Source organism: Psychrobacillus lasiicapitis (genome assembly GCF_006861795.1).
Classification (GTDB): domain Bacteria; phylum Bacillota; class Bacilli; order Bacillales_A; family Planococcaceae; genus Psychrobacillus; species Psychrobacillus lasiicapitis.
In genome coordinates, this window is the sequence record NZ_VDGH01000004.1 from 115,344 (window position 1) to 169,927 (window position 54,584).

80 protein-coding genes (2 of these 80 cut by a window edge) are annotated in these 54,584 nt (G+C 37.2%); 71 read left to right on the forward strand and 9 right to left on the reverse strand.

The window, feature by feature from the left end; all coding sequences use genetic code 11:
• A protein-coding gene (locus FG382_RS07820; protein WP_142538339.1) for a recombinase family protein crosses the window boundary here: on the reverse strand, positions 1-905 show its 5' portion. The gene continues 508 nt to the left of window position 1, outside the view; the window shows 905 of its 1,413 coding nt (coding positions 1-905); its start codon is at positions 903-905; the stop codon falls past the left edge of the window.
• Between the two features lie 77 nt (positions 906-982).
• Entirely contained in the window at positions 983-1,897 is a 915-nt protein-coding gene (locus tag FG382_RS07825) for an XRE family transcriptional regulator (RefSeq protein WP_142538340.1), read from the reverse strand.
• 181 nt (positions 1,898-2,078) lie between these two features.
• On the opposite strand from FG382_RS07825, the gene FG382_RS07830 reads away from it, so the two are divergent.
• The 20 genes from FG382_RS07830 to FG382_RS07910 all read left to right on the forward strand — a co-directional run bounded on the left by FG382_RS07830 (position 2,079) and on the right by FG382_RS07910 (position 13,852).
• On the forward strand, positions 2,079-2,309 hold the full coding sequence (locus FG382_RS07830) for an XRE family transcriptional regulator (RefSeq protein ID WP_142538341.1): 231 nt from the start codon (positions 2,079-2,081) through the stop codon (positions 2,307-2,309).
• A 15-nt stretch (positions 2,310-2,324) separates the two neighbouring features.
• Positions 2,325-2,474 carry a hypothetical protein gene (locus FG382_RS22555; protein WP_170206468.1) on the forward strand — a complete coding sequence of 50 codons (150 nt, stop codon included), beginning with the start codon at positions 2,325-2,327 and terminating at the stop codon, positions 2,472-2,474.
• A gap of 376 nt (positions 2,475-2,850) precedes the next feature.
• On the forward strand, positions 2,851-3,612 hold the full coding sequence (locus tag FG382_RS07835) for a Rha family transcriptional regulator (RefSeq protein WP_142538342.1): 762 nt from the start codon (positions 2,851-2,853) through the stop codon (positions 3,610-3,612).
• Positions 3,613-3,614: 2 nt separating this feature from the next.
• Positions 3,615-3,851: a hypothetical protein gene (locus FG382_RS07840; protein ID WP_142538343.1), complete on the forward strand. Its 237-nt coding sequence runs from the start codon at positions 3,615-3,617 to the stop codon at positions 3,849-3,851.
• A 15-nt stretch (positions 3,852-3,866) separates the two neighbouring features.
• Positions 3,867-4,082, forward strand: coding sequence for a hypothetical protein (locus FG382_RS07845; RefSeq protein WP_142538344.1), 216 nt, complete (start codon positions 3,867-3,869; stop codon positions 4,080-4,082).
• Entirely contained in the window at positions 4,079-4,288 is a 210-nt protein-coding gene (locus FG382_RS07850) for a hypothetical protein (protein WP_142538345.1), read from the forward strand. The genes FG382_RS07845 and FG382_RS07850 overlap by 4 nt, the downstream gene beginning before the upstream one ends.
• A 92-nt stretch (positions 4,289-4,380) precedes the next feature.
• The gene (locus tag FG382_RS07855; RefSeq protein ID WP_142538346.1) at positions 4,381-6,375 is read left to right on the forward strand and encodes an AAA family ATPase; all 1,995 of its coding nucleotides are present in this window, start codon (positions 4,381-4,383) and stop codon (positions 6,373-6,375) included.
• 1 nt (position 6,376) lies between these two features.
• Positions 6,377-6,625, forward strand: a complete 249-nt coding sequence (locus FG382_RS07860) for a hypothetical protein (RefSeq protein ID WP_142538347.1) — start codon at positions 6,377-6,379, stop codon at positions 6,623-6,625.
• 175 nt (positions 6,626-6,800) lie between these two features.
• The gene (locus tag FG382_RS22560; protein ID WP_170206469.1) at positions 6,801-6,953 is read left to right on the forward strand and encodes a hypothetical protein; all 153 of its coding nucleotides are present in this window, start codon (positions 6,801-6,803) and stop codon (positions 6,951-6,953) included.
• Positions 6,953-7,849 carry a recombinase RecT gene (locus FG382_RS07865; protein ID WP_142538348.1) on the forward strand — a complete coding sequence of 299 codons (897 nt, stop codon included), beginning with the start codon at positions 6,953-6,955 and terminating at the stop codon, positions 7,847-7,849. Before FG382_RS22560 ends, FG382_RS07865 begins: the two co-directional genes overlap by 1 nt.
• The gene (locus FG382_RS07870; RefSeq protein WP_142538349.1) at positions 7,849-8,550 is read left to right on the forward strand and encodes an MBL fold metallo-hydrolase; all 702 of its coding nucleotides are present in this window, start codon (positions 7,849-7,851) and stop codon (positions 8,548-8,550) included. Before FG382_RS07865 ends, FG382_RS07870 begins: the two co-directional genes overlap by 1 nt.
• Before the next feature lie 14 nt (positions 8,551-8,564).
• Positions 8,565-9,542, forward strand: a complete 978-nt coding sequence (locus FG382_RS07875; RefSeq protein ID WP_142538350.1) for a Lin1244/Lin1753 domain-containing protein — start codon at positions 8,565-8,567, stop codon at positions 9,540-9,542.
• Positions 9,535-10,122 carry a hypothetical protein gene (locus tag FG382_RS07880; RefSeq protein ID WP_142538351.1) on the forward strand — a complete coding sequence of 196 codons (588 nt, stop codon included), beginning with the start codon at positions 9,535-9,537 and terminating at the stop codon, positions 10,120-10,122. The genes FG382_RS07875 and FG382_RS07880 overlap by 8 nt, the downstream gene beginning before the upstream one ends.
• On the forward strand, positions 10,119-10,286 hold the full coding sequence (locus tag FG382_RS22565; RefSeq protein WP_170206470.1) for a hypothetical protein: 168 nt from the start codon (positions 10,119-10,121) through the stop codon (positions 10,284-10,286). Before FG382_RS07880 ends, FG382_RS22565 begins: the two co-directional genes overlap by 4 nt.
• Positions 10,286-10,546 carry a hypothetical protein gene (locus tag FG382_RS07885; RefSeq protein ID WP_142538352.1) on the forward strand — a complete coding sequence of 87 codons (261 nt, stop codon included), beginning with the start codon at positions 10,286-10,288 and terminating at the stop codon, positions 10,544-10,546. Before FG382_RS22565 ends, FG382_RS07885 begins: the two co-directional genes overlap by 1 nt.
• Position 10,547: 1 nt before the next feature.
• Positions 10,548-11,411, forward strand: a complete 864-nt coding sequence (locus FG382_RS07890; RefSeq protein ID WP_142538353.1) for a hypothetical protein — start codon at positions 10,548-10,550, stop codon at positions 11,409-11,411.
• A complete protein-coding gene (locus tag FG382_RS07895) occupies positions 11,408-12,025 on the forward strand; it encodes a dUTP diphosphatase (protein WP_142538354.1) in 618 nt (205 codons plus the stop codon). The genes FG382_RS07890 and FG382_RS07895 overlap by 4 nt, the downstream gene beginning before the upstream one ends.
• A 192-nt stretch (positions 12,026-12,217) precedes the next feature.
• Positions 12,218-12,613: a replication terminator protein gene (locus FG382_RS07900; protein ID WP_142538355.1), complete on the forward strand. Its 396-nt coding sequence runs from the start codon at positions 12,218-12,220 to the stop codon at positions 12,611-12,613.
• A 52-nt stretch (positions 12,614-12,665) separates the two neighbouring features.
• A complete protein-coding gene (locus tag FG382_RS07905) occupies positions 12,666-13,376 on the forward strand; it encodes a hypothetical protein (RefSeq protein WP_142538356.1) in 711 nt (236 codons plus the stop codon).
• 44 nt (positions 13,377-13,420) lie between these two features.
• Complete coding sequence (locus FG382_RS07910; RefSeq protein ID WP_142538357.1) at positions 13,421-13,852, forward strand: DUF1064 domain-containing protein; 432 nt, start codon at positions 13,421-13,423, stop codon at positions 13,850-13,852.
• 134 nt (positions 13,853-13,986) lie between these two features.
• Here FG382_RS07910 and FG382_RS07915 read toward each other — a convergent pair whose 3' ends face one another.
• From FG382_RS07915 to FG382_RS22575, 3 genes are all read right to left on the reverse strand, one after another.
• Complete coding sequence (locus tag FG382_RS07915; protein ID WP_142538358.1) at positions 13,987-14,532, reverse strand: collagen-like protein; 546 nt, start codon at positions 14,530-14,532, stop codon at positions 13,987-13,989.
• A 351-nt stretch (positions 14,533-14,883) separates the two neighbouring features.
• Positions 14,884-15,045 (reverse strand): hypothetical protein, encoded by a 162-nt coding sequence (locus tag FG382_RS22570; protein ID WP_170206471.1) that lies wholly within the window; start codon positions 15,043-15,045, stop codon positions 14,884-14,886.
• Positions 15,046-15,529: 484 nt separating this feature from the next.
• The gene (locus FG382_RS22575; protein WP_170206472.1) at positions 15,530-15,703 is read right to left on the reverse strand and encodes a hypothetical protein; all 174 of its coding nucleotides are present in this window, start codon (positions 15,701-15,703) and stop codon (positions 15,530-15,532) included.
• 200 nt (positions 15,704-15,903) lie between these two features.
• Here FG382_RS22575 and FG382_RS07920 point away from each other — a divergent pair, with 200 nt between their 5' ends.
• From FG382_RS07920 to FG382_RS22585, 35 genes are all read left to right on the forward strand, one after another.
• Positions 15,904-16,095: a hypothetical protein gene (locus tag FG382_RS07920; RefSeq protein WP_142538359.1), complete on the forward strand. Its 192-nt coding sequence runs from the start codon at positions 15,904-15,906 to the stop codon at positions 16,093-16,095.
• A gap of 4 nt (positions 16,096-16,099) precedes the next feature.
• Positions 16,100-16,420: a hypothetical protein gene (locus FG382_RS07925; RefSeq protein ID WP_142538360.1), complete on the forward strand. Its 321-nt coding sequence runs from the start codon at positions 16,100-16,102 to the stop codon at positions 16,418-16,420.
• Positions 16,413-16,904: a single-stranded DNA-binding protein gene (ssb, locus tag FG382_RS07930; protein WP_142538361.1), complete on the forward strand. Its 492-nt coding sequence runs from the start codon at positions 16,413-16,415 to the stop codon at positions 16,902-16,904. The genes FG382_RS07925 and ssb overlap by 8 nt, the downstream gene beginning before the upstream one ends.
• 235 nt (positions 16,905-17,139) lie before the next feature.
• On the forward strand, positions 17,140-17,559 hold the full coding sequence (locus FG382_RS07935) for an RNA polymerase sigma factor sigma-70 region 4 domain-containing protein (RefSeq protein ID WP_142538362.1): 420 nt from the start codon (positions 17,140-17,142) through the stop codon (positions 17,557-17,559).
• Between the two features lie 163 nt (positions 17,560-17,722).
• The gene (locus tag FG382_RS07940) at positions 17,723-18,325 is read left to right on the forward strand and encodes a hypothetical protein (protein WP_142538363.1); all 603 of its coding nucleotides are present in this window, start codon (positions 17,723-17,725) and stop codon (positions 18,323-18,325) included.
• Between the two features lie 101 nt (positions 18,326-18,426).
• Positions 18,427-19,293: a terminase small subunit gene (locus FG382_RS07945; RefSeq protein WP_142538364.1), complete on the forward strand. Its 867-nt coding sequence runs from the start codon at positions 18,427-18,429 to the stop codon at positions 19,291-19,293.
• The gene (locus FG382_RS07950; protein WP_142538365.1) at positions 19,265-20,611 is read left to right on the forward strand and encodes a PBSX family phage terminase large subunit; all 1,347 of its coding nucleotides are present in this window, start codon (positions 19,265-19,267) and stop codon (positions 20,609-20,611) included. The genes FG382_RS07945 and FG382_RS07950 overlap by 29 nt, the downstream gene beginning before the upstream one ends.
• 4 nt (positions 20,612-20,615) lie before the next feature.
• Positions 20,616-22,001 carry a phage portal protein gene (locus FG382_RS07955; protein ID WP_142538366.1) on the forward strand — a complete coding sequence of 462 codons (1,386 nt, stop codon included), beginning with the start codon at positions 20,616-20,618 and terminating at the stop codon, positions 21,999-22,001.
• A complete protein-coding gene (locus FG382_RS07960) occupies positions 21,985-23,028 on the forward strand; it encodes a minor capsid protein (protein WP_142538367.1) in 1,044 nt (347 codons plus the stop codon). The genes FG382_RS07955 and FG382_RS07960 overlap by 17 nt, the downstream gene beginning before the upstream one ends.
• A 264-nt stretch (positions 23,029-23,292) precedes the next feature.
• Positions 23,293-23,583, forward strand: coding sequence for an ImmA/IrrE family metallo-endopeptidase (locus FG382_RS07965; RefSeq protein WP_142538368.1), 291 nt, complete (start codon positions 23,293-23,295; stop codon positions 23,581-23,583).
• Positions 23,584-23,622: 39 nt separating this feature from the next.
• Positions 23,623-23,826 carry a hypothetical protein gene (locus FG382_RS07970; RefSeq protein WP_142538369.1) on the forward strand — a complete coding sequence of 68 codons (204 nt, stop codon included), beginning with the start codon at positions 23,623-23,625 and terminating at the stop codon, positions 23,824-23,826.
• A gap of 124 nt (positions 23,827-23,950) precedes the next feature.
• Complete coding sequence (locus tag FG382_RS07975; protein WP_211356375.1) at positions 23,951-24,619, forward strand: DUF4355 domain-containing protein; 669 nt, start codon at positions 23,951-23,953, stop codon at positions 24,617-24,619.
• The gene (locus FG382_RS07980; RefSeq protein WP_142538370.1) at positions 24,619-24,975 is read left to right on the forward strand and encodes a hypothetical protein; all 357 of its coding nucleotides are present in this window, start codon (positions 24,619-24,621) and stop codon (positions 24,973-24,975) included. The genes FG382_RS07975 and FG382_RS07980 overlap by 1 nt, the downstream gene beginning before the upstream one ends.
• Positions 24,976-25,005: 30 nt before the next feature.
• Entirely contained in the window at positions 25,006-25,995 is a 990-nt protein-coding gene (locus FG382_RS07985) for a major capsid protein (RefSeq protein WP_142538371.1), read from the forward strand.
• An 18-nt stretch (positions 25,996-26,013) separates the two neighbouring features.
• Positions 26,014-26,187 carry a hypothetical protein gene (locus FG382_RS22580; protein ID WP_170206473.1) on the forward strand — a complete coding sequence of 58 codons (174 nt, stop codon included), beginning with the start codon at positions 26,014-26,016 and terminating at the stop codon, positions 26,185-26,187.
• A 25-nt stretch (positions 26,188-26,212) separates the two neighbouring features.
• Complete coding sequence (locus FG382_RS07990) at positions 26,213-26,527, forward strand: phage head-tail connector protein (protein WP_142538372.1); 315 nt, start codon at positions 26,213-26,215, stop codon at positions 26,525-26,527.
• Positions 26,517-26,849 carry a hypothetical protein gene (locus FG382_RS07995; RefSeq protein WP_142538373.1) on the forward strand — a complete coding sequence of 111 codons (333 nt, stop codon included), beginning with the start codon at positions 26,517-26,519 and terminating at the stop codon, positions 26,847-26,849. Before FG382_RS07990 ends, FG382_RS07995 begins: the two co-directional genes overlap by 11 nt.
• Positions 26,846-27,289 carry an HK97-gp10 family putative phage morphogenesis protein gene (locus tag FG382_RS08000; RefSeq protein ID WP_142538374.1) on the forward strand — a complete coding sequence of 148 codons (444 nt, stop codon included), beginning with the start codon at positions 26,846-26,848 and terminating at the stop codon, positions 27,287-27,289. Before FG382_RS07995 ends, FG382_RS08000 begins: the two co-directional genes overlap by 4 nt.
• Entirely contained in the window at positions 27,289-27,642 is a 354-nt protein-coding gene (locus tag FG382_RS08005) for a hypothetical protein (protein ID WP_142538375.1), read from the forward strand. Before FG382_RS08000 ends, FG382_RS08005 begins: the two co-directional genes overlap by 1 nt.
• Positions 27,643-27,657: 15 nt before the next feature.
• Positions 27,658-27,861 carry an Acb2/Tad1 domain-containing protein gene (locus tag FG382_RS08010; RefSeq protein WP_142538376.1) on the forward strand — a complete coding sequence of 68 codons (204 nt, stop codon included), beginning with the start codon at positions 27,658-27,660 and terminating at the stop codon, positions 27,859-27,861.
• A gap of 25 nt (positions 27,862-27,886) precedes the next feature.
• The gene (locus tag FG382_RS08015) at positions 27,887-28,312 is read left to right on the forward strand and encodes a phage tail tube protein (RefSeq protein ID WP_142538377.1); all 426 of its coding nucleotides are present in this window, start codon (positions 27,887-27,889) and stop codon (positions 28,310-28,312) included.
• Between the two features lie 79 nt (positions 28,313-28,391).
• Positions 28,392-28,574, forward strand: a complete 183-nt coding sequence (locus FG382_RS08020; RefSeq protein WP_425328520.1) for a YqaE/Pmp3 family membrane protein — start codon at positions 28,392-28,394, stop codon at positions 28,572-28,574.
• Positions 28,575-28,627: 53 nt separating this feature from the next.
• Positions 28,628-28,975, forward strand: coding sequence for a DUF6096 family protein (locus FG382_RS08025; protein WP_142538379.1), 348 nt, complete (start codon positions 28,628-28,630; stop codon positions 28,973-28,975).
• Between the two features lie 53 nt (positions 28,976-29,028).
• Positions 29,029-29,388, forward strand: coding sequence for a hypothetical protein (locus tag FG382_RS08030; protein WP_142538380.1), 360 nt, complete (start codon positions 29,029-29,031; stop codon positions 29,386-29,388).
• The gene (locus FG382_RS08035) at positions 29,345-32,404 is read left to right on the forward strand and encodes a tape measure protein (RefSeq protein WP_142538381.1); all 3,060 of its coding nucleotides are present in this window, start codon (positions 29,345-29,347) and stop codon (positions 32,402-32,404) included. Before FG382_RS08030 ends, FG382_RS08035 begins: the two co-directional genes overlap by 44 nt.
• A gap of 12 nt (positions 32,405-32,416) precedes the next feature.
• A complete protein-coding gene (locus FG382_RS08040; protein WP_142538382.1) occupies positions 32,417-32,761 on the forward strand; it encodes a DUF6711 family protein in 345 nt (114 codons plus the stop codon).
• Positions 32,762-32,770: 9 nt separating this feature from the next.
• On the forward strand, positions 32,771-34,402 hold the full coding sequence (locus tag FG382_RS08045) for a hypothetical protein (protein ID WP_142538383.1): 1,632 nt from the start codon (positions 32,771-32,773) through the stop codon (positions 34,400-34,402).
• On the forward strand, positions 34,403-34,798 hold the full coding sequence (locus FG382_RS08050) for a hypothetical protein (RefSeq protein WP_142538384.1): 396 nt from the start codon (positions 34,403-34,405) through the stop codon (positions 34,796-34,798).
• Between the two features lies 1 nt (position 34,799).
• On the forward strand, positions 34,800-35,738 hold the full coding sequence (locus FG382_RS08055; protein WP_142538385.1) for a hypothetical protein: 939 nt from the start codon (positions 34,800-34,802) through the stop codon (positions 35,736-35,738).
• A gap of 12 nt (positions 35,739-35,750) precedes the next feature.
• Entirely contained in the window at positions 35,751-36,068 is a 318-nt protein-coding gene (locus tag FG382_RS08060; protein ID WP_142538386.1) for a hypothetical protein, read from the forward strand.
• On the forward strand, positions 36,065-36,220 hold the full coding sequence (locus tag FG382_RS08065; protein WP_142538387.1) for an XkdX family protein: 156 nt from the start codon (positions 36,065-36,067) through the stop codon (positions 36,218-36,220). Before FG382_RS08060 ends, FG382_RS08065 begins: the two co-directional genes overlap by 4 nt.
• A gap of 56 nt (positions 36,221-36,276) precedes the next feature.
• Positions 36,277-38,634, forward strand: a complete 2,358-nt coding sequence (locus FG382_RS08070) for a polysaccharide deacetylase family protein (protein ID WP_142538388.1) — start codon at positions 36,277-36,279, stop codon at positions 38,632-38,634.
• A 55-nt stretch (positions 38,635-38,689) separates the two neighbouring features.
• Positions 38,690-40,309: an SGNH/GDSL hydrolase family protein gene (locus tag FG382_RS08075; protein ID WP_142538389.1), complete on the forward strand. Its 1,620-nt coding sequence runs from the start codon at positions 38,690-38,692 to the stop codon at positions 40,307-40,309.
• Positions 40,310-40,422: 113 nt separating this feature from the next.
• Positions 40,423-40,647, forward strand: a complete 225-nt coding sequence (locus FG382_RS08080; RefSeq protein ID WP_142538390.1) for a hypothetical protein — start codon at positions 40,423-40,425, stop codon at positions 40,645-40,647.
• A gap of 71 nt (positions 40,648-40,718) precedes the next feature.
• On the forward strand, positions 40,719-40,886 hold the full coding sequence (locus FG382_RS22585; RefSeq protein ID WP_170206474.1) for a hypothetical protein: 168 nt from the start codon (positions 40,719-40,721) through the stop codon (positions 40,884-40,886).
• A gap of 153 nt (positions 40,887-41,039) precedes the next feature.
• Here the strand turns inward: FG382_RS22585 and FG382_RS08085 are convergent, their stop codons facing one another.
• Complete coding sequence (locus FG382_RS08085) at positions 41,040-41,255, reverse strand: helix-turn-helix domain-containing protein (protein ID WP_142538391.1); 216 nt, start codon at positions 41,253-41,255, stop codon at positions 41,040-41,042.
• 104 nt (positions 41,256-41,359) lie between these two features.
• Here FG382_RS08085 and FG382_RS08090 point away from each other — a divergent pair, with 104 nt between their 5' ends.
• From FG382_RS08090 to FG382_RS08105, 4 genes are all read left to right on the forward strand, one after another.
• Complete coding sequence (locus tag FG382_RS08090) at positions 41,360-42,346, forward strand: tyrosine-type recombinase/integrase (RefSeq protein WP_211356376.1); 987 nt, start codon at positions 41,360-41,362, stop codon at positions 42,344-42,346.
• Positions 42,347-42,689: 343 nt separating this feature from the next.
• A complete protein-coding gene (locus tag FG382_RS08095; protein ID WP_142538392.1) occupies positions 42,690-43,244 on the forward strand; it encodes a phage holin family protein in 555 nt (184 codons plus the stop codon).
• A complete protein-coding gene (locus tag FG382_RS08100) occupies positions 43,234-43,485 on the forward strand; it encodes a phage holin (protein ID WP_142538393.1) in 252 nt (83 codons plus the stop codon). Before FG382_RS08095 ends, FG382_RS08100 begins: the two co-directional genes overlap by 11 nt.
• A 6-nt stretch (positions 43,486-43,491) precedes the next feature.
• Positions 43,492-44,256 carry a peptidoglycan recognition protein family protein gene (locus FG382_RS08105; protein WP_211356377.1) on the forward strand — a complete coding sequence of 255 codons (765 nt, stop codon included), beginning with the start codon at positions 43,492-43,494 and terminating at the stop codon, positions 44,254-44,256.
• A gap of 34 nt (positions 44,257-44,290) precedes the next feature.
• On the opposite strand, the gene FG382_RS08110 is transcribed toward FG382_RS08105, so the two are convergent.
• Entirely contained in the window at positions 44,291-45,043 is a 753-nt protein-coding gene (locus tag FG382_RS08110) for an ATP-dependent DNA ligase (RefSeq protein ID WP_229677372.1), read from the reverse strand.
• A 138-nt stretch (positions 45,044-45,181) separates the two neighbouring features.
• On the opposite strand from FG382_RS08110, the gene FG382_RS08115 reads away from it, so the two are divergent.
• The 10 genes from FG382_RS08115 to FG382_RS08155 all read left to right on the forward strand — a co-directional run bounded on the left by FG382_RS08115 (position 45,182) and on the right by FG382_RS08155 (position 51,895).
• Positions 45,182-45,403 (forward strand): transcriptional regulator, encoded by a 222-nt coding sequence (locus FG382_RS08115; protein WP_229677365.1) that lies wholly within the window; start codon positions 45,182-45,184, stop codon positions 45,401-45,403.
• Positions 45,403-45,606, forward strand: coding sequence for a LexA family protein (locus tag FG382_RS08120; RefSeq protein WP_229677364.1), 204 nt, complete (start codon positions 45,403-45,405; stop codon positions 45,604-45,606). Before FG382_RS08115 ends, FG382_RS08120 begins: the two co-directional genes overlap by 1 nt.
• Positions 45,603-46,862, forward strand: a complete 1,260-nt coding sequence (locus FG382_RS08125) for a Y-family DNA polymerase (RefSeq protein WP_142538397.1) — start codon at positions 45,603-45,605, stop codon at positions 46,860-46,862. Before FG382_RS08120 ends, FG382_RS08125 begins: the two co-directional genes overlap by 4 nt.
• A gap of 12 nt (positions 46,863-46,874) precedes the next feature.
• Positions 46,875-47,207, forward strand: coding sequence for a YolD-like family protein (locus FG382_RS08130; protein WP_142538398.1), 333 nt, complete (start codon positions 46,875-46,877; stop codon positions 47,205-47,207).
• 180 nt (positions 47,208-47,387) lie between these two features.
• Positions 47,388-47,666: a hypothetical protein gene (locus FG382_RS08135; RefSeq protein ID WP_142538399.1), complete on the forward strand. Its 279-nt coding sequence runs from the start codon at positions 47,388-47,390 to the stop codon at positions 47,664-47,666.
• Between the two features lie 148 nt (positions 47,667-47,814).
• Positions 47,815-48,192, forward strand: a complete 378-nt coding sequence (locus tag FG382_RS08140; protein WP_142538400.1) for a glycosyltransferase — start codon at positions 47,815-47,817, stop codon at positions 48,190-48,192.
• 12 nt (positions 48,193-48,204) lie between these two features.
• Entirely contained in the window at positions 48,205-48,519 is a 315-nt protein-coding gene (locus FG382_RS08145; protein WP_142538401.1) for a hypothetical protein, read from the forward strand.
• On the forward strand, positions 48,520-51,021 hold the full coding sequence (locus FG382_RS08150) for an ATP-binding protein (RefSeq protein ID WP_211356378.1): 2,502 nt from the start codon (positions 48,520-48,522) through the stop codon (positions 51,019-51,021).
• Between the two features lie 43 nt (positions 51,022-51,064).
• On the forward strand, positions 51,065-51,208 hold the full coding sequence (locus FG382_RS22590; RefSeq protein WP_170206475.1) for a hypothetical protein: 144 nt from the start codon (positions 51,065-51,067) through the stop codon (positions 51,206-51,208).
• 42 nt (positions 51,209-51,250) lie between these two features.
• Positions 51,251-51,895, forward strand: a complete 645-nt coding sequence (locus tag FG382_RS08155) for an MBL fold metallo-hydrolase (protein WP_142538402.1) — start codon at positions 51,251-51,253, stop codon at positions 51,893-51,895.
• A gap of 60 nt (positions 51,896-51,955) precedes the next feature.
• On the opposite strand, the gene FG382_RS08160 is transcribed toward FG382_RS08155, so the two are convergent.
• Both FG382_RS08160 and FG382_RS08165 read right to left on the reverse strand, forming a co-directional pair.
• Positions 51,956-52,198: a DUF2626 family protein gene (locus FG382_RS08160; protein WP_142538403.1), complete on the reverse strand. Its 243-nt coding sequence runs from the start codon at positions 52,196-52,198 to the stop codon at positions 51,956-51,958.
• Positions 52,199-52,338: 140 nt separating this feature from the next.
• Complete coding sequence (locus tag FG382_RS08165) at positions 52,339-53,019, reverse strand: helix-turn-helix transcriptional regulator (RefSeq protein WP_142538404.1); 681 nt, start codon at positions 53,017-53,019, stop codon at positions 52,339-52,341.
• A 183-nt stretch (positions 53,020-53,202) separates the two neighbouring features.
• Between FG382_RS08165 and comGA the strand changes: the two genes are divergently transcribed.
• Positions 53,203-54,219 carry a competence type IV pilus ATPase ComGA gene (gene comGA, locus FG382_RS08170; protein ID WP_142538405.1) on the forward strand — a complete coding sequence of 339 codons (1,017 nt, stop codon included), beginning with the start codon at positions 53,203-53,205 and terminating at the stop codon, positions 54,217-54,219.
• A 10-nt stretch (positions 54,220-54,229) separates the two neighbouring features.
• Positions 54,230-54,584: the 5' end (the start) of a competence type IV pilus assembly protein ComGB gene (comGB, locus tag FG382_RS08175; protein WP_211356379.1), read on the forward strand. The gene runs 680 nt beyond the window's last position; 355 of the gene's 1,035 nt are visible here — the first part of the coding sequence; it begins with the start codon at positions 54,230-54,232; its stop codon lies beyond the right edge, outside the window.

Consider the following 54,584-nt stretch of genomic DNA (forward strand, 5'->3'; position numbering starts at 1 on the left):
CAGCGGTACATTGCTCCTTGCTTTTTAGAACCATCTTTTTGTTCATAGAAGAATCTGTTGACTGATAACGTTTTACCACAATTAGAGCAAGCCAAAACACCTTGGAATAGATAAGTACTTTCAACATTTTTTCTAGGGGTTTGCGATCGATCATCCAGAATCGATTGTACTTTTTCAAAATGATCTTCTGTAATGTAACCTTTATGGGTATTTTTATATAGTTTATCCTTCCATCGGGTGTGACCACAAAGAGCTGGATTTCTTAAAATGCGGATTACAGTAGCGTGCACCCAAAGCCTATCGTCGTTTATCAAAGCCATGTAATCTGCTATTCTCGATGCTGACCATCCTTTCTCAAGCTTATCGATCATATCCATTATAAATTTTCCTTCATCCGGCTCTATAAGCAATCTTTCGTCAACTGATTTAAAACCATAGGGCACAACGCCGACATGCTCGCCGTCAGATACTTTTTTATCAAGTGCGAAGATAATTCGTTCTGACATGTTTTCTGTTTCCCATTGAGCTAATAATGCTACAAGGCCTATAAACATACGACCCATTGCAGTGGAGGTATCATACATCTCTGTTGCAGACCTGAATTTACAATTGTAATTTTCCAGAATGTCTAACATTGTATGAAGGTCACGAACTGAACGTGTAAAACGATCAAGTCGATATACTAATATCATTTTTATTTTACCTGTTTTGACATCATCCATAAGAAACTGCAGCTTTGGCCGGTCAGTGCTTTTTCCTGATATCCCTTCATCCACGTATAATTTGTATTCATCCCAACCTTGTGCTTTACAGTAAGCAATCAAGCGTTCTTTTTGAGCTGGTACTGAGTATCCTTCTTCTGCTTGTTCTAATGTACTGACACGGATATAAATGCCAACAACCATAGGTATCTTCCTTTCTGTATAAGAAAAGAGTAAGCAAATGAGCCTACTCTTTAAGGTTTAATCACTAGCGCTAGGAATTAATCATTTACTACGACATAAACTACTACTTTTCCGTAAATTTTTAAATTTTCGTTATCAATGGTAGTAATATAATCAGTAAATCTTTTGTCACTTGATGCAGGTCTAAATATTAATCTGTCGTTATCTCTATAAAATTGTTTGACAGAATAAGAATTATCATCACTATATACCACTACATCGCCATCTATTAAATTCGATAAATCTGTCCGCTTTACGGCAATTAATGAATCGTCCGGAATAATTTCATTCATTGACTCTCCATTTATCCTCATCATATAAATGTCTTTATTGTTTGCCCATTTCCCCATTACAATATCAGGTATTTCAATTCTTTCGAAATCCATTACTGCATCAACATCTTGTGGGAGTCCTGCTGAAATAGAAACCGGAAAATAAGGATAAGTTGAATTTTTAATTTTATAATTAGTTACTTTTTCACTTACAACCATATCGGATTCTTCTATACCTTGTTGCATAATTTCTAACTCGGAAGTGTAATTAAGAGAGCGTATAAATTCAAATAATTCATCTTGGGTTGAATCAGAAATAAATTCATCAAGCTCTTTCTTTTCGTCACCGCTGAGATTCTTATATCTTTCCTCTATATCTGGATGCAGGGCAAGGTATATCGGATTTTCTTTCATTAGGTACATTTTTTTAGCTCTTATTTTTTCACTTTCTTCTAATGAAAGAATATGTCCTGCTGCAGCCATCAGTTCTCCATAGCTGACATCCCTCGCGGTATCAGCTATCTTTTTGATTATGGCTGGACTAGGTGCTGTTTCGTACAATCCTCTTATTAATTTGGATATGTAGGCTGATGAAACCCCACTGTCTTTTGCAAAAGCATTTAGAGAACGTGTACCTTGTCCCTTTATAAGTAGTTCTGCAAATTTCTCCTTATCATACATTGTTATCACCTCTTTTCCTAAGTAAATAATACCAAAATCGTTGACTATAGTCAACGTTAAATGACATTAACATTTATTATAATTAATATTTAAAAAATTTAACGAAAGATGTTGACAACAGTTAACAGATGGTTTAATGTTTAAAGTGTTAACACCAGTCAACAGTCGAGGAGGTGAAAACATGTATTTGAATAAAGGAATATTAGAGAAGTACATGAAAGATAATTATGATGGTAGTTATAGAAAATTTGCTCGAGATCTCCAAGTTGAGCCTGCACAATTACATCGGATTTTAAACAGTGAGGCTCAAGCTGGAGTAGTTTTTTTAGGAAGACTTCATAATTTCTGTAAATCAAAGAATATAGACTATAATCAGTTCATTTTTTTTGAAGAAAGTGTTAACAACAGTTAATGGGAGGGGTTAATTATGAATAAGGATATCGTTCAACCACCTAATATTACACCGGAAACAAAACAAGCTATGCTTGATTTCTTTGTAAAACATTCATTACCAAACATCATTGCAAAAATGGATTTAGGTAATGTAGAAGATAAACAATTAGAGGTAGTTAAATGAACCTATACAGAAAACTCAACTTCTATTTCTTCGGATCATCCAGAGTTCACTGGTCAGATGCAGTCTTGTTCTACGGAACATACATCGTAATCACTATTATCTGTTTAGCAATTTTCATTTGGTCTAAGTAACCAAAACAACAACCATCACACCCAACAGTAAATATTCGAAGAGCGGAGTACGCCAAGACGGACCGATTAAATCCCGAGCGACAGCAATAGCCAACGCCATGACCTCGAATTTTTACTGGTGGGTGTGAGCGAAGAGAGGTGAGACTGATAAATTACGAGTGTCCAAGATGTAACAATACAGAGCATACACCAGGTGCTAACTTCTGCAAGATTTGCGGAAAAGAAATCGTAAGGGAGGAATGGAAATGAATCAATTAGTAATCATGCACGATCAACAAGCAGTAACTACCTCTTTACAAGTTGCAGAGGACTTTGGTAAACGGCATGACAATGTTTTAAGGGATATTGAGGGCTTAAAAGAAGATGTCCTCAATTTTGAGGAGATGTTTTTTCAAACGGAAACTCCAGATGCATATGGTCGACCAAGAAAGACTTATTTCATGAATCGTGACGGTTTCACATTATTGGCAATGGGCTTCAATGGAAAAGAAGCAATCCTATTCAAACTAAAGTACATCGAAGCATTTAACCAAATGGAAAAACAACTTACTCAACCATTAAGTCCACTTGAAATCATGCAAATGCAAATCAAACAGTTAGTGGAGCAAGAAAAAAGAATGAATGAACAAGATAATCGAATCGAAAAAATCGAAACCGAACAACAAAACATCACAGAAATTATCGGTTTATCCATTGTCGAATGGCGTAAGAAAGTCACCAACGTTCTAAATCGTATCGCTAAGAATAATGGCGGTTATCAGATGTATCAAGAGATCCGAAATGAAAGTTATAAAATGCTCGAAGAAAGAGCTAAGTGCAAACTAAACATTCGTGTAACGAATAAGCAAAAAGTGATGGCATTAAACGGAGTGCCGAAATCTACCGTTAACAAAGTTTCTAAGTTAGATGCTATTTCAGAAGATGCTAGATTAACAGAAATCTATCTAGCAATCGTAAAAGAGCTTGCTATAAAATACCGTGTTTCCATTACAGATTTGGAGGTCTAATTATGAATATCAAAAAAGTTGAATTTTGCACAGAATACCTATCTTTGGAGACTGAAAGTGACGTCGAGCAAGGTGTAATTCATTTTACTCTAAGAGAATTTGGTCAAAAAAGTGAAACAGAAGGGGAATTTGTTTTCGAAGAAAAAGGCGCTACAGGGGTCGTACTCACGGTAGAAGAATTGTATGAAATACACCAACTTATAGGTGAAGTTCTTTCTCATCAAGCTCGCAGTATTTAGTGAGGAGGTAAAATTTTGGCTGAAAGCAAATCTAAGAAGCTAAAGCGCTTCAAGGCTACGCAACATAAAGCAAGACTCAAATTTATTGAGCTGTCCGTAAAAAAGGAAATCACACCATATTTAAGGATGGACCAAAGAATTCAAATGAATGGGCAGATTAAAAAACTGGGCAATAAAATCCAAATGTACGATCGCAAGATAAAAGAACTCGAAGGGAGATTAAGAGGATGAATAACCTATTACAAAAGATTTCGCAATGGTACTCAGATGAGCAAGAAATACTAAACGACTTAGCTCATGACGTAGCAACATCGGACACTGTAGAGGATATGGTAACTGCTAAACAAGCTTACTCCATTCAAGAAAATAAATTGAACACAATTCAAGAAGCTCTTCGATTTGTTGAATTAGAAGTAGAAGAAAATGAACAAAATTAAAACCCGTTGTTGGCGCAACGAGTTCGGGTCCTACTATAAATACACACCTTCATTTTAGTACAGGACCTCTTAAAAAACAAGGAGGGTACATTTTGAAAAACGTAAAACTGCTATCTATGACTCTTGAAAACTTCAAGGGAGTTAAAAATTTCTCACTAACTACAAATGGTGAAAGTGTCCGTGTTTTCGGTGACAATGCAACAGGGAAAACCTCTCTTTTCGATGCGTTCTTGTGGCTCCTATTCGATAAGGATTCACAAAACAAAAAGGACTTTGCAATAAAGTCATTAGACGCTGCTGGAGATGAAGCGCATAACCTAAATCATACAGTTGAAGCTGTATTTGAAATTGACGGAACAGAAGTCACTTTGAAAAAAGTCTACTTCGAGGATTGGGTACAAAAGCGTGGTGCTGCTAATAAAGAATTTAGCGGTCACAAGACTAAATATTATATCGATGAAGTCCCGAAGAAAAAGAAAGAATACGTCGATACTGTTGCAGAAATTGTAGAGGAAGAGATATTCAAGCTTATCACTAGCCCAACGTATTTTAACGAACAAATCAAATGGCAGGATCGCCGTAAATTATTGATTGATATCTGTGGGGATATATCGGACGAAGATGTATTTGCATCGGATAACCAATTGAAAGGCTTAGAGCTAATCTTGAAAGGACGTTCACTTGAGGATCACAAGAAAGTAATTGCTGAACGTAGAAAAGCAATAAATGAAGACCTTCGAATGATTCCTGTTCGAATAGATGAGATCAACAAATCCATTCCAGAAGAAGCTATCGATATTGAAAATCTACGTGAAGAATTCATACATGTTGAAACACAAATAGATGAGAACAAAGCACTGATCAACAATATTCAAAATGGACAAGCTTTGCAATCGAAAGAATTGGAATTGAAGAAAGTCGAGAATGATATAGAAACGGTGAAGCGTACTTTTGAATCGGACACTAAGGACAAGCTTTATCAGCTGCAGGCGAAGCTACAAGAGGAACAAGGAAACTTGAAAATCCTTGAGATGAAGGTTGCTGAGCATAATCGTGCAACTGAATATGCTAATAGCAATATAAAACTCATTGAAGAAGACTTAGTCAAATTACGTAGCGATTGGACAGAGGTTGATAGTAGCCTGTTTGAACATGTTGATGCATGCGTTTGCCCAACTTGTGATCAAGAGCTACCAACAGATCAAGTAGAAGCTGCACGTCAAAAAGCGCTTGAATCATTTAACGCAAAAAAGGCTACCAATTTGTCGGAAATTGATAGCAAAGGTAAAGCTCTTGCTCAAAAGAAGAATCAGTTCCATGAAGAAATCAAAATGATCACATCAAAAATTGAAAAAACTGAGGGTATTCGTAGTGAGAAAACAAAACAGATAGAGAAACTTGCTAGTGAGATAGACTCGCTAAAAAGTAGTTTAAAAGATGTTTCCGAATCACCTGAATACAACAAGTTTATGAACCTTAGACAAGCTTTAGAACAAGAAACTGCAACTATTAAAAATCAGTCTGTAAAGGCTGTACAAGATATCAAAGATGCCAATGCGCAACTGGAAGCGAAGAAGCGTGAGTTGAATGCAGAAATAGCGAAGTATGCAAACATCGATAATCTGAAAGCTCGTATCACTGAGTATGAGGATCAAGAGGAAATGCTCACTAAAGAGCATCAAAAGCTCGAGCACCAGTTGTTTTTAACAGAAGAATTCACCCGCCGAAAAGTGGATCTCTTAACTGAAAAGATTAACGCTAAATTCAAATTAGCCCGTTTTAAATTGTTTGATAACCAAATCAATGGCGGTCTCCAAGAAGTATGTGAAACAACGTATAACGGGGTTCCATATAGCTCATTAAACAATGCAATGCGAATCAATGCAGGATTGGATATCATCGAAGCCTTATCAAATCATTTCGGCATTGTAGCGCCGATATTCGTGGACAATGCAGAAGCTGTTACTAAGCTGAATGAAATAGATGCACAGATTATTAGTTTGGTAGTTTCCGAACAGGACAAGCAACTGCGCGTTGAATCAAAAGATAATGACGATTCAATGGTCCTGAACATGGAGGTTGTCTGATATGCCTGAAACAGTTGTGATCAAAGTAGAATCTTGCGCTGGGTGGGAAGGTTTACGCAGAGAACGACTTCTTATTACCGGTTCTGAGGTGATGGATGTTGGACCATTAAGCGAATGTCCAGAGGATGCAATATTAGAACGTGATTTAGTTGGTCCTATTTACTTCGTGCATCTTTTTGAAAGAATAATCAAAGATCACAACGGCAAAAAAGTCAAATTCGAGTACGAAGAAGTTGAGGATTTCGATTGAACTGTACTCCAAATTGGAAAGATCTCAAACTTTCAAATCAGTGCGGAGTTTGCATTCATTATGAACGAAAAGTAAAAGAGAAAAAACAGACCGCTCGAGGACATTGTCTTCTTAGAAATATATATAAACAACGAACAGAATCATGCTTGAAATTCCAAGCGAAGGAGATGTGAATATGACAGACAAAGAGAAGTTGAAAGAAGCCCAAGACTTTATCAAATATCTTTATTTGTCAATGGGAGCAAGCGCGGAAGGTGATTTTCAACTATGGCATGAAACAAAGAAATACGTTACCAAATACAACCTCATGAATGGAGATAAAAAATAATGACTACTCAAAATCAAGAAGTAGCTTTAATCCAGAAAGATATTACGGACGAAGTCAATAAGAGTCTAGAAAGGCTACAAGAAGGTGGTTTAGTACTACCACCCAATTACAACCACAGTAACGCTCTAAAAAGCGCATTCTTTGCACTAAGTAATAATTCGGGTGGGAACCTTTTAAGTGTTTGCTCAAAAGCATCCGTAGCCAACGCATTACTGGACATGGTTACACAGGGGTTAAGCCCAGCTAAAACGCAATGTTATTTCATCAAATACGGAGACGTATGTAAATTAAATCGTTCTTACTTCGGGACACAGGCGGTATTAAAGCGATTATCCAATGTTAAAGATATCTGGGCAAACGTAATCTTTGAAGGTGATGAATTTCTTTATGAAATAGAAGATGGTCGTGACAAATTTGTGAGCCATGGAACTAAGTTCGAGAACAGAGATAACAATATATTAGGTGCTTATGCAATTATCAAAACAAATGAAGACGAGTTGCTATTGACGGTAATGACGAAAAAAGAGATTGATACAGCGTGGAGCCAAGGAAAGACAAAAAATGTCCAAGATAAATTCCCGCAAGAAATGGCGAAACGTACTGTCATTAATAGAGCTGCTAAAGCCTTCATTAATACGAGTGATGATAGTGATTTATTAATAGAATCTATCAATAATACAACTGAAAACGAGTATGAAGAAAGAAAAGAAATTAATCCGCAACATGAAGTTGATGAGAATGCAAATACCGAAGAGTTGGATATTAAGCCGGACAAGCCAATCATCGAAATGCCTGTTGAGAATACCAACTCTGAACCAGAACCCGAGCCTGTGACTGTACAGAAACAAGAACCTGCACCATCACAACAAACTGTTAATAACGGACCTACTTGGTAATGATTGAGATTCAAACATTAGCTACTGGAAGCACAGGAAACTGCTATTACGTGACGGATGGGGTAACCCCCATCTTGATCGAGTGCGGTATCTCATTCAAAAAGATACAACGGAAATTAAACTTTGAAACATTAGATATTGCAGCTTGTTTAGTGACACATGAGCATAAAGATCATTGTGCTGGAATAAGTGGTGTATTAGGTGCAGGAATTAGATGCTACATGTCACGAGGAACAAAAATAGCGATTGGTATCAATCACCATCGAATTAAGACAGTCGAAAATAAAAAACAATTCATTATCGGTACATGGACCATATTGCCATTCGATGTACAGCATGATGTAGCTGAGCCGTTCGGGTTCCTCTTGGTAAATCAAAAAGGGGACAAGCTTCTCTTCGCTACAGACACGTATTACATCAAATATCGATTCAGTGGTATTACTCATTTGATGATTGAATGTAACTACTGTCAATCGGTATTGGATCTAAACGAACAGGCTGGCCGTATTCATCCATCGATGAGAAAACGTGTCATGCAGTCGCATTTTAGCATGGAGAATGTACTCGAATTTTTGAAAGCAAACGATTTATCCAAGCTACAAGAAATATGGTTGCTGCATCTTTCAGATACTAATAGTGATGAATTTCTAATAAGACAAGAAGTTGCTAGAGCCACAGGTAAATTGATTCATATTCCATGACAGGAGGAAGTGTAATGGCAAGACCTAGAAAGCAGGGGCTGGATTACTTTCCACTTGATGTAGATATCGACCAAGATGACAAAATCCAGTTGGTTGAAGCCGTACATGGACCAGTCGGGTTTGCAATAGTAATCAAATTATTAATGCGCATTTATAAAGACGGTTATTACTCTAAGTGGACAGAAACGGAACAATTACTCTTCTCGAAGAGAGTTAATGTTGACATTAACTTAATTAATGTATGCATTAATGATTGTGTAAAGTGGGATTTGTTCGACAAGAAAGTGTTCGAATCCCATGCTGTTCTTACATCCAGTGGAATACAAAAGAGGTTTTTAGAAGCTGTAGGACGTAGGCAAAAAGTTGAAATGGTGCAAGAATACCTACTTTTAGAGTCGAAAGACATTATTGCGTACAAAAACCTAACGACTAGGAGTATTAATGTAAACATTAACTTGATTAATGTCGACATTAATCCCCAAAGCATAGCAAAGCATAGTAAAGAAAAGAATAGTAAAGAACAGCATACTACGGAAAGTAAAAATGTAGTTGTTGATGATCATCCAAAAAGTAATGAAATGAATAATAATGATTTCGCTAAAATCACTCAATTTTATCAAGAGAACATAGGTCCTTTAGTTCCTCATATCGGGGAAGAGTTAGGCTACATGATTGATACACATCCGGTAGAGCTAATCTTAGAAGCTTTTAAAAGAGCACTAGAGGCTAATGCAACCAACAAGGTTAGATATGCTAACTCTATTTTAATCAACTGGAAGAACCAATTATTAAAAACATTAGACGATGTGAAGGCTGCTGATCAACGTAGAGCAAACTCTTCACCTAAGAAAAATACTATGAGATCGGAAATGGTTCCTGATTGGTTTGGGAAAGAGGACAAGCCTACAGCACCAGTTGAAGAAAATGTAGATATTGCAACAGAACGCGAGAAGTTACTAAAAGACTTAGGGAGGCTGAACAAGAATGACTGAGAAAGTGAAATTGACGCAGGAACAGGATGCTAGATTAAAAGAAATGATGATGGATGTCATGTATTCGAAAAATTCTATCCTGTTGCAACAAGCGAAGGGATGGAGATGTGCATCTAATGTTTGTTTGAACACACTTTCGTTAGGACAATTGGCAAGGGTTTTATTTGAACCAAACAGTTACGAAGTCGAACCGCAGTTCAAACCGGGGGATATGGTTATGGTTCGTTGGATGAATAAAGATAAAGAACAACTATACGAAATACTCAAAGTAAATTTTGTTGAAGGTGCAGCTTATGAAGTTGAAATTACAGGTGAATTTGGCTTCAATGTAGCACCAGTAAGTATAGTTCGTCAGGCTACTCCAGAAGAAATCAAAACTGAAAAAGAACGCCTACTGTGGAAGAAGATTGGTCGTAAGGTTGGAGAGTTTCATGTAGGAGATATCACGTTAGATCAAAACTACTATCCTATCAGAGTGGTGAACGTTGAAATGGCAAAAACATTCTATCAACAAAGCAAAAGAATAGGCTTCTACCCAGCCGAATCTTTTATCAGCTTCGAGGAGGTCGATTCTGAATGATCAAAAAGCCTATTAAACTATCACGAGAATCGGAGCGATTGGTACTCATTCGTGAATTACAAATCCGCGGGATCCAAGAAAATAACGATGGACAGGCTTTAGAAAACCTCGATTACTTTTCACTACTGAGTATGCTTGCACTTAAAAAGGCGGTGGAGTCCTAATGTGGAATCGTGAAGGCTATACAAACACCAAGTCCAAGTCTCAGAAAGAAGTTAAACAGGATGCACGAATCATTAATGTGATTGAATCCTGTGATGTCACTTTAAAGGATCCCCATGAAATTGCTTTTGTGGTGTCAAAGCGTCGTGGGTTCGAAGAGTATAAACAAGTAGTACGGCAAACCAATAATTTTAATCGAAAAAATTACAGTCTCACACCTTATTCAGAAAGCTTGATAACATCGATGTTCGGAGGTTGGTAATATGACTCCAGGAGAACGGAAAAGGTTGAAACAAGAGCGTACCAAACTGAAAGGCTATCGTAGTCAGTTAATTGCCATGAAGGAATATGTACCAAATATGGATGAACTGATGGGTGATAATAAAATGTTAATGGAGTTTTTCGAGAGTGGGAAAGCTGCTGAATTAAAGGCTAATTCAACCATAAAACCAAGTAAACAAACTGAAAAAGTAAGTAAAACTACGAAGGTTAAAAAAGAGTTAACGGTGGAGACGTTCCTTGAACTGAAAATTAAAGGGTTAAGTGATCGAAAAATAATGGCCGATTTCGGGATGAGCTCCAATAAGTTAACTAGTTGGAAAAAAGCAAATGACCTTGTAGGTGTAAGTAAAGCTGCATATCAAGAAAAATTAGATAAGGGGGAAGGTAAGATGGCGGCAGTAGTGACGGAAGTGAAAACGGATGGCATGGAGGAATTACAAAAAGTCATTCAAAAGCTGAAAAGTAAAATTGGAACGTACGAACATGCAAGACAGGATACTCTTGAACGTTTACGAAACTACGAGGAGCAAACACAAGCTTCAGACATTAAAATTCAACAGTTAGAAGCAAGTTTAGAAGAATCTCGAGGAAATGTATCAAAATACAAAGAAGTGGCTGAAATCGCAAATAAAGCGGAAAGACAAGCTATCGAGGATTTGATTGTTTATCAAAATGATTATCGAAAGTTGGAAGTCGATTTTCGCAATCAATCAAGTGAAGTTGCTCGAGTAAATGAAATGCTTGAAAAGTTGAAGTATACAACCCAAATTAACGTTTGGTTGATGAAACAACATATAGGTTTTGTGGAACAAGCTGATGAGATGTCGGAGGTGTTTAGTCGATGAATCTTTCTAAGCTTTTCGAAACACAAAAAGTGCTAGATGAACGGATCATGGAGCAACACCCTGAACTTAGAGGTCAGAATAATCTGGATTGGAAGATACTCGCTTTGCAAGTGGAACTTGGCGAGTGTGCAAATGAATGGCGAGGGTTTAAAAAGTGGAGTAATGACCAAGAGCCAAGAAATTTCAATATTCCATGTCATGCTTGCAAAGGTAGAGGATACTTCGGAATGGAGTACAGCGATGAATATGAACCTTGCTTGTATTGTGATGAAACTGGAATTCAAGAAAAAAATCCACTTCTTGTGGAATATGTAGACTGCTTGCATTTCATCTTGTCGATTGGATTGGAACTGGATGTAACAGAGTATTACGCAGATGTAGTTAACTTCAATATTGGCTCCAGAACTAAAAAGTCGGAACCGCAACAATGTTTTAAAGACATGTTCATAAAAGTAGCACTAATTTCTACATTGCCGGTTGAGGATGAATTCGTGGAAATGCTAAGTTCATTTACTACATTAGGAGACTCCTTAGGCTTTACGGAAGAACTGATTGAACTTGCTTATTTTGAGAAAAACAAAATCAATCACGAACGCCAAGCAAATGGCTACTAGGATGTGACCCATATTGCAAATTACAACGCTTTTCAAATACTCAGACCGCCATAGGCTTGTCATTTGTGGAAACTTGAGCAAGAAAGAAATTCGTGAATACAAATTGCAAGGCTGGATCAAAGAACCACCTATAGAACCTATCGTAATACAAAATAAACACGGTATAGCCGTAGATAACTGGAGGAGACATTCATGAAACAGATCATCGACTTAAATGCATTCGCAGGTGGCGCTTTAGCTGAAAAAGTAAACATTGAGTTACAAAAGGCTTTGGACAATATTGCTGATCCGAACACGGACCACAAGAAAGCTAGAAAGGTAGCTGTAACCATCACGCTAAAAGCTAACGAAAAACGTAACCTTGCAAACGTGATTATTGATACAAAATCGACACTTGTGCCAGCTGTCGGCGTTGAGACGGAATTAATCATCGATTACACACCAGATGGATCAGTTACTGGTGCTGAATTGAAATCCGGCATACCTGGACAAGCATTCATTAGTGATAATGGGGAAATTTTGGACGATAAAGGCCAACCGCTTCCTGCAGAAGAACCTACGAATAAAAAAGTAGTTCAGTTTAAATAAAATCTATCAATCTATTAAACCAAAAACTATAAAACGAAAAGAGGAAATTATTATGTTAAAAGAATTCACTCAGTATGTATTAGATTTAGTACGCCCGGAGCTTGTTGAAACAGGAGGTAACACTTATTCAACACGCAGCCTTAATCGTTTGAATGTTGAGCATGACGTTAATTCAATTAATGTCCGTAGCTTATCGGGACTTGTTGATTATGTGAAATCGAATTTTGATCATGAACGTCCAGTGATGATTCACGTAGAGTCACCAACGAAAGTCAATGTGTTTGATGCTTTGAATGACGTGAACGATCGTCGTACTTATGTTAAAGCTGGGGCACTTCTTCCGAGCATTACATTTGAACAATTTGTTGATCGCGAGAAATTCCAAATCATGCTGCAGGCTTGCTTTGTTGCTAATCCGGATAAAGAACAGGTGCTCAAAGTAGTTAGCGCTATTATCGAAGAAAATTCCGTACAAACACAAGATGATGGCGTAACGCAACGAGTAACAGCAAAAACAGGCGTGGCTACTGTAGGGAATGTAAACGTCCCGAACCCAGTGACTTTAAAACCATTCCGTACGTTTGCAGAGGTATCACAGCCAGAGTCTGAATTCGTTCTACGACTTAAAGAAGGTGGTCGTGTCGGATTATTCGAAGCTGACGGTGGGGCGTGGGAACTTAATGCGATGGCAAACATTGCAACTTATCTTGAAGAAGCTTTAGCGGAAGAAATTGAAACAAAAAAAGTATATATCATCGACTAATTGTGAGGGGCCTCGTGCCCCTTTCATTATAAGGGAGTGGCAACATGGCGGAGACAAAGACTAAATATAACAGTAAAAAAATCGAGCTCGATGGGCACGTATTTGACTCGAAGGCAGAAGCCAAATATTACGAATTATTGAAGTTACAGCAGGCACAAGAAAAGATATTGTTCTTTCGATTGCAACCTCGATATGAATTGCAAGCTAGCTTCAAGAAAAACGACAAGCTGCACAGAAAAATCGAATATGTTGCTGACTTCGAGGTTCATCATTTAGACGGATCCATTGAAACAATAGACGTTAAAGGTTTTGAAACAACCGATTTTGCAATAAAGCGCAAGCTCTTTGAAAAGAAATTTCCTCACAAACTCTCCGTTCTTGCGTTCAGCCAAATCGATGGTGGATGGATTGAAACAGATAAATTGAAAAAGGCTAGAAAGGAACGGAAGAAGGCAAAAAATCTACCGTCACAGTAAACACAAAAGCTGAGCAAAGGAAGCGTGCATAAATATTAAAAGAAAAAAAGGAGTAATTCCTGCGCAAAAGGTTAATCACTCCTAACTACAAATCTATATTTGGGCAAATTTAAACAAAGAGAGTCTTTATATCTCTAGACAATTGGACTTAACATCTTAAGTAGAATAGAAGCATTTACGTTTATTTGTGTGCCTCCTGCTAAAGTTTGCAGTGTAACTCCTGCGGCAGAAGTATGATTCCTAAGTGTAAGAAAATCGCCGGATGCTATAGAAATTATTACTTGACCATTGTTTTGTTGAGTTCCAGCTCCTGAACCATAAACTGATTGGGTAACAGGTGCACCATTTAAAAATAGTGTGAATTGGTTAGGTTCGACACCTGATACGATGAAAGAAACTTCGTAGATTCCTGGTGTGGTAACAAAAATTTGAGAGGTTCCAGGAACGTGCGTAATTCCAGGTGTAACTATACCTGTTGAATCGAAAATAATATCAGCCTCTAAAGCTACAACCTGAGCACTTAGATTATATATATATCCGTATTCACATAATCCGTTACAGCTTAGTGGGGGTCTTACTGGAATAGCACCAGGAATTCCACAGAGTTCAACAGCAGTGAATGGTCCCATTTGTTTTCCACATATGCAGGTACATTTATTGCAGTTACTACAGTTATCCATTTTTCCACCTCCATTTTAAGTATTGTATTCATTTATAAAATGGAGTAAAGGGCGATTGGCTACAATTAATTTATAATTTAAACTTCATTAATTATGTTCTGTTTTTCAGGAAATTGGTAACTGGGTTTCCATGATTAATATAATGGTTACTGCACAGTTCGTAGAAACGGTGCAGAAGACACATATTGTGCAAAAATTAGTTGCATAGAGAGCAAAACGGCATGTCGAGGAAATAGACTGGGAAAAAGTCACTATTGTACAAATTGAATTGTCTTATTAATGAACAGTTAGACCAGTAGTTATATGAAGCCTTTAAACATCAAAAAAAGACCTTCTTTATGAAGGTCAAGATTATTTGTTATCTAGAGGCTTTAATTCCAAATCAATATTCGTCAGTAATAATGCGTCTTTCAATAATTCAATATCAATAAGAATTTGTTCTTTTATATGCACATGGGGACATTTGTTATAGTCTTCTACTAAACGGTAAAATTCTTGAGCAACCAACTTCATCGGTGCTATCTCCTTCTGTTTAGTTCTGTTTTTCACAGTATGAACTAAAGTAAAGTGAATTGATATAGTTTTTAAAAATAAAGGACATCTCCCTTAGAGAATATAAAACATATCAGACACTAACGAAAGTCCGATCCATGTGGTAGCACAATACACAGTTGAGATTATTTGCACCGACTGGAGTTCAAGATTTCTTCTTACGGTATTCCTTTATAAAAATAAAATAAATAAAGGTACTGTATGGAAGAGCAATAGCGGCGAATATTAGAAGAATATGAATTATATTCAATAGGTCACCTCGTTTGAATTAAAAACAACAGAACCTAGATCGGCAAAAATCAACAGAGCTTCCTAAGAACTGCTTTCGGTTCTGTGTATGCATTATTAGCAAATGAATTTAGATTTATACTTCACAGTTCGTAGATTAGGTGTAGTTATGTGATAGAGAAAAAAATGCAAGTAGGAAATAATCCCACTTGCTCTACTATTTATTAATCATTGGGGAAACACTCCAATGCATCGATGGAATAATATTTTGGTTTAACATTTTGGCAAATTTTAATGCTGCCTCTTTATCTAAAAAAGTTTTATCCACTTGGCTGTTTGATGACTTTAAAACCTCTGTTGTTCCGTTTATATTTCGTGTAATTACGAACATGGCACAACTCCTTGTTGAGACATCAATAATTAGTTCTTGTAAGTTTATTGTCACATATTGTCTAAATATTGGATACAGATTTAGATGAAATGAAATGTATTTGTAAACATATGTCCTATTATTAGGAGTAATATTTATTCTTTTGAACTAGAAATTAGAAAAAATACGGTGTAAACGATCCTCATTAAAGGAGTAGGGAAATGATTATTACTTCAAAGTTTACAGAGGAACAGGAAATTCAGTTTTTAAGATTAATTCGTCCTAACATTGTAGAAATTTTAAGAGAAAAGAAGGGGGTTGCTACGCTCATTCGATTTAACGATCAACAGTATGTCGTTCAGCATCCTTCACATATGAGAAGTAATCAAAATTTGAAGAAGAAAGCGAAGTGAAAGAATGAGTTTTGTAGATGAATTACAAAAAGAACACAAAAACGCAATAATTGCGCACGCTTTAGAAATTGCGGAGAAAGTTGAACCTACACTTCGAGAATCAGCAAGCAAAGGATATACAGGGAGTACATTTAGTTTGGAAGGTAGAGATGATGCTCACATTCTTAAAGACTCTTTGTTTCTTGAAAGCTTGGAAACCCTATTAGATGGTTGTGAAGTAAAAATCATAAAAGATGAATATACAAACATTCTACTCAACAGAAAATTTTATAAGTCCAAGTTGTATATTGGCTGGGCGAAGAGCAAGGAGGCATTAGATGATTAACCGTGTCGTGTTAGTTGGAAGGCTCACGAAGGATCCGGAATTAAGGTACACTCCTTCAGGTGTAGCAATGGCAAGGTTCATACTTGCTGTGAATCGTACATTTACGAATCAACAAGGCGAAAAAGAAGCTGACTTCATCAATTGTCTTGTGTGGAGAAAACAGGCGGAGAATGCAGCTAACTATTTAAGAAAAGGAAGTTTAGCAGGTGTTGAAGGACGTATTCAAACAGGCAGTTACGAGGGGCAGGATGGCAAGCGTGTTTATACAACTGACGTTGTTGCGGATAGCGTTCAATACCTTGAACCAAGGAATGGACAGGCTTCGCCAAACAATAGCACTACAGGACAAACTCTAGAACATCAGAGGAGAAGTTCGGAGTATCAACAACCACAAACACAACCAAACTACACTAGAGTGGATGAAGATCCTTTTGTTAATAGTTCGGGTCCAGTTGAAGTACTGGATGATGATTTGCCATTTTGATGATTGAAATGACTCAGTTAAGTTGGAAAGGAACCAATAATGGCCTTAAAGATAATAATTGTAATTTTACTTTTGATCTCATACTACGACACAATATCGATTACTAAACCGAATAAGACTCAAACACAGTTTGTTAAAACGGATGCGTTTTGGGCGGTTCTACACACTATCGCATATGGAATAGCTGTTGGATATGTTTTGTTTATGTAAATCAGAAACAATAGGGGTGAAGTGAGTGGAAATCATAAAAAACTACGTAGATCTTTGCAGAAAGATTGATATTATAGAAACCCAGCTGTTGCAAGTGGAAATTGATTTAAAGTACTGGTTTGGTAGGGGAGAATTGCCATTTACCGGTACAGGTGCTGATGATTTTGGGGTAATTGCATCCATTGGGAACATACAGGATTTGCATGACAAGAAGCATCGTTTGCAGAAAATGTTGGATTTTTATTTGGATATAAAGAAGGAAACTGAGGATAAAATCAATCGGCTTGAAGGATTGCAGTACCAGGTCGCTCGAATGAAATACTTAGAGAACAAAACTTACAAGGAAATTGCAAAAGAATTAAAAATGAATTACAGCTACATTCGTAGAGTTGCTTCAAAAAGTAACAATGAGGTAACAATTAATTTGCAAAATCCAATAACTTAATTATAATTGAAACAAAGAGACCACGTGCACGCTTGTGGTGGTGTAGGTAATATACAAACTTCATATATTTATATAAGGCTCCTGCGTGAAGTAGGGGTCTTTTTGTCAAATTTTAGTGACTAACATAACCTTCCATAATATAATGAGTTGGGAGGGGAATGTTTTGAAAGAGTATGTAAAAACGGGATTTATCATTCTAATAGGTATATTTGTTGTTCTATTTATTTGGTTAAAATTAATAGACTTAGCATTTACAGACGATAAAGATATATTTTTAGAGGCGATAGGATTAATAGGGACTGTTGTAGGTGGCGTAATATCAGGGGGATTAACTTTAATTGGTGTTAAACTAACCCTAGATTACTATACTAAATCAGAAAAGGTTGACCAGTATCCAATAAAAATACGAAAAATACATCGTTTAAATAACAGGCTAAAAAATTTAAGTAACTATTTAATGAAATATGAAGTAAGAGATGTGAAATTTATAAAAAAAGAAATTGATTATTTATTAGATGAAGCCTCCGAAATTGATTCATTGATATTTTCTAATATCGTTTCAATTGAAAGTAAAATAACAAATTATTTAATTCCAAAACATGATGAATGTATAGGAAAGGATGAGACAGGTAATAAGGTCTTCTATCCTTCCCCTGATTATCTTGAAGTACAACTATCTACAGTAGATTTGATAGATTCTATCGCCAAACATCTAATAAAATTCAAGAGTAAATACCAAAGAGATTTAAATAAATATATAAATTAGAGTCTGCACAACACGCGCAGTCTTTTTTTAGTCGTAAAAGCAAATAGTATTATCGGGTGATTGCAAAACACTCAAATATTGGAGGTGGCAGGTGATGTAAGATGGCTGAAAACTATATCAACGCAGAAAAAGATTATATGGCAGGCATGAAGTATAAGGACATTGCTGAAAAATACGATGTATCCATTAACACCGTGAAGTCTTGGAAAACTAGACACAAATGGTCAAAGGATGCAACCCGAAAAAGTGTGCACACAAAAACAAAAAGTGTGCATACAAAAAAAGAAGTGATAGAGCCTGTTATCCTATCGGATGAATTGACCGATAAGCAGAGGCTTTTTTGTATTTATTACATTAAGTATTTCAATGCTACAAAGGCATATCAGAAGGCTTATGATTGCGCTTATACAACAGCGATGGTCGAGGGACATAGACATCTAAGAAACCCTAAGATTATTCCAGAAATTAACCGGATGAAAAAAGAAGTGGCAGACGGCTTAATGATAGATGCAAGCATGGTGCTTCAAAAATACATTGATATTGCTCTGGCTGACATTACAGATTTTCTGAAGTTTGGTAGAGAGGAAGAAATAATCTATAGCGAAGATGGTTTCCCTGAAATAGACGCTAATGGAAATGTAAAAACACACGCATATAATTATATTCACTTGAATGATTCTCGCGAAATAGACGGAACATTACTTACAGAAGTTAAACAAGGTCGAGATGGTATTACAGTGAAGTTGGCGGACAAGATGAAGGCAATGGAAGTGTTGGCCAAGTACACCGATTTAATTCCAGATCACTTCAAACGTCAACTTGAAGAAGAAAAACTTAAAATTGCTCATCATAAAGCATTTGGAGCAAATGAGCTAGAAGAGTTTGAAGATGATGGTTTCAATGATGCATTAAACGCTACAACTTCGGAGGTGTGGGGCGATGTCGACACTAACACCGAAGAATCCTAAGACTCGTTATCTTTCGTTTTTTACCGAAAAGAGTGAGTACAAAAAGAAGCCAGCACCATTCAAATTTAAGACGTTTTCTAAGAAACAGAAGCAAGTATTAACCTGGTGGCGTGATGGTTCTCCAATGAAGGATATGGACGGTATCATTTGTGATGGATCCGTACGTGCCGGTAAAACAGTTGTTATGTCCCTTTCATACGTTATGTGGGCAATGGACACTTTTAAAGATGTTAACTTAGGGATGGCCGGTAAAACGATTGGCTCATTTCGAAGAAACGTAGTCACTCCTTTGAAACGCATGCTTAAATCACGGGGTTATATCGTAAAGGACCATCGTTCAGATAACATGATCTCCATTACATATAAAGGAGTCACCAATTACTTTTATGTGTTTGGAGGGAAGGATGAAAGTTCACAAGACCTCATTCAAGGGATTACGCTTGCTGGGATGTTTTTTGATGAAGTTGCATTGATGCCTCAATCCTTTGTCAATCAAGCGACGGCCCGTTGTTCGGTAGAAGGTTCTAAACTATGGTTCAACTGCAACCCGGAAGGACCATATCATTGGTTCAAGGTTGAGTTTATCGACAAAATGAAAGAAAAGAAGTTGTTCCAGTTGCATTTTACGATGGAGGACAATCTTTCTTTATCTTTGGAAGTGAAAGAGCGTTATAGCCGTTTATATACAGGAATATTCTATCAGCGCTATATTTTAGGGCTGTGGGTACTAGCAGAAGGCGTTATTTATGATTTATTCAACCGTGACGAGCATGTTAGACCAACAATCGACCGTCCCTATTCTAAATATTATGTGTCCGTAGACTATGGCACTCAGAACCCTACCGTCTTTGGACTGTGGGGTTTTTGTGATGGAGTTTGGTATAAGGTCAAGGAAAAACACCATAGTGGTCGTGATGGCACACAGAAGACAGATAGTGAGTATAGCTCTGACTTGAAAGAATTCTTGAACGGTATTAAAGCAAAAGTCATTGTTGACCCGTCAGCAGCTTCTTTTAAAGCGCAACTGAAAAAAGATGGGTTTAACGTGATCGACGCTAAAAATGATGTCGTCAACGGGATCCGTAAAGTAGCAAGTTCATTGAAGAATAATCTGATTAAATATAACGATTGCTGTATAGAGACGTTCCGGGAATTTGCATCTTACATTTGGGACGAGAAGGCAGCGAAACGCGGTGAAGAAAAACCGAAAAAAACTAATGACCACCATATGGACTCTGATAGATATTTTGTTAATACGGTTCTGTTTGGTCAATTAAAAGCGAAGATCGGCAACAAAGCGAAATTAGGATTGAGGTGATGAAATGGCTATTATTCGAGACAGGGATTTAATCGAGGATATAAATGACATTCCCGTTGTTCTGATTGCGAACTGTATTAAAGATCATCAAGCAGGACTAGAACGATTAAATAAACTCGAAGATTACTACAAGGGCAAACATACAAAAATTCTAGAGCGTGAACTTGGCGGAGAGGATAAGGGGTTGCCCAACAATAAATTGGTTGCTAACCATGCAAAGTACATTACCGACATTGCTACTGGATACGTGTTCGGTAAGCCTATCAAGTATGAAGGTAAGCAAATAGAAGCGATAAAGGATGCCTATGAGGTAATTGATATTGTTTCCCATGATTCCGAGTTATCGAAAGACTTATCTATTTTCGGTATAGGTTTAGAGCTTTATTTTATGTCTAGCGATGATGAACCGATACCTAAAGCTACAGTAATAGATCCACGACAAATATTTCTTGTAGTAGACGATACAGTCGAGTACAAATCATTATTTGGCGTGCATTACTACGAAAAGAAAGACATTGAAAACAAACCTGTTGGATGGAAAATTAACGTCTACACAAAGGATTTAGTCGTTTCCTATCAAGGGAAGAATTTAAATGAGTTTGATATGGTCGATATAAAGCAACATTATTTCGGTGACGTCCCCGTTGTAGAGTTTTGGAATAACGAAGAACAACAAGGTGATTTTGAACAACAAATCAGTTTGATAGATGCGTATAACCTTCTACAATCTGACCGTGTTAATGATAAAGAGCAATTAGTAGATGCACTTCTTAAAGTTGTCGGAGTTTCTTTTGGAGACACTGAGGAAGAGCAATCAGCTACTGCTAGAATGCTAAAAAAGCATAAGATTCTTGAGTTGCCTGATAATGCGGATGCGGAATGGTTAGTAAAACAACTTAATGAAACAGAAGTAGAAGTGTTGAAAGATGCAATTAAGTCGGATATCCATGAATTTTCGATGGTTCCAGCCATGACCGATGAAAACTTTGCAGCTAATGCTAGTGGAGTGGCCATGAAATATAAGTTGTTTGGAATGGAGCAATTAGCTGTCATTAAGGAGCGCTATTATATCCAAGGATTACGTGAGCGTTTGAAGCTATTTGCCAACATACTGAAGGTAAAAGCAAAAGCGGTGGATGTATCCGATACGATTATCACCATGATTCGAAATCTACCGGAAAATGATTTGACTATTCAAGAACTTGTATCGCTTATCGGACTTGTTAGTAACGAAACACTCCTTTCCCTTCTTCCATTTGTTGAAGATGCAACAGAAGAAATTAAGAAGCTTAAAAAACAACTCAAGGAAGATCTGGAACGCACTCAGAAAGAGTTCGGTTATCCAATGGATTCACCGGAGGATGTGACGGGCGATGAAGAAGAGGAATAATAAGTATTGGGATAAACGAGCAATGGAACGTATGGCTGAGTATCACCGTGATGTTGATACCACTGTCCGAACTGTAACAAATGCTTACGATAAAGGACAGAAGGATATTCAAGTTGAGATAGATAAGATATTCAACACGTTCGGCAAGAATGGACAATTAAGTCCTGAACAAGCGAAAAAAGTACTTAACCAACGTATTCCCAATCCCATGCTTAAGCTAGCGAAGAAAGCATATCCAAAGATAAAAGACGAGAAAATTCGTCGATGGTTACTTAACAGAATGAATGCACCTGCTTATCGTGCTAGAATCACTCGATTAGAAGCTTTAAAAGAACAAGCCTACCTACAATCCAAAATTATTGCTGACGTCGAAATAAGCGCAAGTAATAAAGGTTATATGCGAACGATAAACAACGCTTATTATCGGACAATGTTCGATGTGCATAGGGGCTTAAGAGTCGGATTCGATTTCGCAACTTTGCCTAACCAAGTGATACAAATGATCTTAAAGAACCCTTGGAGTGGCAAGCAATTTTCTCAGCGTGTTTGGGCTAATACAGAACAGTTGGCAGAACAAATAACGAAAGTGATTACTGCAGGTTTCATGGGTGGCGTAGGAATTCAAAAAATGACCAATGAATTATCGGAACGAATGAATGTAGGTAAGCATGTAGCCAATCGGCTTATTCGTACTGAAACAACCTATATGGCCAATGCTGCCGAAATGGAAAGCTACTTAGAAGCTGAAATCGACGAATACATGTTCATTGCTACACTGGATTTAAAAACCTCTAAACAGTGCCAACAGCAAGATAAGAAAGTGTATAAAACAAAAGATGCAAAGCCAGGTGTCAATATGCCTCCGATGCATTCTTTTTGTCGTTCAACCACACGTGCTTATTTTGGTCCTGATACTCTCAAAAATATTCAACGTAGAGCAAGGAATCCGATTACAGGTAAGAATGAGTTAGTTCCAGCGAGTATGGCTTATCCTCAATGGTATGAAAAGTATGTTCAAGCGGCTTAAATTGAATGTATACCATATACATTCTAGCTTTGTATAATAAAAAATTATGTAAACTAAATCATTTTACAAATTCAGTGTTATCAACGGTTTAGAAGGTAGCTAAATTTCACGAAATGTATAGAGTATTCATTAGCTTATATACGTAGATATAGCAATAACTTACTTAATGTAAGCGAACAATAAAACGCTCGTAATATGTATACGATATTCATTGAAGTCACTTAACCAAGTGGCTTTTTATTATGTCTGAAAGTGGGTGGTCGAATGATTCCAAATACAGTTGATGTTGCGGGGATTGAATACGAGATAGAAGAAGTAGATCACCTTGAAAGAGATGTCGACCTTCTAGGACAGATATTATATACAAAGGGAATAATCAAACTTGATAGTAGTATTGCTCAGGACAGAAAAGAGCAGGTTTTTGTACATGAATTATTACATGCCATATTTTATGAAGCTGGCATAGAAGAACAGGATGAAGATTTGGTCAATCGTTTAGGAATTGTGCTTTATCAAGTATTAAAACAAAATAAATTATATTTTGGAAAGTCGTAGAGATACGGCTTTTTATTATGCCTTGAAAGTAGGTGAGAAATGTTGGTTCTAGTTCAATTGATACTCGTTGGATTACTTGTCCTTTTCTGTTTGACGTTTAAAAAGAAAGCACAAAAAGTAACGCTTATTAACCCAGAGCAGTTCATATCAAGTGAACCTATCTTACCTGATTTACCTAAAAGAGCTGTAAGAAACACACATTGGTTTACACATACATTCATGCGCCCTCGCAGGAAAGGATAAGGTGATCCAAACTATCTCGTTTTGCTACTGCGTTAAGTAGCTTTTTGTTTGTCCAAAACGTGCTTACGACGCTATAAAAGGTGCATGGAAAATAGCCGACGGGCGTTAAACGGTGGAGGTAAATATGAATTTTATTACGCTATTAATCTCATTCATTAAAATGATATTCGTTTCTAAAGCAACAACAGCTTCAAAACCTGTTCTTCCATTACGTTTGAACATTCAATACTTCTCAGACCCAGCAGGTCCACCAACAGACCCTGTTGACCCGCCAGCTGATCCACCAAGTGACCCACCTGCCAAAGTGGAGTTTACAGCGGAACAACAAGCGGAACTCGATCGAATCCTTGGTGAACGTCTTGGCAAGGCTCAAGCGAAATGGGAGAAAGATTATCAAACTAAATTAGAAGCCGCTAAAACGGAAGCTGAGAAGCTAGCCAAAATGAATGCTGATCAAAAAGCTGAATACGAAGCCCAAAAGCGTGAGGATGAACTCGCAAAACGCGAGGAAGGCATTACTCGTAGAGAACTTCGAGCTACTGCTTTGGAAACATTAGCGGATAAAAGCTTACCCAAAATATTGGCAGACATTCTGGTATACACAGACGCTGAAACGACAAATACAAGTCTTGATGCAGTTGAAAAGGCGTTCCGTGAAGCTGTAGAAACCGGAGTGAATGAACGTCTGAAAGGTACTCCTCCAGGTGGCGGCGGAGGTAGTCAACAACCAAAAGGTTACGATGCCGGTAAATCATTTGCAGAACAAAGAAATCAGAAAGGAAGTGGAAAGTAATGAACTTAAATCCACGAGTAAAAGAGTACGGATCACAAGTTGAAATTTTATACACAGTAAAAGGTTCCATTGAAAAAGTAGGGGGCATCACACTAGATGGCTCCAAGTTTCCCGTAAACACAATTATTAAAGCAGGTACTGCAGTCAGCATTCAAGAGAATGGTCTTGCTAAACCTTGGGCAGATGCTGATACAGGAACACCTTATCTAACGAACCATGATGTAAGCACAGGAGATGCAACAACTGTAAATGTCATTGTTGGTGCATGGGCTGAGGCTCTTGTGGTGGAAAGCAAACTTACTGGTGTTACCGCAGCATTTAAAACAGCAGCTGCAGGACGTTACCGTTACTACTAAAAGAAGAGAAAAAGGATAGGTGATTAGAGAATGGGAATTCTTTCATTAGATCAATTTAAACGAGATACATTTTTAGGTTATGTAGAGAATCGAGTTTTACCTAAGCAATACTTATTGAAAGCTATTAGTGAGTTTGATACGACGTATGACCTTACTTTTGATTATGACGTATTTACTCAATCGTATGCACCAAGCGCAGCTATCACAGGATGGAATGCAGGAGCACCATTACGTGATAAACAAGGATTAAAAACACTTACGCAAGAGATCGCAAAGATTCAACACGGTGTTCGCATTGATGAACGCGAACAATTAAAGTTTACGAATCCGCGAGTGAATGAAGAACGTGAACGCGCTATTCAACGAATTTATGATTTAACAGATCGTTTGATTGAAGGTGTAAATGACACAGAAGAGTGGATTCGAGCTCAAGCGGCTTATGTTGGTGTCATTGCCTACCAATCCAACGACGTTAAGATTAACGTGGATTTCGGCTTACCTGAAATCGTTACCCCAGTAACACCATGGAGCAATAAAGCTACCTCAAATCCATTAGATGATATTCGAGCGGCTATCCAAGCTTTCAAAGATGCTAATGGAGGCATGGCACCGACATATATTGATATTTCAGGAAGCGTACTTTTAGACATTACTCTGAATGAACAGGTCCGAGGGGCGATCTATGGAGTAAACAGTGCCATGATTCCAACACGAGCTCAAATCGAGAGCCTATTGGTTCAAATAGCAGATGCTCCCGTACAAATCCGCGTGAATGACGATCAAATTTCTTTGGATGGTGCTGCAGCATCAAGACTGTTACCTGTTAGAACTGTTGCTTTACTTGGTGCACAACCAATCGTTACGGTTCAAGGACCAACTGTAGAAAAAGACTTCAACCCAGGTATCTATGTTGTCCCTAAAGTAGATATGGGTCCACCACCACAAGAAGAAATTTATGTTGGGGAATCTGCGTTTGTTGGAGTTAAGCAACCATCTCAAATCTACCGCTTGACGGTTTAAGAAAGGAAGTTCACTAGTATGGATAAATATTCAATCGTGAAACCCCTTTTGCAGAATGGGATTGTTTTAACTTCTGGAGAAGTTGAACTAAATACGGATGAAGCAAAACGATTAGTTGAGCTTGAAGTAATCCAAAAAATCGAAAAGGGAAGTAAGAGATCCACTGGTCAAAAACAAGAGGGCGACAAATAGTCGCTCTTTTTTAGGAGATGACATTATGGCGCAATCTCAATTAGAAAAGTTAAGAATCCGTTTAGGAATAAAAACTATTGATCAAGATGACTTGTTGGAATTGTTGTTAGAAGAAGCAAAAGACTTCCTTTTAACGGAGACAAATAGAACTACTCTTCCAGTAAGTTTGGAATCCACGCAAAGGCAATTAGCGATAATTAGCTATAACATGCAAGGTATTGAAGGACAAACGAGTCATTCAGAGGGCGGTATCAGTCGTTCATTCGAAGATTTATCGCCTTCTATACAAAAGACCATCGTACAGCATCGTTTGCTAAAGGCGGCACGTTATGCGACTTAGACAACGGGATTTAAAACCTTATACAGTCAAAGGGCGCATTCCAAAGGAAGATTCGGACGGAACTACTTACGAGGATTGGGAAGAGGAAGGGCATATTATACAAGCCAATATTCAACCTGCAGGAGGTAGGTTAATGGCCGAAATGTACGGAGAACGTTTAGCTTATATGTTGTCAGCTTATGTTGAGTCCGGAACGGATTTGAAGGAAACTGATGGCGTTTGCGTTTACGTTGCCCCTGATCAGAATCCAGATTATAAAGTTGTTGCTTCACCTCCGTGGAGTTCTCATTCCGTTGTGAGTCTGGAGGCGATTCGACCATGACTATTAAAGGATTGAACAGTCTTATACGCAAACTGGATGCGCTTGGTGGGAATAGCCAGAAGGCCCTTAAGACTGGTATTAGAAAGGGAACGATGTTGGTTCAAGGAGATGCGAAAGAGCTTGCACCAGTCGCAGAGATTGATGGAGGTCTTCTCCGCGGAAGTATTCAAGCTAAGGTAACAGAAAAGAACGGAGATATTACTGGTAAAGTCTCAACCAACGTGGAGTACGCAGCTTATGTTGAATTCGGAACAGGACAACGAGGTGAAGGATCTCCTTCGCCTCCTAAATCACCTGAGAATTTAAACTACAGGCAAGATTGGGCGGGCATGGATGCACAACCTTATTTATATCCAGCTCTAAATCAAAATAAAGAAAGAGTTAAAGCAATCGTAAAAGATGAGTTGAAAAAGGAAATCAGAAAGCTTGGTGGTAATTAATGTATGATGTGAAACCAGAAATCAATGCATTGTTAAAGGACATACCAGGTGTAAATGTTTCCGATCAATTTCCCGCAAGTCCATCCCAAACACCGCACATCACTTTTAAGGAAGCTGACAACGCTAATTACCGCAATATGAGTAATGAGGTTCAGTCAGAGATCATCATATTGATTGATATATGGCACACAAAGTCTACGGGATCATTTGCTCAACAAGTAGACGAGAAAATGACCAGTATTGGTTTTCTCCGTCAATTTGCAACAGATTTAAATGACCCTAGTGGTATGAAAAGAAAAACAATGCGCTATCGTGGCGTAGTAGATAAACGAACCAAAATGGTTCATCAATAAAGGAGAGAGTTAATAGTGAATCCACAAATTGAAAACAATTTTAAATACCATTCACCAAAAGAAGGTCAACCCGAAAAATATACGGCTATTCGCGAAAAAGCTAAAGAGCTCGCTTATCTAATTGAACAAGAGTGCCCAAACAGTCGTGAAAAATCAGTTGCTATTACTAATTTAGAAACTGCGGTAATGTGGGCAAATGCTTCAATTGCACGTAACTAATATTGATTAAAAGGAGTGAATACGAATGGCAGGATTATTAACAAAAGACACGACATTAAGCTATAAGGCAGATGGCGGTTCTACCTTTACGGAACTTGAGCATCTAATGGAGGTTCCTGAATTAGGGGGAGATCCAGAAAAAGTAGAAGTAACTACCTTATCTAGCCCAGTTAAGCAATTTATTCCAGGTATTAAAGATTTAGGGGACCTTGCTTTTAAGTTTCTATATGATAACGAAACCACAAATAGTAACTATAGATTACTACGAGGGCTTCAGGAATCTGGAAAAGTAGCAACATTTAGAGTTGAGTATCCAGATGGTACAGGTCACGAATTCGATGCTTATGTAAACGTAAAAATGGATGCTGCAGCTGTTAATGCGGCGATGACGTTCACTGCATCGATGTCGCTACAAAGCGATATTGAAGTGACAAATCCTACAGTGGCTTAAAGTAATTGGTTTAACTTTCGAAATGTGGTAGAATTTTCACATAAATATAAATTCGGAGGTAATCCTTTTGCGTTATTTATTGTGTATTCTACCACCATTAGCTGTTTTGTCGTGTAAAAAGCCAGGTCAATTTATTCTAAGTTGCATATTAACACTACTTGTTTATTTTCCGGGTTTGATTCACGCGATCTTAGTAGTAAATCAATACAATGCAGATAAGCGAAATGATAAATTAATTAGGGCAATTCAACAAAGTAAATAAAACATTAGAAGCACTCTCAATCGAGGGTGCTTTTTATATTGGGAGGAAAACACGTGTATACAACGTTTAAAGTAGGAGATAAAGAGTTCAAGCTTAAAATGGGTGCAGCGGCAATCATAGATTTAGAAAAAAAACTAGGAGGAAGAAATCCTTTGTCTATTCTGATGGGGATAGAAGGCGGAGAAATGCCTTCAATTAGTAGTGTATTACTTATTCTACATGCAGCTATGCAAAAGTTTCACCACTCAACAAAATTCGAAGATGTGTTAAAGCTATACGATGACTACGTAGAGGAAGGTAAATCCTATACGGATTTAATGCCAGTTATGATTGAAGTATTTAAGGTTAGCGGTTTTTTCCCCGGGGCGAAGACGGAGGAAGTGACTCCGGAGAACCAATAAACAACTTAACAGAGCTATTCGAGAAGCTGTATCCGATCGCATGTGAATGTGGTGTGGATGCAGTTTCTTTTTGGGATATGACGTATGCAGAAATCTACACATCTATCAAAGCGTACCAAAAGAGGAAAGAAACTGACTTACAAACGCAAGCGGTTATTTCATATCACCAAGCTAACCTACTTTCTCACTTGATAGGTATTCAGTTCGGTAGCAAACAGGCGCAAAAGGAACTGCATGAAGCTTTCCCGGGTATCTTCCCGAAACTCGAAAAACAAGCGGAACAACAACGAATCAAACAACAGAAATGGCAAGTCATGAAAGCGCGAATCGATGCCTATGCAGCAGAGAAGCGGAAGCGAGGTGAAAGTCGTGGCAATGACGCTAGAAGAACTGCAAATACTGATAACAACTGAAACATCCGGCCTAAGAAGAGAACTCAACAACGTTAAAAACGAAATGAGTGGTCTAGATAAGGCTGTAAAAGGTTCGACGGATGTAATGAAAAAAGCCTTTGCGGGAGTAGCAGCAGCACTTGCTACTCTTGGTATTGGTAAGTATGTAAAAGATGCAATAATGGCATCCAGTCAACTAGAAAGCGCATTTCTGGGATTGCAAAGTATTGTAGAAGGTCAAGGACGATCATTCGCAAAGGCAAAAGGTTTTATTAATGACTATATAGCAGATGGACTTGTGCCAGTAACTAACGCTGTTACAGCTTACAAAAATTTAGCGGCTCGTGGCTATAATGATGAACAAATTGTACAAACAATGGAAAGATTGAAAGATGCGGCGGCATTTGGACGTCAGGCCTCCTATTCGTTAGGTGATGCGGTTACTTCAGCTACTGAAGGTTTGAAAAATGAAAACTCAATCTTAGTAGATAATGCAGGCGTCACAAAGAACGTCGCGAAGATGTGGGATGATTACGCTGCATCAATTGGCACTACGGCCAATAACCTAACTCAGCAACAAAAGATCCAAGCAGAAGTTAACGGCATTATGGAGGAAACCAAATTCCAGGTAGGGGATGCAGCTAGGTACGCTGATACATTTGCAGGGAGGATGTCGCTATTAAGTAAGACGATGGGCGATGTTCAAACAAACATTGGCGATGCGTTTATGCCGATAGCCAATATTGTTATTCCAATACTTCAGAGACTAGCAAACTGGCTAGTGAGAGTCACTGCCTACTTTAGGTATTTCATGCAGGCATTTTTTGGAGTTTCAAAATCCTCTAAGCAATCTAATGCGGTCATAGGTGGCGGTGGAGTAGCGGCTCAAGACTCGTTCGGTACTGCAGCTGAAAACGCAGGAAAGAAAGCAGAGAAGTCAGGGAAAAGGGTAAAGAAAGCAGCAGAAGAAGCTAAACGATCTGTTGCCGGGTTTGATGAAATCAATTCGCTAACCGAACCTTCTAAAAGTAGTAGCGGTGACTCGGGCAGTGGTGGAGGATCTGGCGGAAGTGGTGGCAGTGGAGGAATCGGATTAGGCGATATGGGAATTGATGATTTCGCTATGCCTGAAATCGATACAGAAACGATTCCTGCTCACATTCAAGAAATGGTCGATAAAATTAAAAAATCTTTTAAAGATTTACGTGAAGGGGCTAAAAGTGTAGGCACTATGTTCGCTGAAGCTTTTAGTGGACTAGGTCCTGCACTCCAACCATTTCGAGATGCAGTAGAGCCTATTATGTTATCTCTTTTAAAACTTGGCGGAACAATCTTTCAACTTGTTGATGAATTTATAAAACCTGCTGCAACTTATATTTTGCTAGATTTTATACCATCTTTAGTTGTTGGTTTCGTAAAAGACTTCGCCCCAGTAATTGCCGACGCTTTAGTTTGGGGCTTTGATTTAATGTCCCGACATGCTCAACTTGCAACGGATCTGATTATAGGTCTGTGGAATGATATATGGTTACCGTCATTAGAAAAAGTGAAAAATGCTTGGTTGGATGCAAGTTCGTCCATCGCCAACTCGTTACAAAGTTTACTAGATGGAACCATAAAACCTTTGACTGAGTATATACTAAATAGTTTTTTACTACCTATTGCAAATCAACTTAATCGTGTATTTGTGCCAATTCTTACAGATGTAGTGGTATTTGCATTGCAATTAGTATCTAAAACATTTAAGAATGTTGCAGATACGTTAAACAACCTTACGACAGCTGTTCTTCTTCCAGCTCTAGAAAAAATAAAGAATGCTTTTATGGATATGGTCCCTAGAATAGGTGGAGCGTTACAATCGCTATTAAATGGTACGATTAAGCCGTTTATCGACTATATCCTGAATGATTTCGTCATTCCTATTGCTAAATCTATCATTGAGACATTAGTGCCGATATTTACAGATGTACTCGTATTTGCTTTTAAGGAAACAGCAAGCGCATTTGAATGGCTAGCTAAACTAATGAATGATATTTATAGTACGTTAATCAAACCGTTATTTGATTTAATTAAGAAAATAGTTACCGATACCCTTAAAATTGTCATGGATTTATGGGATAAGCATGGTAAGGATTTATTGAAAAATCTTTCGGATTTACTAAAAAACATCAAGGACCTATTCCAACAACTTTGGGATAAAGTTTTGAAGCCAATCATACAACCGTTTTTAGAAATGCTAACGTCCTTATGGGACAAGCATTTAAAAGGTTTGATTAAGGAAATAGGCGATTTCGTTATGAAACTAGTGAACGCTGCGTTAGAAATCTTGAATAAGTTTATCCTTCCTTTAGTAAATTATTTAGTCGAAAAATTAGGACCGTCCTTCTCTCGTACTTTTACTTTTATTGCTGATATAGCCGGTACTGCGATTGGGGCAATTGCCGATTTGATTAAGGGTTTACTAAAAATTTTAGGCGGATTAATAGATTTTATAGCTGGTGTTTTTACTGGAGACTGGAAACGGGCATGGTCTGGAATAAAAGATGTATTTAAAGGAATTGTCGACATGCTTTCCGGAATTTTCAAAGGCGCTCTAAATATAACGATTGATATCATAAATTCAGCCGTTCGAACAATTATCGACACCTTAAATAACCTGATAAATGGTGCTGTAAAGCTTGCTAATAAAATCCCTGGTATAAACATTGGTTTCTCATCTATATCTGTTCCGAGGATACCTAAACTGGCTCGTGGAGGAATTGTAGATGGAGCAACGAACTTCGGCAACTACATTGCAGGGGAAGCTGGAGCTGAGATGATTGTTCCTCTTGAAAACACGCCTTTTGTGGACAAATTAGCGAGTGCTTTAGGTACTGCAGTTATGGCAGCTATGCAGATGACCAGTCCTCAATCATCTGGTAATGACGGCAGGGATTTAGTGATTCAAATAGATGGAACGACATTCGCTAGATTGATTAAACCATTTACAGATCGTGAAAATAACCGTTTAGGATCTGCAATAATTCAAACACTGTAAGGAGTGGGAATCATGATTAAAATTGACGGCAAGGAGATTCCTACTCCTTCCGATTATTCAGTAGGTATTCAAGATATATCGAAAGCAGAACGGAATGCTAGGGGCAGTATGATTATAGAACGAATCGCTACTAAGCGTAAAATAGAGCTTGCTTGGAAACATTTATCAAAACAGGACTTACAAAGCGTTTTAAATGCAGTAAGTCCTGTTTTCTTTAAAGTCGAATATTTGGACCCTCAAACGAATTCAAGGCAATTAGGTACATTCTATGCCGGTGACAGAAACGTTGGTGCCCTTGACTATATAAACGGCCAGATTCGTTGGAAGGATTGTAAATTTAACATTGTTGAAAGGTAGGCGGACGAATTGATTGAAACAAGTAAAGAATTTAAAGAAGCAGTTTATGCCCCTATCCGGAAAACAACCGCAAAAATTAACTTTGAAATATTAGATAATGACGCATATGAAGATGCAGAAGTGTCATCCAACTCTGAAGCTCCGCTTAGTCGTAAAGAACAGGTGACCAACAAAGTACGGAGATTAACCAATAAATACGCCACGTTTGAGCGTAATTATTTCAGGTTAGATGGAAGTTTTCGAATCCCCCCAAAGCCTGAAGAAGATTCGACGAATGAGGTTGGTTGGTGGAGTGGAGACACTTGTGGTGCAGATGGTATTTTTGTTGTACCGCAAACGCTCACACTCACGTTCACGGAAGAACGAAACTCTATGGGGTTAACTATATATTTCGATATGAATACCGATGAATATGCAACCGATTTCGATATTGATGTCTACCAAGCGGATGATATATTAATAGCATCCGAAAAAATAACAGGAAACAAACAGTCGTCTTTCATATGGGTGCAAGGATTAGACGGGTATCGGAAAATAGTCATTACTGTCCGAAAATGGGTGAATCCTTACCGACGGGCAAGGATAGCTGAATTAGACTTTGGAGTAGTAAATGAATACGAGGGTGACAAACTCATCAAAGTGAATTTGATAGAACAAATGAACGTCGTAGGTGATACCTTACCTGCAAATGAGCTGAAATTCACCATCGATAATTCAAGTAAAGAATTTAATATACTGAACCCAGAAGGATTCTATCGATTTTTGAAGGAGCGCCAAGAGGTTTCGCTAAGCTTCGGTGTTGAAATAGAAGAAAATGTCTATGAATATGTCCAAGCAAAGGGATATTTTCTAACAGATTGGCAATCGGATGAAGGAGCTCTTACAACGACGTTTACCGCACGAAATATTTTTGAATTATTGGAGAAGGAATATAACCCAGCATCCACTTTCAATAATTTTTATGACCTTGCAGAAGATGTTTTAATTAGTGCAGGAGTCATCTTCTATTCCATTGATGAATCTTTAAGGGACATACCTACAGAAGGTTTTCCTGAGAAATTAACGTATCGGAAAGCTTTACAATGTATTGGTATCGCAAGTAAAAGTGCTGTATATCAGGATCGTAGCGGAACGGTAATCATAAAGCCATTTGAAATATTAGATGAAAGTACTTCCTATATTCATTTTGCTGGCGCAGATATGTTTACAGGTATGGTTACTCCAACGGTTTATAGTGGTTTCGATATGAAAAAAATTACGTTCGATAATGTATATAAAGAGCCTCAGATTAAGTTGGACAAATTGCTACAGTCATTAATCGTGACTGTTTATGAAGGAGCAACAAAGCTAGAGTACGAATTCCACAACCCAGAAGTCAAAGAGGGCGCCAGCCTTAAAGTGGATATACCATTAATTAACTCCCTAGAGCACGCTAGAGATGTTGCCCAATGGATCATAACAGAAAGTAACTTACGGGCGTTATACCAAGTCAATTGGAGACAAAATCCATCGCTTGAACCAGGGGATATCGTTTTCATAGAAGATTCGTTTGGCGCAGAGAAACAAAGCCGAATCACTAAACAAGAATATGAATTCGCTGGATATTTAAACGGGAAAACAGAATCAAAAGGCGGTGTTTAAATGTGGATCACGCCTAAATTAACATGGTCTTCAACAGATTACTATAATTATGATGATTTAAACCGGGTGGAGAATAACACGAAAGTGGTTGCTGAATTGGTCGGATACTTTATTGCATTACCGTCACTTTCTTTTGTTGTTAATAGGGATATGAAACAAATCGATTTTGCAGATAGCCTAAATCGAATAGAAAATAATCAGGAAGTGCTGCGGCAAAGGATAACTCCTGATGGATGGACATCCAATAAACTAGACTGGAAGGCAAACGATTCATTTTCATACGCAGATGCAAGACGGTTAGAAACAAATATTAAATTATTATACGAGTATTACAAAGGGAATGCAGAAGCAATACCTTATTGTGGTGCTTTTATTTGTGGAGAGGAAGTGATTTAACATGGCATATGAACCTACCGAATGGAAGAATAGAGAGGTCGAAAAACCAAGAACCTTTACTGTGCAAAATAATGATGATGGCACTATTACTTTAATTCCTGCTGAAGGACAAGTAACTGAACCCGGTACGCCTATTACCGCTTCTAACATGAATAAGATTGAGCAAGGAATATTTGATATTTCCAGGGAATACATGCCGAAAATAGGCGGCGATTTCACTGGACCTATCACGGTAAATGGTAAAGCAATTGGCGGAGATGATATCGATGCAAGAACAGAAACTGTCACCTATTTTATCCGAGCAACAGGTGATGATAATAATGATGGATTAACGAGTGGTACTGCATTTAAGTCATTTCATAAGGCTATTACAAGTTTAAAGAAAATAAACTTTGGAAAGCGAATACTAAATGTTGGTGCTAGTGTAGATATGTCTGGCCCAAATGGAATTGATTATAGAAGTCATGAATTAGCGTATTACTTGGGTGGGGCTATAGAGTTTCATTTTAGTGGAAACGAATATGCACCTAATTGGAGTAATTGTACTGCTAAAATTCTTGTTCAAGGATTTCATCGATATGATACCCCTGTTGTAACGGATGGGTTTGGAACACCATCTACATTTACCAACTGCGTACAAGCAGAAATTGTTAATATGACTTGTGATCGGACAGGCAAACAATCGGCATACTCGGTTACTGAATTCCAAAATGTTGGTTGGGGCAGGGTAGCTAATAGTTCCTTTGTTAATGCTGATCGAGTTGTGTCAGCTAACAACAACTCATACGTATTTACATGGGGGCTGTCTGGAAATGTTAGATCAAACGTTATTCCATTCGCTTCTAGCTCGGGCTCTATATTGGAATTGATAGGAAACACAATCACTGGATATACTGTGCGAGACGAAATTAGTTCAGGCGGACAAATATTCGGTAACTAGAGGGGGATCTAAATGAAAGGATTAATAATCTCTGAAGGAAAAGTATCTAGAGTTCTTAGCGGCATTATAAATATAAATCGCAAAGAAAACACTATTACTTTTAATGAAGGTTTGTCGAAACTCCAAAATATTAATTTTGAGGCATTCGAAATGGTTGTTGATATAGATCAATCTGAATTGAGTATGGGCGATAATATTCCAGAAGATTTTATCGACAAGTCAAATTTAATTACGGTAGAACCTCAAGATGCGCTCATTGATGCATTAGGACAGGAATTAACATCCATTAAGATGGAGTTAATGATGATGAAAGGTGTTGGTAGCATATGAATTTTTGGAAACTTGCTTATGACAGAGGATGGATTCATCCTGACAAAGATATTGCAGCTTTAAAACTACGTGTAGCAGTTATCACAGAAAGCAATCCTTTCGGAGAAATAACAACAGAAGAATATAAGCTAATCACAGGATTAGACTTTTAGATTAAACGCCACTTAGTAGGCGTTATTTTTATACCTAAAGGAGCTGAATAAAACCAATGGGTGTTAAACCAATCATAATAGATGTCGATTTCAAGAAAAACGCGATAATAAAGGAACATAAGGTACGTTACGGAGATAACGTTCCTCTTATGCTTCGCGTATTCGATGATGGCGAGCCTTTCATTTTAACAACCATGCAAACAATTACTTTAGTTATTACTAGGCTCGACCGACAAGTAATTGTATTAAAAGGTGATGTTTTTGAAAATCAGGCAACGTTTAATTTAGGTGGGAAAGAATTAGCGGTAAGTGGAACCATTCAGGCCACAGCGCAATTTTATTGGGCAAACGGACGAGTTTCGACGTTTAACTTTAACCTTATTGCAGAAAAAGACCCTATTTCTAATTACACTCCTTTTCCAGAAGAAAAAACACTGATTGTTCAAGTGTTGGAAAACGGTCCTGTGATTATCGAAGCCGCTCAAACTGCAACCATTGGTGCAATACAAGCTGAAAATGTCGCATTGGGTGCTGCAGAGGAAACAATTAAAACTCGAGATGTATTGGTTGAAGAGGTTGGTGGTGCTCTTCGTGTATTAGAGGAAGATAAAGCAAAAGCTTTATTAGAAATATCCAATGAAAAAACAGACACCGAAAAAGTTAAAAACGAAACATCTCAAGCTAAAGAGGAAATATTAGAAGTTGCAGAAGAGCTTAAAGAAAATGGGAATTATGCTAAAACAGAAGGTGACCGTGCGAAGGCAGAAGCGGACCGTTTAGCAGGCACCGATGTAGCTGTTTTGGACAATAAAATTAACAATGTTAATCAAACTCTTACTACGCAGTTGGCAGATACAGCGAAGAAGTCAGAAGTGCAAAGTCTGGTTACAAACAAAGCAGAGAAAACTGTAGTTGATGCTACAAATTTAAGAATAGACAATTTAGTAATTCCGCTAAGCCCTACAAACTCAAATATAGAGGTCACTGATTCCCATGTTTCGCTTACCAGAAATAAAACATTTAGTTCCTTGAGTAGTCGAATAGAACAAGTAGAAAAAGAAAATTATTTACCCATGAAAAATATTGTCACAAATGGAAGTTTTGAAAGTGGTAAGACTGGATGGACAAGCATGGGTCCTGGAGGTGTATCAAGCACCGAAAGTGGAGTTGCATTGGTAGGCACGTCTTCGTTAAAAATAGTAAATACAAGTGGATCTAGGCGAGAACAACAGAAAGTAACTGTCATCCTTGGTCATAAATATTACGCAAAAGCGAGTGCTTACGTTACAAGCTTCACGTCTGGGGCAATATATTTCAGAGTTAGAAATTCAATTACAAACAACCTTAGTTTTAATAATACTCTTTTAAATAAATGGCAAACATTATCCACAATCGTTAATGCAGACACCGAGGTCATCGATTTAGAAGTGGGCTCTGCCAATTCAAGCACCTACACTGCACACTTCGATGGCATTATAATGATTAATTTAACGGAAACATTTGGCGCAGGAAACGAGCCTTTGGTTGAAGAGATGGATAAATTGATGTCATATTTTGAAGGCGGCTGGTTCGATGGGGCGGTTTCAGAAAATAAACGATTATTAAAACATCTCTTAGACTTATCGCTACAAAACAGTAGATTAATATCCGAGCTGAAGGACTCATCAAATGTCAGTAAAACACCCCCTGTTGTAGGATATATAGATAACCCAATTTCTGCAGACTTTAAAGGTCAAGCTATGGTCACGTTATCTTATGATGACGGACGTATGAATAACTATGACCTTGCTTTACCGTTACACGAAAAACATGGCATACCAGTAACATTTAATGTAATATCAGATCGTTTTGATAGTCCATCATTCTTTTCGGAATCCATTACCAAAAATTGCTTTGATAGAGGGGTGGAAATCGCTTCCCATTCACACTTTCATAATAAGGATTTAACAACAAAAACTGACGAAGAGCTTCATTTTGAATTTAGTGAAAGTCAAAGATTATTGAATGCAGCAATAGGAAGCGAATCAGTTGAAACCATAGCAATTCCGTATTCTGGATATGATGACCGTGTTAAAGCGATTGCTCGACAATATTACAAAGGGGTGCGTGTATTTAGTAATTTACAAAATGACATACCACCTGCTGACCGTTATCACCTATTTTCTAGAATCGCAGTAGGCAATACAACAACTTTCGAACAATTAAAATCTCGTATAGATGAAGCAGTCACACAGAAAAAATGGTGCATTATAATGTTGCATGGGATTAACAATTCGGAAGCAAAAGGCTTATACGACATTGATCAAAAACTACTAGATAAAACGTTAGCATATATTAATAGTTTCGGCAGAGACGTTCTATTGCCAATAAATACAAAAGACGCTTTAAAGTTTTCTTTAGGTAGTGGTTATTAATATTTTTTAATCAAATGGGACAATCTTAATAAAGTATTCTAAAGGAGGAAGTTAAGTGGCATTAAATAACATAGATGAAAATTCGATTGACCTAGAACTACAAGAAATATCTGAAAAAATTGGGGATTTATCCGAGTTAAAAACAACCAATAAGACAGATATTGTAAGCTCCATAAATGAAGTTGTCACACAGTTAGGGAATGTATCTTTACAGATAGAAGAGAAATTCCTCTTTCAAGATGACAAGCGACTAAACTTATCATTTATAAGTGATGAAGGACACTTAACTATATTCGATGGAAGCAAGGCAGTTAACGGGAATTACGCTATAAATAGTTCTGGAGCTAGTGGATATATATCTAATTCAACAGCAGTTTCGAACGCCAATTGGGTGAATTTTGGAATGCCAATTGGCGTTGCTATCGGGGACAGCACAGCAGAAGGGCATCCTGGGGCACATGGAAGATTACACAGTGACTCAAGCGGAACTGTTGATTTGAATAGACCAAATACACCTGGGCAGTTGTCTTATCATCTCGAATTACAGTTAGGAATTCGTGTTTTCAATCATGGTATTGGAGGACAAACGTCCCAACAAGTTCGTGACCGCTGGCATAGGGATGTATTGGCACAAGAAGACTTAACGTTGACACCATCAAAAACACTTGAGAAAAAACCTGGATTTGTTAGTATTTCTGTAGGCATAAACGACATTTTTGGAGGTGTCACAGTTGAAACTATTATAGATAACGTTGAATATATGATTGACAGTGCTCTATCCAATGGTATCAGACCAATTGTTTTCAACGTAAGTCCGCATAAGTTAAATACACCTGCGAGTATTGAAAAAATTAAACAATATAATTCTTGGCTTTTAAGTAAATCTAAAATAACTCCAGATATGGTATTAATAGATTATTATAGCGTAACTAATGATATTACGAATGATGGATACCCCAAAGCAGGAGTGTTTGTAGATAATATACATCCGACTAAATCATTCTACGAAGTAATGGCGAAAAAGGTAATGGATGAAGCATTTAGCGGTAAAATTACTAGACCAAAAAATTTAGGGTTTTCGACTGCAATTGATGCCACTTCTTCACCTTCATCTCTAGCAAGACCTGAGATGATAATTGTTAAAATAAACGAACAAACTCCTTTAATTTATAGAATTCCAAATACTCCATATGAAATACTTGAGCTACAATGGACAGGAATAGCTGACAAAATCTCAATTAAAATTGTTTCTAGTCAACAAGTGACTGAGGGAAACAACTATGCTGTAAACAGAAAATATATATCGGAAGTATGGATAACAGGGAAAGAATCAACTGTAAAAGCAATAGGTAAAGTAGAAACTTTGCCAACAGCTCTTGGGGTAGAACAAGGGCGATTTACATTAATACGTGCAGGAGTGCATGACAGCGTTAATGCAGAGAATCCAAGAATAGTTACTGGGGTAGCTGCTGAAACAACAAGTGCAAATTCCCCTATAATTACTAAAGGGCTAGCTTATGTTTACAACAGTGCTGATACATTTAATGAAGGAGATTATATATTTGCATCGGCAACTGCGAGAGCTAGTAAAGTGACTGATATGACAGTACAAAACCCTGTAGCTAAATACATTAAGAGATTAGAAACAAACTACATTCTGGTGGAACTACTCTAAAGGAACAAACTGTGCAATAGTGTGTATTAGTATTTATTGATGTACATTAGTGTGAATAGGACAAATAGTTACCTTCATAAGATGAGTCAAAACACTAGATGGAGGTGGCTGTTTTGGATTATGAGTATTACATTGTAAATGACTTCGAGAATACATTTTACGTTGCAGGAGATTCTATTCAGCGAATTATAGAGGCAACGGGGATATCTGAAACGCATGCGACAATCAGTTTTATGAAAACAATGAAATGTGACAGAGTAGCACGTTTCCCAATCGATACTCCTATAGAAGTAATCATCGAATGGATAGACTATGGCACAGGTTCACGTTTTGAGTAACCATTACTTATTAATAAGTATTGATATTTATTCATATTTATCTGGCAATACTCTCAAGGGAGGGTTGTTCGATGGCTATGGAAAGGGTAAATATCACAGTTGATCCAGAAAAACTTAATGAGTTTTACCGATTTGCTGCTAAAAAGGGGATTAAATTTTCTACTTGGGTTCAAGCCAAAATGGATGAATTCATCGAAGAAGAAAAAATGATAGAAGAATATCGAAAAAGTAAGAAATGAAGACACTCAATCGGGTGTCTTTTTTATCGCACAGTTGTATATACTCCTCTTTATAAATGCTTACAAATGTTGATATATCAGTGTTTGTGTAAACTCAAAGCGATTGGAACAAACTGCGAAGTAGTAAATTAGTAAAAAAAGAGAGCTAACGGATCACTCCGAAGGCTCTTTTTCTAATTTTAAAATATCGGTAATTTCACATTCAAGTACTTCACAAATTTTAGCTAATCTGTCTAACGGAAAGCGAACGGTTTTATTCAAACACATTAAATTGATGGCTGGTTGTGGTATATCGGTAAGCTTAGACAACTGATGTTGAGACAAGTCACGTTCATCTAATAATTCTTGTAAAGTAACGCGTATCTTCATTCAAACACCTCCTCCATTATGATATGTTAAATATATCGCATTATGCTTGATATGTAAAACATATTAGTGTATGATATGTTTAACATATCAAAGGAGAGATTAGTATGAACAATGATGCTAGCAGATTACAAAGTGATTTACAGACCATTGTCACGACTCTTAGCCCTGGGATTTTACAAGACAAATTAGCAATACGTCTCGAAGAAGTACTGTATAGGTATCATATAGAACATCGAGAAATGAAAGAATTAGAGGATGATATGAAGGATAAGATTAACCTGTTTATATCATCTAAGAGATTAGAAGGTTTGGCAGAGGTAACACTTATTGGCTATGAAAGAGAACTCAAATTGTTTGCAGATAGTGTTTCTAAAGCAACAGTGCAAATTCAAACTCCGGATATAAGAAATTATTTAGCTTCTTTAAAAAGCGTTAAAAATGCTACAGTGGGAAAAAAGCTAGACGTATTTAGAAGTTTTTTCGGCTGGATGGTAAAAGAAGAAATACTTCTTCGGGATCCTACTGCAAAAATTAAAAACCCAAAGAAAGGCAAAAGATTACCAAAGGGGCTATCTGTAGAAGAACTGGAATTAGCCCGCGAAGTGTGCGAAACAAAACGTGAGAGAGCTATGTTAGAAGTGTTTTATTCCACGGGATGTAGACTAAGTGAATTAGCGAGTATGGATATTGATAGAATCGATAAGCAGGATATGAGTACCACTGTTATCGGTAAAGGAAATAAAGAGCGGAAAGTTTATTTGACTTATACCGCTTTATATCATCTGAATAGCTATCTGAAAAGTCGTAATGATGATTGTGAAGCGGTGTTCGTAACTAAAAGACGTCCTCATCGGAGAATGGGCAATAAATCCATACAGGATGAGGTGAATAAAATTGAGCAAAGGGCACAATTGAAAAAGAAGTTAACTCCTCACGTTCTTAGGCACACATTGGCTCAGAACATGCTAGACAATGGGGCAAATCTAGAAGAGGTACAAAGTATCTTAGGACATTCCAATATTTCTACTACACAAGTATATGCACATGTATCAGAGGAAAGAAAACAGCAAGCTCACAAGCGATATGCATAGTGTTTTAAGGTAAGTGCGTCTTCGCAAGGTCGTTCTTTTAATACCAAAATAACTATTCTACTTTTTCATTTTTATTCTTATAATAGATTTAATGTAATCACGTTTAATAGAGGGGGTTAATTCATTGGAGGTAAATGAATATCTTGTAATTGGCTTAACCACTGCACTGACGATGGTAGGCTTAATAGTTATTGGAAGGAAGTATCAATTGGCGTTAAAAAGGTATTTCAATAAATAGAAACGTGATAATACAAATAATTCATGCGAGAACGTCCACTGGGCGTTCTTTTATTTATCCATATATCTAAAGGGGGACTGAGGATGATGGAAGGAGAGAAAGCAGGTGACGCGTTTGCAGATTACCGGATTTAAATCAATTGGAGCACTAATAGCAAGCTTTGCGATGTATATGCTTAACGTAGTAAACGAGGCCATAGTGGTGCTCGTTTTTTTAATGTTGTTAGATATGATAACAGGGGTTATGAGGTCATTTTTAACGAAAAGTTGGAATAGCACAGTGGGAATGTCAGGGGTTATTAAAAAAGTGGCCATTTTTGTTTTAATAGGAATGGCAGGTGCTGTTGAATATGTAGCTCTATACGCAGGTCAAGACAGTAAAGGTCTAGTCATCTTAGGTGTAACTAGTTTTTTTATTGTGAATGAATGCATCTCTATATTAGAAAATACTGCACAGATTGGATTACCGATACCCCCAATACTTTATAACGTTTTAGAAAAGCTTCACAAAGATCCGTCCGGAAAAGAACAACGAGTAGAGAGACATCCGGAAATGGAGAGGTTAGACAAGTTAAAGTTAATTAAAGAAAACGAGATTTTACAGCATGAAATAATCAAAAAGGATACGGAGAATAAGGAGGAAACAAAAGATGAAAATTAACTGGAAAGTAAGATTCCAACACAGACCATTTATAATCGCTCTATTTGCATTAGTGATGTTACTTGTACAACAGGTAGCATCTTTTTTTGGAGTAGACACAACTTTATACAACGACCAAGTCACTGATTTATTCAATACTGTGCTGGCTATTCTCATTTTATTAGGGATTGTTTCAGACCCTACTACAAACGGTATATCTGACAGTCAACAAGCTTTGAGATACGACAAACCAAAGGAGTGATTGATAGTGGCAAAAATACAAGACATTAGAAATCAGACTGCAGCTTCTAAGACAAAACGTAATATCAATCAGATTAAAAAAATAGCACGACATCATTCAGCTTCAGCTTCTGGTGATTACTTTAGCTTTTGGAATTATTGGAAGAGCAAAGGTTGGACGAAAGGTGGTTATCATGAAATCATTTTGCGTGATGGTACCATTCAACTTTGTTACGATCCTATTTATCCAACGAATGGTATAGCGAATCACAATACGGATATCTATAACATCTGCTTAGTTGGAAATGGTAGCTTCACAGAAGCACAAGAAAGGGCTTTTGAAGAACGTTGTCTATTAGCTATGCAAAGCTTCGGATTAGGTGTGGAAGATGTACTAGGACATAATGAATTTAGTGGTACCGCAACGTCTTGTCCAGGCATTAATATGGATAGCGTTCGCAAACGTTTGAAAGCGTTAGTTGTTCCTAATAAAGTTGCCGGTGTGTCCTCCATAGATGAGAAAATTATGTGGGGTAAGACGGAATTAAAGCCTGGTCAAAAAGGGAAAATTACGATACTCAAAAGGATTAATTTATGGCAAGATGGTCCAAACGGAAAACTTCAAATGGTTCGTGTGCTGAATCCAGATGAAGAATATCGAGTTTACGGCTATCGAGATTTACATGGTGGCCAGTATGATGTAGGTGGAGGTTACTGGATTACTAAGATGCCGGAACACATTAAATACGAAACGCCTTCTAAAGCGATGTTAGCTAAATTAAACGAAATATAACATTAAGCCCTGCTCATATTCGAGTGGGGCTTTTTTATTTTATAGAATCAATTAGGGGTAATCGTAATTTACCTTTGCTAGTCCATCCTCTCGACCTTACTTTACAATGGAATGGAGGTGATTTGTTCAACAATACTTCTTTAATTTCACTCGTGAAACCTATTCGAGTACTTCCTATATACTCTCCATCTAAACTGCTAAATTGAACAGTTAAAGGTTTAAAGGAAATCTTTGATACTAAGCAATCATGATAGCTCCAATTAATGGTCTTCCTCCAATTATCAGAACGCTTGCCAGTTAAATAGGGCGTACCTAAGCGTTTCGCTACAATACCCTCCATTTTATTCTCGCTCATTAAATTAAATACAGCTTCACCTTCTGTGTATATGTATGGCACTAAATTAATATATGGTGAATCTATCATAGTCAACGCTTCAGTCAGTACTGCTTTACGTTCTTCAAGCGGGTACTCTGTAGTCGATTTGTTTTTATAAGAGATGATATCGAAGGCCTTAAAGGATATTTGTTTATTCATGTTTCCCCTAAAGCGTGACATAGCCCCTTCAAATGTTTCTTGTGCATTCGTACCTGGACCGATTAACTCTCCATCCAACAAAACATCTTTAGAAAAATTAAGTTCTGGAAAACGATCTGTTGTAATAGTGCCATGCCTTGTATATGAATGATTGTTCCCCACTAGTAATCGAATACCGTCAAACTTAGGTTCATATATCCAGCCTTCTTCTGAACTAGCTTTTTCTTGATAACCTAAAAGCATCGGTTTCACTGTTTTCAATGATTTCACCTCTGTTATATTGTTTCCAATATAAAAAATTACAATACACCGAATGAATTAGAAATATTTACTTGTTGTAAAATCAAACTAATGTTCGTATAATAAGTGTAAGAAAAGGAGGGAACAAATGTGCGTATTTTGTTAGAGAAGTATTTCAGTCGTGGTCAGCTTATGGAATTGATATATCTTTCAAGAACTGGTGAGATGAGTAAAAGGAAAGTGAAGATCCTAAAGATTCAAGGTGATTCATTTCAAGCGTATTGCTTCAAAAGAAAAGCAAAGCGAATATTTCTAATCGACAATGTACTTGCATGCGTTCCTGTGATTAATAAAGAAAAGGATGTAATATGATGAGCAAACGACAAAAACAAATTTATGAGTACATCAAAAAGTATCTTGCCGAAAAGAAGTATTCTCCGTCCATAAGAGAAATAGCTGAAGCTGTCGGACTGAGATCATCATCAACTGTACATGGTCACCTAGATAACTTACGTAATAATGGTTATATCGATTTTGTAAATTCTTCTCCTCGCACTCTGCAAATAGTCCGATGATTGATTACAGCTCACTACCTAATCGTTCAATTGCCTGTATCGATATGATGAGCTTTTATGCGTCTTGTATTGCTGTCCTGCATGACCTAGATGTTAGGACAGTTCCAATTGCAGTTGTCGGAAATTTCGAACAAAAAGGTTCTGTTGTTTTAGCTGCAAGTCCAGCTATGAAGAATAGGTTTCGGGTAAAAACAGGTACTCGGCTATTTGAGATACCAGACCACCCAGATATTCGATTATTTGAACCGAAAATGAGCTATTTTCTCAAAATGTCGATGGCTGTAACAGAAATACTTCATAAATATGTACCTCCGGAAGCGATACACGTCTACTCAGTCGATGAGAGTTTCATAGATTTAACTGGAACTAATGAACTGTGGGGTCCGCCAGAACATACAATTCAACGCATACAAAAAGAAATACTAGATTCCTTGCAGTTGCATTCAACTGCAGGAATGGGACCAAACATGCTAATGGCAAAATTAGCACTTGATTTAGAAGCCAAAAAGTCTGGCTTCGCAAAATGGTCGTATGAAGATGTTCAAACCAAACTTTGGCCTGTTACTCCGTTATCAGAAATGTGGGGCATAGGTCGCCAGGTAGAAAAAACTCTTAATAACATGGGAATCACCTCAATAGGGCAGATAGCTAAGACTCCATTGGAGTTACTTGAGAATAAATTTGGCGTAATGGGTAATCAGATCTATCATCATGCACACGGAATCGATTTAGCTGAGCTAGGAGCACCATACGAAGAAGGACAGATCAGTTACGGCAAAAGTCAGATTCTCATGCGCGATTATATCAAAATAGAAGATGTGAAAGCAGTTATCTTGGAAATGTGCGAAGATGTAGCGAAAAGAGCGAGAGATGCGTATCAAGCCGGAAGGACGATCACATTGGGTATCGGTTATAGCAAAAACGCATTCGGCGGGGGATTCCAGAGAGCTAGAACAATTTATGAAGCGACGAACGACACGATGAAAATTTATAAGGTATGCTTAGATTTATTAAAAGAAAACTACAATAGGAATCCCGTACGTCATATATCCATCTCTATCACAAAACTAGAGGATGAACACTCGATGCAGCTAAGTCTTTTTGAAAAGGATAACTGGAAAAATCGAAAGCTTGCTGCAGCTATGGATAGCATACGCAACCGTTTTGGTTCTGCAGCACTATTAAGGGCTGTATCATACACACCTGCAGGTACTGCGGTAAAACGATCTAAAATGGTTGGTGGGCACAAAGGATAAGGAGGAAATAGTATGATTAGAGACCGAGGAATGAAGAAGTGGCAAGGTATGATGTTACCGGAACATGTTCGTTTGTTACATCGACGGAGAGAAAATTTAACGAAGGTTAGACGACCAGAACTAGATGAACAGGAACTGGAGTCGTTACAAGAAATTTTAAGCAGGCTTTTGAAAACCGAAACAGAAGCCGATTATAAAGTTTGGGATAATGGCGTCTTTGATACTCATCGAGGTACCATCACCAAAATAGATGCACACAATCGCTTGATTTATTACATTAATCCTTTCAGTACGCCACAAGAACCTATTAAGATTAATCAAATTGTAGATATTACTCCGGTATAATGGAGAAATTTAATTTTATTCAGACATGCATTTTTCGTAGTTGATTCGCATAAGCTAGATAGCAGCAAGCGCTATTAGCTTTTCACAATCCTGTTGGGGTATTTCCCACAGGATTTTTTTATTTTTTATGCATCAAACGATGATAGCGCTCATATCGTATAGAAAAGGAGCGTGACATCTTTGGCAGAAAATAATCGATATTCTAGACCTGTAGCTTTTAACCGAAAAAACTCAATAGATGAACAAATTAACAAATTTATAGGTAAGCGCAACTTTAGCGGATTAGTAAAAAAACTATTCATAGAAAAAATGAAATCTGAAGGAATTGAAATAGTGAAAGAACCCAAAATAAGAAAAGCTTCAAGAGTAAAAGGAGAATCGGATGCAGAAGTAAAAGTAGAAACTGCTGCAGAAAAAATGGCACGAATGAAAGAACAATTAAAAAAGCCAGGCAATTAGCCCAGCTGTTATCCTAATGCATTTACAATTAAACCTAAAGTTGCTCCTATACCTAATCCAATAACAAAAATCATCAGAATCATTCCTTTCTGTTTTGTCTCTCTTAGTTTTGCCATGTGATTAAATAAATATACGTGGAGGGGAAATATTGGCGATTTTAAATCCGAATTATGAATTTTTAAAAGCGGATTATGCGAACCCAAATTTAACTGGACGGAAAGTGGAGAAGGTTGAGGAATTGAAGGGTAATAATTGGTCAGTGACTAAAGTGGTATCAGCAGCGACTCCAGTGTTAGTCCTGACCTTGCCTAGCCTAACATTTGCGGCAGATAATTCTTTTGACAACCTGTATCCAACGCTTATGCGCATGTTTGACAGTGCAGTCGTTTTAGTAATCGTGTTTGCTGGTGCTTCATGGGCACTTGGTCATCGTTCTAAAGCAATCGAATTGTTGATAGGTGTATGTTGTGGTTACTTGCTTGCTCGAAATGCAGTAAACATTCGAGATTTCCTTAAAACGATATGAAGGGACGGTTATATGGCAAACAACGCTAACACTAGCGAGCATTGGATATGGAAATTTGATCAATGGGTAATCGATACCGAAAAAGAGTACATCTATAAACCGTTAGGTGAAAAGATAGCAAACAATTTAGGAGAAGGTTTGAAAGATATCGGGCTAATTGTTTGGAATTCATTTGTTGAAACGTTGCCTGATTTAATTGGATTCGGAACAATAGCGGCAGGAGCATTTGTTATAATCAGCACAATGTTTGGAAGAGGTATGATTAAGCCTTTAGCGATATTTGGAGGGGTAACAATACTAGCAGCGGTCATATTGGAGGCAAATTAGATGGAGGAAATTACACACTATTATCCTGTGGTCTTGTCTGAAAGTACTACAAAGACATCATTTAAGCTATCTGATTTAAAAAAGAGTGTAGCCTTGTCTAATTTTCTAATAATAGAAGAAAATGAAATGGTAGTTTACCGCATCATTCCCCATAGCGACGTAGCCAACAACAACAAAAGATTGTGGCGTTCCATTTATAAAATGTATGAAATGTATGAAAAGCAAAGCAGTCGAATGGAAAGAAATCGATTTAAATTGACTTATAGAAAAAAAGATTACTTTTGGTTTGATGTGATTTTTAAAATGGAAGGTGGTAAAAAGAAAATAGAATTCTATATAGCCACAACAGAATTCCAAGCGAAAAAGTTAAAGCGAAAAATTGAAAACAAAATGAGTGTAACGATAACTGAAGCCAGTATTAATGATTTGTATGTACCAGAAGAGAATACAGTTGTGCAGGAGATGAAATATCTTAAGCATGATATATTCTCACTTAATTCCAATTCGAACGAAACTAAAACACCTATCGCAAATGTACTCAACACATTGGATGAGCTACAATTCGATGGAGATATAGCCCGTTTAAGTATAGCCGCTGAAGTAGAGAATAGATCAAAATGGGTTCGGAACTCTCAATGGGCTTATGAGAAAGCAAGAAAAGGAAATGTCCCTCAAAGGGCTAATTTGAATGGGAGACGTTTGGTAAACGGGGCTAAAGTAGGAATAGGGGCTATTATTAATGAAATAAACGATTTAGTCACCGACACTTTCGAAGCCTTAAGCAATGCATTCTTTAAAAGTGACAAAGGGATCAAGAAAGAAAAAATAATCAAAAAAGCGTATAGCATAGAGGATGAGATAGGGACAACGAGAATAAATCACGAAAAAGGAAATTTACCTGTATTTAAAACACATATCAGAGTGGTATCTCATTCAAGTGACAGGCTCACAAGAGACAGTATGGGGGAATCTTTAACACTAGCTATGCAAGATCTAACCGATACAAACGAGCTTAGTGGATTTAAGGTCACACATAACGGCAAACGGGTGAGAATTATCCGTGAACTGAATCGATTAGATCTCTCACCTCAAACGAAAACCGATCCAAATGTAAATTTGATTAGTACAGACGAAATGAGTAAGTTAGCTCTAATGATGCCCAATAAAGAACTACAAAGAAAGTATGCGGATGCCCTAGATGTGAAAAAAAGAGTAGAAACTGAAATACCTGCAGTACTTCAGAAAGAAGATAATTTATTGCTAGGTCATTCTGAAGTGAAAGATAATAAAATAGCGGTAGGTTTGCAAGCGAATGAAAAAGAGGAATTCTATTGTGGTTACACTTTTATCGGTAAACAAGGTAGCGGTAAGGATAACGCTATTCAAAACTTTGTTTATGAAGGGGCCATGAAGCACAACATTTCATTCGTAATCCCTGACTGGATTTGCCAACCTGGACACAAAGGGATGGCAGATGGTATTAGGGATCTACTTCCTCCGGATAAAATTATCGACCTAGATTTATCTCACGAAGACTGGATTATTCCAATGGATTTGACTGAGGTAATTGATAAGCTTGGAAGAAAAGGTGGCTCACGTTTTGCACTTGAGATGATTGATTTCATGCAGTTGGAAGGATTAGCGCGATCCGAAAAATACTTAATGGAAGCGAGTAAAGCAGCTAACGGTTCACTGTTCAATATTAAACAGATAATTGAAGATGAAGAATTCCGAGCCGATACAATCGAAAAGTTAATCGAAAAAGGAAACGTGAGGCTAGCGAAGGATTTACTGGCATGGGGATCAAATGATGATTTAGGAAATAAATGTGACGCTATCTTGCATAGGTTGAATAAATTTTTTGGGGATGAAACGTTGCATGATATTTTCTCCCAGCCACCGAAAGAGGAAGTGGATTTTGAAAAGTGGATGAAGGAAGGTAAAACCATCATCATTCGCATGCCGAAAAGGAGACTAGGAAACGCAAGTAATACTCTAGCTCACTGGGTTACGTTAAAGGTGTTGATGACTAGATTGCTTATGAGTGAAGAAGATAAAGATAAACACGGTTGTTTCATGGTATTCAATGAACCTGAACAAGTTGAATCAGAAGGATTGGCACGTTTAATGGGGCGTATCGCAACAGAAGGTCGAAAAGAACGACTAGGTTCCATATTCGCATTTCATCATTGGGGGAAGCTCCCTGGTTACTTACAGGATAATTTAATTGCTGGCGGCGTCAATCAATTCTTATTTGCCAACGATCATAAGAAAACATTTGAGATGGCAAAGGATCGTTTACATCCTACCTTTACAATAGAAGAAAGTCTACTTACTCCTAAACATTATGCAATTGCTATCCTCAATACAAAAGAGCCATTACATGCATTTATGATCCACATGTTACCTCCGCGGAAAGAGCGCTTTGATAATTCTTTTTTAACAAAACGACACGCTCAAATTTTCGGTAGAAGTTGGGAAGAGTTACAGCATGCATTGTAAGAAGAAAACCACCTACCAAAAATGGAAGGTGGTTTTTAGTGAATTGAAATGGGATAAACAAAGTCCAAATACAAAAAAATCTGTGCAAGGGCTTAGGTTTAATTTTGAGAGTGCATTTATAATAGTAGATACTCTGGTTTATTATTTAGATTTCACATATTTGATTGCTCCTTTAGGGGTTGAGTAATATACTGTACAATATAACGTATTTAAAGAAAAGAGTGATAAAATGGCTACTTGTAATATCAGAACATATCCATTAGGATTTATTCAAACTAATTGTTATATTGTTTCGAATGCGGAAAAAGAATGCTTGATTTTTGATCCAGGTGGAGAAGGGGAGAAAATAGTAAGTGAACTTCGCAGGTTGAAATTGAAACCACTTGCCATTCTTTTAACACATGCCCATTTCGATCATATTGGAGCAGTAGAAGATGTAAGAAATTCTTTTTCTATACCTGTATATATTCATACTGCGGAAAAGAAATGGTTGGTCGATCCAACCAAAAATGGTTCTGCCAAATATGCGGAAATTCCATCTATTGTATGCAAAGAAGCGGATGTTGTATTAGAAAATGAATCCAATCTAACAATTGGCAACTTTGAAATGCATTTACTACATACACCAGGACATTCTCCAGGTAGTATCACTTATTACTTTGTAGAAGCAGAATTGGCGATAGTCGGAGATACTCTGTTTCAAAACAGTATCGGGCGTACGGACTTACCAGGTGGAAATCAAGCTGAATTAATGAAATCAATTCATACCAAGCTTTTAACTTTACCAGAGTCGACTATTATATACCCTGGGCACGGTTCAGCGACAACAATTGAAGATGAAATGGAATCGAATCCATTTTTAAATGGGTTTTAATAAGCGCTAGGTAGAATAGAAAAAAGCAGCTCAATTTGAGCTGCTTTTTCGTTTGGACGATTAATGTCCAGCGCCTGGTACGTGCATAAAAGTAGTGTAGTATGTAAAACCTGCGAAGAAGAACATTAAGTAAGCTCCGAAGATGTACATATACATACGTTCCGAAAGGTTTAAAAACCCTAAAAGAAGGAATAATCCCGTATTTGCTAAAAATAGTAGAGAAGCTTCTGACATACCACCTAAATAAAAGAAAACTGCAAAAATCCCTGTCCAGAAAGCCATCACTTTATACATATTGCCCATTTGTAGTCCCTCCTTTTGCAACGACACAAATATTCTCTCATTCATTATAGATGATTATGTCGACAACTGTAAACTGATTATTGCACAACACTTATGAATATACATCGGATTGTCACAATTATGATTCATCTATAGTTTCATTATAGAACTTCTATTTGATATACGCAATTGTTACAATGATTTTGCATACTTTCTATTTGAACAAAATTATTTGTTGGAAAAAGTGCATCGAATTGTCCTTTTAAAAACGATTCATGCAAGGAACAAACGAGTGCAGGGTGTTTATGTAACTGATTTTTATAAGGACAATTGTAAATAGAAAAAGTGATGACTTTTTTCCCTTCATTTTCTGTAATTTGAGGTATATACCCAATCGCATTGGCAGCTTCCTTGAAAAGCTCCATTTTATCTTCAAAGGACTGTGTAGTAGAAGAAATATGCTTGATAATTGTTTGCCCATATTGATAACTAATTTCTTTAGCTTTTGTGAGCGCATCGTCTCCCATGGAATCGACTAACTCTAACAGCCATTGTAATAATAAATGGTCTTCTTGTTTAGGGAAACTTAAATAGATCGGTTCCTCTGCAAGGAAATATATTCTGGCAGGGCGACCACCTTTTTTATTATTTTCTAGCTCGGAAGAAACTAGTTTTGAGTCATTTAATTTTGTTAAATGTAGTCTTGCAACATTTGGATGTATGCCAAATTCATCTGCGATTTCTTGTACATTGACTTGTTTCTTTTTTTTCACTATATATTGATAGATGGAGTATCTAGTTTCATCAGCTAGTGTATTTGTAATCTTTAAAGTGTCCTTCATACTATTTTCTCCTTTCCTATCTTTCTATAATTATAAAGTAGTAAAACAAAATAACAAACAAAACTATATATTAATAATTAGAAAATTTTAAGAAATCTCTTTATTTATTTGGAGAATGGAAGTATACTTAGCTTGTATAGGTTGTATGCGGTCACAGCTTATACCTGGAGAAAGGAAAGATGCATGCAACAAATAGAAAATACGATTGAGCAAAAATGTGCGCAATTATTAAGGAAAGCGCATAGGTTTGGTGCTTCGGATTTGCATATGATCCCAAACGAAGAAAGTTATTTCTATTATTTTAAGAAACACGCCCAAATGTTTGAAGCAGGGAAGCTTCCCCTCCCATTGGGTGAACGTATTATATCATTCTTCAAGTTTTTATCCTCTCTTGATATCAGCGAAAAAAGAAAGCCACAAAGTGGTTCATTTCAACAAACATTCAATTCAAAAAAATTCTCATTTCGTGTTTCAACATTACCATCTGTATACGGAAAGGAAAGTCTTGTTATTCGTTTACAGCAACATGATAATGCCAAAATAATCCATGCATTGTCATTATTTCGAGATGCCTCCGAAAAAATAGTAGAGCTTGCGAACAATCGGCAAGGGCTGATTCTGTTTGTAGGACCTACTGGCTCTGGTAAATCAACGACTATGTATTCACTCACTAAATATTGTTCCGAAAACTTGAATCGCCATGTCATTTCTCTAGAGGATCCAGTAGAAAATAGTCAATCGCATCTATTGCAAATTCAAGTAAATGAACGATCAGGAGTAACTTATTCAACGGGATTAAAAGCCATCCTAAGACATTCACCAGATGTAATAATGATAGGTGAAATACGCGACGAAGCCACTGCTAAAGCAGCTATCCAAGCTTCTTTGACGGGTCATTTAGTGGTGTCTACAATTCATGCTAAAGATGGTATAGGAGCTCTCTATCGATTAATGGACTTAGGGGTATCTGCAGAAGAATTGAAACAAACGATAATTGGTATAGTAACCCAAAGACTTGTGCCAATAATAAATTTGAAACAACCGGAGCTTTCCGCTATCTTCGAAATTATTTCAGATGAATTTTTAGTAGAGGCATTAAGCTCGCTTATTACTGGTAATGACTTTCATATCCCACATGCAATTACTCTTTCCTATCAAATTGAGAGAGGGGTAAGAGAAGGTGTCATTCAAAGAAATTAAAATGTATTTTATGAAAAAAGATGAAATAATTCCTTCTAATATGCAATCGCCATTTTTAAGTAGATTAAGTGATTTATTGAAAGAGGGATATACTTTTCATGAAGCTGTATCTATGTTACTGCCTTTCCATGTAAAAAATGCGAATAAAGTAATCATTCAGGTGACGGAGATCCAAAAAAACGGTTTAAATGTGAGCGAGGTATTTAAATTATTAGGTTTCCCAACTCGATTGCTTCTTCCTATTAATTTAGCGATGATTCACGGACAGTTACAGGAGACAGTTGCAACTCTTGGTGTGAATGTTGCTGTTTATGAACGGGCGAAAAAACGATTAAATAATTTGTTAATGTATCCGCTCTTTTTAT

Excerpts from the sequence above, each read along its gene's own strand:
- FG382_RS07825 (WP_142538340.1), bottom strand. The coding sequence starts at position 1,897 with ATGTATGATAAGGAGAAATTTGCAGAACTACTTATAAAGGGACAAGGT.
- FG382_RS07830 (WP_142538341.1), top strand. The coding sequence starts at position 2,079 with ATGTATTTGAATAAAGGAATATTAGAGAAGTACATGAAAGATAATTAT.
- FG382_RS22555 (WP_170206468.1), top strand. The coding sequence starts at position 2,325 with ATGAATAAGGATATCGTTCAACCACCTAATATTACACCGGAAACAAAA.
- FG382_RS07835 (WP_142538342.1), top strand. The coding sequence starts at position 2,851 with ATGAATCAATTAGTAATCATGCACGATCAACAAGCAGTAACTACCTCT.
- FG382_RS07840 (WP_142538343.1), top strand. The coding sequence starts at position 3,615 with ATGAATATCAAAAAAGTTGAATTTTGCACAGAATACCTATCTTTGGAG.
- FG382_RS07850 (WP_142538345.1), top strand. The coding sequence starts at position 4,079 with ATGAATAACCTATTACAAAAGATTTCGCAATGGTACTCAGATGAGCAA.
- FG382_RS07860 (WP_142538347.1), top strand. The coding sequence starts at position 6,377 with ATGCCTGAAACAGTTGTGATCAAAGTAGAATCTTGCGCTGGGTGGGAA.
- FG382_RS22560 (WP_170206469.1), top strand. The coding sequence starts at position 6,801 with ATGACAGACAAAGAGAAGTTGAAAGAAGCCCAAGACTTTATCAAATAT.
- FG382_RS07865 (WP_142538348.1), top strand. The coding sequence starts at position 6,953 with ATGACTACTCAAAATCAAGAAGTAGCTTTAATCCAGAAAGATATTACG.
- FG382_RS07870 (WP_142538349.1), top strand. The coding sequence starts at position 7,849 with ATGATTGAGATTCAAACATTAGCTACTGGAAGCACAGGAAACTGCTAT.
- FG382_RS07875 (WP_142538350.1), top strand. The coding sequence starts at position 8,565 with ATGGCAAGACCTAGAAAGCAGGGGCTGGATTACTTTCCACTTGATGTA.
- FG382_RS07880 (WP_142538351.1), top strand. The coding sequence starts at position 9,535 with ATGACTGAGAAAGTGAAATTGACGCAGGAACAGGATGCTAGATTAAAA.
- FG382_RS22565 (WP_170206470.1), top strand. The coding sequence starts at position 10,119 with ATGATCAAAAAGCCTATTAAACTATCACGAGAATCGGAGCGATTGGTA.
- FG382_RS07885 (WP_142538352.1), top strand. The coding sequence starts at position 10,286 with ATGTGGAATCGTGAAGGCTATACAAACACCAAGTCCAAGTCTCAGAAA.
- FG382_RS07890 (WP_142538353.1), top strand. The coding sequence starts at position 10,548 with ATGACTCCAGGAGAACGGAAAAGGTTGAAACAAGAGCGTACCAAACTG.
- FG382_RS07895 (WP_142538354.1), top strand. The coding sequence starts at position 11,408 with ATGAATCTTTCTAAGCTTTTCGAAACACAAAAAGTGCTAGATGAACGG.
- FG382_RS07900 (WP_142538355.1), top strand. The coding sequence starts at position 12,218 with ATGAAACAGATCATCGACTTAAATGCATTCGCAGGTGGCGCTTTAGCT.
- FG382_RS07905 (WP_142538356.1), top strand. The coding sequence starts at position 12,666 with ATGTTAAAAGAATTCACTCAGTATGTATTAGATTTAGTACGCCCGGAG.
- FG382_RS07910 (WP_142538357.1), top strand. The coding sequence starts at position 13,421 with ATGGCGGAGACAAAGACTAAATATAACAGTAAAAAAATCGAGCTCGAT.
- FG382_RS07915 (WP_142538358.1), bottom strand. The coding sequence starts at position 14,532 with ATGGATAACTGTAGTAACTGCAATAAATGTACCTGCATATGTGGAAAA.
- FG382_RS22570 (WP_170206471.1), bottom strand. The coding sequence starts at position 15,045 with ATGAAGTTGGTTGCTCAAGAATTTTACCGTTTAGTAGAAGACTATAAC.
- FG382_RS22575 (WP_170206472.1), bottom strand. The coding sequence starts at position 15,703 with ATGTTCGTAATTACACGAAATATAAACGGAACAACAGAGGTTTTAAAG.
- FG382_RS07920 (WP_142538359.1), top strand. The coding sequence starts at position 15,904 with ATGATTATTACTTCAAAGTTTACAGAGGAACAGGAAATTCAGTTTTTA.
- FG382_RS07925 (WP_142538360.1), top strand. The coding sequence starts at position 16,100 with ATGAGTTTTGTAGATGAATTACAAAAAGAACACAAAAACGCAATAATT.
- ssb (WP_142538361.1), top strand. The coding sequence starts at position 16,413 with ATGATTAACCGTGTCGTGTTAGTTGGAAGGCTCACGAAGGATCCGGAA.
- FG382_RS07945 (WP_142538364.1), top strand. The coding sequence starts at position 18,427 with ATGGCTGAAAACTATATCAACGCAGAAAAAGATTATATGGCAGGCATG.
- FG382_RS07950 (WP_142538365.1), top strand. The coding sequence starts at position 19,265 with ATGTCGACACTAACACCGAAGAATCCTAAGACTCGTTATCTTTCGTTT.
- FG382_RS07955 (WP_142538366.1), top strand. The coding sequence starts at position 20,616 with ATGGCTATTATTCGAGACAGGGATTTAATCGAGGATATAAATGACATT.
- FG382_RS07960 (WP_142538367.1), top strand. The coding sequence starts at position 21,985 with ATGAAGAAGAGGAATAATAAGTATTGGGATAAACGAGCAATGGAACGT.
- FG382_RS07965 (WP_142538368.1), top strand. The coding sequence starts at position 23,293 with ATGATTCCAAATACAGTTGATGTTGCGGGGATTGAATACGAGATAGAA.
- FG382_RS07970 (WP_142538369.1), top strand. The coding sequence starts at position 23,623 with ATGTTGGTTCTAGTTCAATTGATACTCGTTGGATTACTTGTCCTTTTC.
- FG382_RS07975 (WP_211356375.1), top strand. The coding sequence starts at position 23,951 with ATGAATTTTATTACGCTATTAATCTCATTCATTAAAATGATATTCGTT.
- FG382_RS07980 (WP_142538370.1), top strand. The coding sequence starts at position 24,619 with ATGAACTTAAATCCACGAGTAAAAGAGTACGGATCACAAGTTGAAATT.
- FG382_RS07985 (WP_142538371.1), top strand. The coding sequence starts at position 25,006 with ATGGGAATTCTTTCATTAGATCAATTTAAACGAGATACATTTTTAGGT.
- FG382_RS22580 (WP_170206473.1), top strand. The coding sequence starts at position 26,014 with ATGGATAAATATTCAATCGTGAAACCCCTTTTGCAGAATGGGATTGTT.
- FG382_RS07990 (WP_142538372.1), top strand. The coding sequence starts at position 26,213 with ATGGCGCAATCTCAATTAGAAAAGTTAAGAATCCGTTTAGGAATAAAA.
- FG382_RS07995 (WP_142538373.1), top strand. The coding sequence starts at position 26,517 with ATGCGACTTAGACAACGGGATTTAAAACCTTATACAGTCAAAGGGCGC.
- FG382_RS08000 (WP_142538374.1), top strand. The coding sequence starts at position 26,846 with ATGACTATTAAAGGATTGAACAGTCTTATACGCAAACTGGATGCGCTT.
- FG382_RS08005 (WP_142538375.1), top strand. The coding sequence starts at position 27,289 with ATGTATGATGTGAAACCAGAAATCAATGCATTGTTAAAGGACATACCA.
- FG382_RS08015 (WP_142538377.1), top strand. The coding sequence starts at position 27,887 with ATGGCAGGATTATTAACAAAAGACACGACATTAAGCTATAAGGCAGAT.
- FG382_RS08040 (WP_142538382.1), top strand. The coding sequence starts at position 32,417 with ATGATTAAAATTGACGGCAAGGAGATTCCTACTCCTTCCGATTATTCA.
- FG382_RS08050 (WP_142538384.1), top strand. The coding sequence starts at position 34,403 with ATGTGGATCACGCCTAAATTAACATGGTCTTCAACAGATTACTATAAT.
- FG382_RS08055 (WP_142538385.1), top strand. The coding sequence starts at position 34,800 with ATGGCATATGAACCTACCGAATGGAAGAATAGAGAGGTCGAAAAACCA.
- FG382_RS08060 (WP_142538386.1), top strand. The coding sequence starts at position 35,751 with ATGAAAGGATTAATAATCTCTGAAGGAAAAGTATCTAGAGTTCTTAGC.
- FG382_RS08065 (WP_142538387.1), top strand. The coding sequence starts at position 36,065 with ATGAATTTTTGGAAACTTGCTTATGACAGAGGATGGATTCATCCTGAC.
- FG382_RS08070 (WP_142538388.1), top strand. The coding sequence starts at position 36,277 with ATGGGTGTTAAACCAATCATAATAGATGTCGATTTCAAGAAAAACGCG.
- FG382_RS22585 (WP_170206474.1), top strand. The coding sequence starts at position 40,719 with ATGGCTATGGAAAGGGTAAATATCACAGTTGATCCAGAAAAACTTAAT.
- FG382_RS08085 (WP_142538391.1), bottom strand. The coding sequence starts at position 41,255 with ATGAAGATACGCGTTACTTTACAAGAATTATTAGATGAACGTGACTTG.
- FG382_RS08090 (WP_211356376.1), top strand. The coding sequence starts at position 41,360 with ATGAACAATGATGCTAGCAGATTACAAAGTGATTTACAGACCATTGTC.
- FG382_RS08100 (WP_142538393.1), top strand. The coding sequence starts at position 43,234 with ATGAAAATTAACTGGAAAGTAAGATTCCAACACAGACCATTTATAATC.
- FG382_RS08120 (WP_229677364.1), top strand. The coding sequence starts at position 45,403 with ATGAGCAAACGACAAAAACAAATTTATGAGTACATCAAAAAGTATCTT.
- FG382_RS08125 (WP_142538397.1), top strand. The coding sequence starts at position 45,603 with ATGATTGATTACAGCTCACTACCTAATCGTTCAATTGCCTGTATCGAT.
- FG382_RS08130 (WP_142538398.1), top strand. The coding sequence starts at position 46,875 with ATGATTAGAGACCGAGGAATGAAGAAGTGGCAAGGTATGATGTTACCG.
- FG382_RS08145 (WP_142538401.1), top strand. The coding sequence starts at position 48,205 with ATGGCAAACAACGCTAACACTAGCGAGCATTGGATATGGAAATTTGAT.
- FG382_RS08150 (WP_211356378.1), top strand. The coding sequence starts at position 48,520 with ATGGAGGAAATTACACACTATTATCCTGTGGTCTTGTCTGAAAGTACT.
- FG382_RS08155 (WP_142538402.1), top strand. The coding sequence starts at position 51,251 with ATGGCTACTTGTAATATCAGAACATATCCATTAGGATTTATTCAAACT.
- FG382_RS08160 (WP_142538403.1), bottom strand. The coding sequence starts at position 52,198 with ATGGGCAATATGTATAAAGTGATGGCTTTCTGGACAGGGATTTTTGCA.
- FG382_RS08165 (WP_142538404.1), bottom strand. The coding sequence starts at position 53,019 with ATGAAGGACACTTTAAAGATTACAAATACACTAGCTGATGAAACTAGA.
- comGA (WP_142538405.1), top strand. The coding sequence starts at position 53,203 with ATGCAACAAATAGAAAATACGATTGAGCAAAAATGTGCGCAATTATTA.